The sequence below is a fragment of the Streptomyces sp. NPDC043861 genome (genome assembly GCF_056435905.1).
Map to the genome: position 1 here is coordinate 553,821 of NZ_JBWKDP010000002.1, position 57,671 is coordinate 611,491.

43 protein-coding genes and 2 pseudogenes (2 of these 45 cut by a window edge) are annotated in these 57,671 nt (G+C 71.5%); 26 read left to right on the forward strand and 19 right to left on the reverse strand.

The annotated features are described in order from the left end of the window. The 3 genes in view from AC068D_RS06995 to AC068D_RS07005 are tightly spaced (each overlapping or abutting the next) and all read left to right on the forward strand, a layout consistent with a single transcriptional unit that may run on beyond the window. Positions 1 to 244 carry the 3' portion of a DUF742 domain-containing protein gene (locus AC068D_RS06995; protein ID WP_478821906.1) on the forward strand. It extends 119 nt beyond the left edge of the window, so the window shows 244 of its 363 coding nt (coding positions 120-363); its start codon lies off the left edge, out of view; it ends in the stop codon at positions 242 to 244. Next, the gene (locus tag AC068D_RS07000) at positions 225 to 854 is read left to right on the forward strand and encodes a GTP-binding protein (RefSeq protein ID WP_478821907.1); all 630 of its coding nucleotides are present in this window, start codon (positions 225 to 227) and stop codon (positions 852 to 854) included. The genes AC068D_RS06995 and AC068D_RS07000 overlap by 20 nt, the downstream gene beginning before the upstream one ends. Next, positions 851 to 2,293 carry a cytochrome P450 gene (locus AC068D_RS07005; protein WP_478821908.1) on the forward strand — a complete coding sequence of 481 codons (1,443 nt, stop codon included), beginning with the start codon at positions 851 to 853 and terminating at the stop codon, positions 2,291 to 2,293. The genes AC068D_RS07000 and AC068D_RS07005 overlap by 4 nt, the downstream gene beginning before the upstream one ends. A 13-nt stretch (positions 2,294 to 2,306) precedes the next feature. Here the strand turns inward: AC068D_RS07005 and AC068D_RS07010 are convergent, their stop codons facing one another. From AC068D_RS07010 to AC068D_RS07020, 3 genes are all read right to left on the reverse strand, one after another. Then, on the reverse strand, positions 2,307 to 3,422 hold the full coding sequence (locus AC068D_RS07010; protein ID WP_478821909.1) for a terpene synthase family protein: 1,116 nt from the start codon (positions 3,420 to 3,422) through the stop codon (positions 2,307 to 2,309). A 2-nt stretch (positions 3,423 to 3,424) separates the two neighbouring features. After that, positions 3,425 to 4,315, reverse strand: coding sequence for an SAM-dependent methyltransferase (locus tag AC068D_RS07015; RefSeq protein WP_478821910.1), 891 nt, complete (start codon positions 4,313 to 4,315; stop codon positions 3,425 to 3,427). A 554-nt stretch (positions 4,316 to 4,869) separates the two neighbouring features. Beyond that, on the reverse strand, positions 4,870 to 5,544 hold the full coding sequence (locus AC068D_RS07020) for a hypothetical protein (RefSeq protein ID WP_478821911.1): 675 nt from the start codon (positions 5,542 to 5,544) through the stop codon (positions 4,870 to 4,872). Between the two features lie 437 nt (positions 5,545 to 5,981). Here AC068D_RS07020 and AC068D_RS07025 point away from each other — a divergent pair, with 437 nt between their 5' ends. Further along, positions 5,982 to 7,196, forward strand: a complete 1,215-nt coding sequence (locus AC068D_RS07025; RefSeq protein WP_478821912.1) for a S8 family peptidase — start codon at positions 5,982 to 5,984, stop codon at positions 7,194 to 7,196. A gap of 330 nt (positions 7,197 to 7,526) precedes the next feature. On the opposite strand, the gene AC068D_RS07030 is transcribed toward AC068D_RS07025, so the two are convergent. After that, positions 7,527 to 8,462, reverse strand: a complete 936-nt coding sequence (locus AC068D_RS07030) for an EamA family transporter (protein WP_478821913.1) — start codon at positions 8,460 to 8,462, stop codon at positions 7,527 to 7,529. A 128-nt stretch (positions 8,463 to 8,590) separates the two neighbouring features. On the opposite strand from AC068D_RS07030, the gene AC068D_RS07035 reads away from it, so the two are divergent. Then, positions 8,591 to 9,166 (forward strand): MarR family winged helix-turn-helix transcriptional regulator, encoded by a 576-nt coding sequence (locus AC068D_RS07035; RefSeq protein ID WP_478821914.1) that lies wholly within the window; start codon positions 8,591 to 8,593, stop codon positions 9,164 to 9,166. Positions 9,167 to 9,261: 95 nt separating this feature from the next. Here AC068D_RS07035 and AC068D_RS07040 read toward each other — a convergent pair whose 3' ends face one another. The 3 genes from AC068D_RS07040 to AC068D_RS07050 form a co-directional block, all read right to left on the reverse strand. Then, positions 9,262 to 9,492: a hypothetical protein gene (locus tag AC068D_RS07040; protein ID WP_478821915.1), complete on the reverse strand. Its 231-nt coding sequence runs from the start codon at positions 9,490 to 9,492 to the stop codon at positions 9,262 to 9,264. A gap of 218 nt (positions 9,493 to 9,710) precedes the next feature. After that, complete coding sequence (gene malQ, locus AC068D_RS07045) at positions 9,711 to 12,164, reverse strand: 4-alpha-glucanotransferase (RefSeq protein ID WP_478821916.1); 2,454 nt, start codon at positions 12,162 to 12,164, stop codon at positions 9,711 to 9,713. Next, on the reverse strand, positions 12,165 to 12,389 hold the full coding sequence (locus AC068D_RS07050; protein WP_478821917.1) for a hypothetical protein: 225 nt from the start codon (positions 12,387 to 12,389) through the stop codon (positions 12,165 to 12,167). It lies immediately after the preceding gene. Between the two features lie 273 nt (positions 12,390 to 12,662). Between AC068D_RS07050 and AC068D_RS07055 the strand changes: the two genes are divergently transcribed. Beyond that, positions 12,663 to 15,584, forward strand: coding sequence for a beta-N-acetylglucosaminidase domain-containing protein (locus AC068D_RS07055; protein ID WP_478821918.1), 2,922 nt, complete (start codon positions 12,663 to 12,665; stop codon positions 15,582 to 15,584). Positions 15,585 to 15,808: 224 nt separating this feature from the next. Here the strand turns inward: AC068D_RS07055 and AC068D_RS07060 are convergent, their stop codons facing one another. Further along, positions 15,809 to 16,345, reverse strand: a complete 537-nt coding sequence (locus AC068D_RS07060) for an HNH endonuclease (RefSeq protein ID WP_478821919.1) — start codon at positions 16,343 to 16,345, stop codon at positions 15,809 to 15,811. Between the two features lie 237 nt (positions 16,346 to 16,582). Here AC068D_RS07060 and AC068D_RS07065 point away from each other — a divergent pair, with 237 nt between their 5' ends. The 14 genes from AC068D_RS07065 (at position 16,583) to AC068D_RS07130 (ending at position 35,764) form a co-directional block, all read left to right on the forward strand. Continuing rightward, complete coding sequence (locus tag AC068D_RS07065; RefSeq protein WP_478822036.1) at positions 16,583 to 17,632, forward strand: mechanosensitive ion channel family protein; 1,050 nt, start codon at positions 16,583 to 16,585, stop codon at positions 17,630 to 17,632. A gap of 150 nt (positions 17,633 to 17,782) precedes the next feature. After that, a complete protein-coding gene (locus AC068D_RS07070; RefSeq protein ID WP_478821920.1) occupies positions 17,783 to 18,985 on the forward strand; it encodes an ROK family transcriptional regulator in 1,203 nt (400 codons plus the stop codon). A 51-nt stretch (positions 18,986 to 19,036) separates the two neighbouring features. Further along, positions 19,037 to 20,374 carry an ABC transporter substrate-binding protein gene (locus AC068D_RS07075; RefSeq protein ID WP_478821921.1) on the forward strand — a complete coding sequence of 446 codons (1,338 nt, stop codon included), beginning with the start codon at positions 19,037 to 19,039 and terminating at the stop codon, positions 20,372 to 20,374. 1 nt (position 20,375) lies between these two features. Continuing rightward, complete coding sequence (locus tag AC068D_RS07080; protein ID WP_478821922.1) at positions 20,376 to 21,329, forward strand: carbohydrate ABC transporter permease; 954 nt, start codon at positions 20,376 to 20,378, stop codon at positions 21,327 to 21,329. A gap of 4 nt (positions 21,330 to 21,333) precedes the next feature. Beyond that, positions 21,334 to 22,248 (forward strand): carbohydrate ABC transporter permease, encoded by a 915-nt coding sequence (locus AC068D_RS07085; protein WP_478821923.1) that lies wholly within the window; start codon positions 21,334 to 21,336, stop codon positions 22,246 to 22,248. A 5-nt stretch (positions 22,249 to 22,253) separates the two neighbouring features. Next, entirely contained in the window at positions 22,254 to 23,519 is a 1,266-nt protein-coding gene (locus AC068D_RS07090; protein ID WP_478821924.1) for a 6-phospho-beta-glucosidase, read from the forward strand. Continuing rightward, positions 23,510 to 24,496, forward strand: a complete 987-nt coding sequence (locus tag AC068D_RS07095) for an N-acetylglucosamine kinase (RefSeq protein WP_478821925.1) — start codon at positions 23,510 to 23,512, stop codon at positions 24,494 to 24,496. Before AC068D_RS07090 ends, AC068D_RS07095 begins: the two co-directional genes overlap by 10 nt. A gap of 320 nt (positions 24,497 to 24,816) precedes the next feature. Then, the gene (locus AC068D_RS07100) at positions 24,817 to 26,256 is read left to right on the forward strand and encodes a hypothetical protein (RefSeq protein WP_478821926.1); all 1,440 of its coding nucleotides are present in this window, start codon (positions 24,817 to 24,819) and stop codon (positions 26,254 to 26,256) included. A gap of 11 nt (positions 26,257 to 26,267) precedes the next feature. Continuing rightward, complete coding sequence (locus tag AC068D_RS07105) at positions 26,268 to 27,350, forward strand: glutamate ABC transporter substrate-binding protein (RefSeq protein ID WP_478821927.1); 1,083 nt, start codon at positions 26,268 to 26,270, stop codon at positions 27,348 to 27,350. A 67-nt stretch (positions 27,351 to 27,417) separates the two neighbouring features. Further along, positions 27,418 to 28,749 carry a hypothetical protein gene (locus AC068D_RS07110; protein WP_478821928.1) on the forward strand — a complete coding sequence of 444 codons (1,332 nt, stop codon included), beginning with the start codon at positions 27,418 to 27,420 and terminating at the stop codon, positions 28,747 to 28,749. A 94-nt stretch (positions 28,750 to 28,843) separates the two neighbouring features. Beyond that, entirely contained in the window at positions 28,844 to 31,687 is a 2,844-nt protein-coding gene (locus tag AC068D_RS07115; RefSeq protein ID WP_478821929.1) for a serine/threonine-protein kinase, read from the forward strand. 3 nt (positions 31,688 to 31,690) lie between these two features. Then, the gene (locus AC068D_RS07120) at positions 31,691 to 33,040 is read left to right on the forward strand and encodes a protein phosphatase 2C domain-containing protein (protein ID WP_478821930.1); all 1,350 of its coding nucleotides are present in this window, start codon (positions 31,691 to 31,693) and stop codon (positions 33,038 to 33,040) included. 82 nt (positions 33,041 to 33,122) lie between these two features. Then, positions 33,123 to 34,499: a vWA domain-containing protein gene (locus AC068D_RS07125; protein WP_478821931.1), complete on the forward strand. Its 1,377-nt coding sequence runs from the start codon at positions 33,123 to 33,125 to the stop codon at positions 34,497 to 34,499. 74 nt (positions 34,500 to 34,573) lie between these two features. Further along, positions 34,574 to 35,764 (forward strand): FHA domain-containing protein, encoded by a 1,191-nt coding sequence (locus AC068D_RS07130; protein ID WP_478821932.1) that lies wholly within the window; start codon positions 34,574 to 34,576, stop codon positions 35,762 to 35,764. A 159-nt stretch (positions 35,765 to 35,923) separates the two neighbouring features. Here AC068D_RS07130 and AC068D_RS07135 read toward each other — a convergent pair whose 3' ends face one another. Then, complete coding sequence (locus tag AC068D_RS07135; RefSeq protein ID WP_478821933.1) at positions 35,924 to 36,919, reverse strand: methyltransferase domain-containing protein; 996 nt, start codon at positions 36,917 to 36,919, stop codon at positions 35,924 to 35,926. 231 nt (positions 36,920 to 37,150) lie between these two features. Between AC068D_RS07135 and AC068D_RS07140 the strand changes: the two genes are divergently transcribed. The 5 genes and pseudogenes from AC068D_RS07140 to AC068D_RS07160 all read left to right on the forward strand — a co-directional run. Then, positions 37,151 to 37,555 (forward strand): globin, encoded by a 405-nt coding sequence (locus AC068D_RS07140; RefSeq protein ID WP_478821934.1) that lies wholly within the window; start codon positions 37,151 to 37,153, stop codon positions 37,553 to 37,555. A gap of 216 nt (positions 37,556 to 37,771) precedes the next feature. Continuing rightward, a complete protein-coding gene (locus AC068D_RS07145) occupies positions 37,772 to 41,182 on the forward strand; it encodes an ABC transporter permease (RefSeq protein ID WP_478821935.1) in 3,411 nt (1,136 codons plus the stop codon). 1 nt (position 41,183) lies between these two features. Next, positions 41,184 to 43,985 (forward strand): FtsX-like permease family protein, encoded by a 2,802-nt coding sequence (locus AC068D_RS07150; RefSeq protein ID WP_478821936.1) that lies wholly within the window; start codon positions 41,184 to 41,186, stop codon positions 43,983 to 43,985. Next, complete coding sequence (locus tag AC068D_RS07155) at positions 43,982 to 44,965, forward strand: ABC transporter ATP-binding protein (protein ID WP_478821937.1); 984 nt, start codon at positions 43,982 to 43,984, stop codon at positions 44,963 to 44,965. The genes AC068D_RS07150 and AC068D_RS07155 overlap by 4 nt, the downstream gene beginning before the upstream one ends. A 38-nt stretch (positions 44,966 to 45,003) precedes the next feature. Beyond that, positions 45,004 to 45,394: pseudogene (locus AC068D_RS07160) on the forward strand (transposase family protein); the annotation flags it as partial. Here the strand turns inward: AC068D_RS07160 and AC068D_RS07165 are convergent. From AC068D_RS07165 to ettA, 7 genes are all read right to left on the reverse strand, one after another. After that, positions 45,392 to 46,498, reverse strand: coding sequence for an aromatic ring-hydroxylating oxygenase subunit alpha (locus tag AC068D_RS07165; protein WP_478821938.1), 1,107 nt, complete (start codon positions 46,496 to 46,498; stop codon positions 45,392 to 45,394). The pseudogene AC068D_RS07160 and the gene AC068D_RS07165 overlap by 3 nt on opposite strands. Then, a complete protein-coding gene (gene solA / locus AC068D_RS07170) occupies positions 46,495 to 47,637 on the reverse strand; it encodes an N-methyl-L-tryptophan oxidase (protein WP_478821939.1) in 1,143 nt (380 codons plus the stop codon). The genes AC068D_RS07165 and solA overlap by 4 nt, the downstream gene beginning before the upstream one ends. 10 nt (positions 47,638 to 47,647) lie before the next feature. Beyond that, positions 47,648 to 50,107, reverse strand: coding sequence for a GcvT family protein (locus tag AC068D_RS07175; RefSeq protein ID WP_478821940.1), 2,460 nt, complete (start codon positions 50,105 to 50,107; stop codon positions 47,648 to 47,650). Between the two features lie 324 nt (positions 50,108 to 50,431). After that, positions 50,432 to 51,196, reverse strand: coding sequence for an IclR family transcriptional regulator (locus AC068D_RS07180; protein ID WP_478821941.1), 765 nt, complete (start codon positions 51,194 to 51,196; stop codon positions 50,432 to 50,434). A 205-nt stretch (positions 51,197 to 51,401) separates the two neighbouring features. Next, entirely contained in the window at positions 51,402 to 52,079 is a 678-nt protein-coding gene (locus AC068D_RS07185) for a DUF8010 domain-containing protein (RefSeq protein WP_478821942.1), read from the reverse strand. Then, the gene (locus AC068D_RS07190; RefSeq protein ID WP_478821943.1) at positions 52,076 to 52,507 is read right to left on the reverse strand and encodes an acyl-CoA thioesterase; all 432 of its coding nucleotides are present in this window, start codon (positions 52,505 to 52,507) and stop codon (positions 52,076 to 52,078) included. Before AC068D_RS07190 ends, AC068D_RS07185 begins: the two co-directional genes overlap by 4 nt. 8 nt (positions 52,508 to 52,515) lie before the next feature. Continuing rightward, positions 52,516 to 54,180, reverse strand: coding sequence for an energy-dependent translational throttle protein EttA (gene ettA, locus AC068D_RS07195; RefSeq protein WP_478821944.1), 1,665 nt, complete (start codon positions 54,178 to 54,180; stop codon positions 52,516 to 52,518). Between the two features lie 519 nt (positions 54,181 to 54,699). Here ettA and AC068D_RS07200 point away from each other — a divergent pair. Then, complete coding sequence (locus AC068D_RS07200) at positions 54,700 to 55,101, forward strand: DUF4234 domain-containing protein (protein ID WP_478821945.1); 402 nt, start codon at positions 54,700 to 54,702, stop codon at positions 55,099 to 55,101. A gap of 60 nt (positions 55,102 to 55,161) precedes the next feature. Here AC068D_RS07200 and AC068D_RS07205 read toward each other — a convergent pair whose 3' ends face one another. The 3 genes and pseudogenes from AC068D_RS07205 to AC068D_RS07215 all read right to left on the reverse strand — a co-directional run. Next, a complete protein-coding gene (locus tag AC068D_RS07205) occupies positions 55,162 to 55,386 on the reverse strand; it encodes a hypothetical protein (RefSeq protein ID WP_478821946.1) in 225 nt (74 codons plus the stop codon). Between the two features lie 149 nt (positions 55,387 to 55,535). Further along, positions 55,536 to 56,936 (reverse strand): Cys-Gln thioester bond-forming surface protein, encoded by a 1,401-nt coding sequence (locus AC068D_RS07210; RefSeq protein ID WP_478821947.1) that lies wholly within the window; start codon positions 56,934 to 56,936, stop codon positions 55,536 to 55,538. 508 nt (positions 56,937 to 57,444) lie between these two features. Continuing rightward, positions 57,445 to 57,671: pseudogene (locus AC068D_RS07215) on the reverse strand (single-stranded DNA-binding protein) (its annotated part continues 178 nt past the right edge of the window); the annotation flags it as partial.

Genomic DNA, 57,671 nt, shown 5'->3' on the forward strand with positions numbered 1-57,671 from the left:
GGCCAGGTCCCGGCCGAAGGCCGGTATGCAGCCCGAGCACGCGGCGATCATCCAGCTGTGCCAGGCACCGCTGTCCGTGGCCGAGATCTCGGCCTACACGGGGCTGCCGGTCAGTGTCGTCACCGTACTGCTCGGCGATCTGCTCGCGGAGCACAAGGTGATCTCCCGCGCGCCCGTCCCACCCGCCCAACTCCCCGACCGCGCTTTGATTGAGGCAGTGATCGATGGACTTCAAAGGCTCTGAGCAGCCGGCGCGGACCGCCGGCCCGCGGAGCGAGGACGTGCTGCCGGCGACCGCGGCCGCCGCAGTCAAAGTGGTGGTCGTGGGCGGCTTCGGTGTCGGCAAGACGACCCTGGTCGGCTCGGTCAGCGAGATCCGGCCCCTGACCACCGAAGAGACCATGACCCAGGCCGGTGTCGGGATCGACGACACGGCAGGCATCGGCAGCAAGACGTCGACGACCGTCGCCATGGATTTCGGCCGGATCAGCATCAACGACGAGCTGGTGCTCTATCTGTTCGGCACTCCCGGGCAGGAACGCTTCTGGTTCCTGTGGCGCGGGCTCTTCGAGGGCGCGCTGGGCGCGGTGGTCCTGGTCGACACCCGGCGTCTCGAAGTCAGCTTCGACGTCATCGGCCGGCTGGAGGAACGGGGTGTGCCGTTCGTCGTCGCCGTCAACTCCTTCCCGGAGGCGCCCGGTCACCCGGTCGAGGAGCTGCGCAGCGCGCTGGACCTGCCGGAGTCGGTGCCGATCGTTCTCTGCGACGCCCGGCAGCGCGCGTCCAGCAAGAACGTCCTGATGACACTCATGCGCTATCTGCAGGCCCTCGCCACGACGCAGGAGGCGTCATGACCACCCCCCAGGAATTCCCCGCGGTCCCCGCTCCGGCCCGGACCCCGGAAGCCCCGCCCGCCGGTGCCGAGCCGCCGCCCGGGTGCCCGGCCCACGCCCTCGGCCTCGAGGGGGTGCGCCGTCTCTACGGCCCGGAGGCCGACAACGACCCAATGGGCCTCTACGAGAAACTGCGGGCCGAGCACGGCTCCGTCGCCCCCGTCCTCGTCCACGGCGACCTGCCGGCGTGGCTGGTGCTCGGCCACCGGGAGAACCTGGACGTGGCGCGTACGCCGTCGCGGTTCTCGCGTGACCCGAGGCGCTGGCGTGCCATGCAGGAGGGCAAGGTGCCGCCGGAGCATCCGCTGACCCCGGTCGCTGCCTGGCAGCCGGTGTGCAATTTCGCCGACGGCGCCGAGCACGAGCGGCTGCGCGGCGCGGTGACCGACTCCCTGGAGCGGTTCGACCGGCGCGGGGTGCGGCGCTATGTGACCCGGTTCGCGAACCAGCTGATCGACTCGTTCGCGGAAGCAGGGCAGGCGGATCTGGTGACGGACTTCGCGGAGCCGCTGCCGATGCTGGTGATGACGCAGCTGGTCGGTATGCCCGACTCCTACGGCCCGCGGCTGGTCGAGGCCGCCCGTGACATGATCCGAGGCACCGAGACAGCGGTCGCCAGCAACGAGTACGTGACGGTGGCGCTGCGCCAGTTGCTGGAGCGCAAGCGGGCCGCGCCGGGCACGGACTTCACCTCCTGGTTGCTGGAGCACTCGTCGACCCTGTCGGACGAAGAGATCATCGAGCATGTACGGCTGGTGCTGATCGCCGCCTTCGAGACCACGGCCAATCTGATCGCGAACACGTTGCGGCTGCTCTTCACCGACCGCCGGTTCCGCGGTCGGCTGTCGGGTGGCCATATGACCCTGCCCGACGCGTTGGAGCAGGTGCTGTGGGACGAACCGCCGCTCACCACGATCCTGGGGCGCTGGGCGATCGGCGACACCAACCTGGGCGGCCGGCAGATCAAGGCCGGTGACATGCTGCTGCTCGGTCTCGCGGCCGCCAACGTCGACCCGGAGATCCGCCCCGATCTGTCGCAGCCGGTGCACGGCAACCGCTCGCATCTGGCTTTCAGCGGCGGACCGCACGAGTGCCCCGGCCAGGACATCGGCCGGGCGATCGCGGACTCGGGCATCGACACGCTGATGGCCCGGTTGCCGGACCTGGAACTGGCGGTTCCCGAGGGCTCGCTGCGCTGGGACTCGTCCCTGATGTCTCGGCACCTGGCTGCTCTTCCGGTGACCTTCACCCCGCGCGGCAGCTCGGCAACGGCGTCCCTGTCGGTGGCCCAACCGAAGGCGGTGCCGCTGCCGGAGGCAACCCTGCCTCCCGCCCCCGAGGCCCCTACGGTGCGGTCCGAGCGTCGGTCTTGGTGGTCCCGGCTGCTCGGCGGTCGTTGAGCAGCCGGACGCGTCATCCGAGGCGCTTCAGCTGCTCCCACCACCAGGCGACCGCCGGGATGGGCAGTGGGTCGGTGCTCGGGTCGCTGGGGGTGTCGCTGTACGAAATGTCATAGGACGCCCCCTCCACCGGAAGGTCGTTGCGGTTGCGCGGACTCGTGAATCGGGGTGCGCGGTTCTGCCACACGAGGCATCCGCTGATGTAGTGGCCCAGCGAAGCGAGATAGCGGGCCAGTGGCTCGTCAGCCTCCTTCAGGAGCCGCTCCCTCAGCCGCACGAAGAGGGTCATGGCCCGGTCGCGCAATGCGACCGCAGGTGCGAGCGCCTCCTGTGGGGTACAGCCGTGATGCCGGGCAACGACGTTGAGCAGGTTCTGCTCCCAGGGGTCCTGATGATCCTCCTTGTTGTATGAGAACAGGTCGTTGTCGCAGGAGACGATGAAGCCGGCGGCATCGGTGAGAGCCTGCACCGGCGCCGAGTACAACACGTCCGCCGGCACCGCGATGCCATTGGCCGCATCGCACCACGCGAGCGTGAAGCGGGTCCCGTTCATCGACATCCGCATTGCACAGAAGTCGTTGAGGTCGGGCATCACGTTCCGCTCGGCGTTGGACGTCTGCCAGCCGGCGCCGAACAGCCAGTCCCGGGTGCCTTCGGTGAACCGGTGCAGCTGGAAGGGCGTGAGCATCGCCCGGGTCCGGCCGACGAGATCGTCCAGCGCCGCGGTGATCGGGCCCGGTGGGAACAGCGTGGAGCCCGGCACCTCCATCGAGCGGACCAGCCGGGCGCTGTGATCAGCGATGGCCGCGGCGCTCGTGGCGGTCTCTCCCGAGTCCTGCCAGTCGTCGATGGCATGCGCCCAGTAGTTCCACTCCATGAACAACAGCATGGGCTCGGCCTCGCCGTGCGGGATGATCCGCGAGGTGAACTCGGCGCTGTGTGTGGCGAGGCCCCAGGCACGATCGGTGGCGTCCGGATAGATCTCGAACCTGTCGGTCCACTCGACCGCTCGGGCTTCGAGTCGAGTGAGGTCCTTGTGGATCAGGAACTCATTGAACGGACAGTAGAACGACGGCAGTTCCCAGCCGATGCGGGACGGAGCACTGTCTTCGCGGTAGACGGGTGGCACGGTCAGTTGCCCCCCAGGCGGAACATCAGCAGCCGTGTCTCCATGGCGTGGTCGCGCCAGATGCGGAACAGTTTGCCGTGGGTGATGGCCGACTCGGTGAGCCGTTCGCGGGACCAGGCGCCGTTGCGGTAGTCCCCGGTCCGCTCGGCGTGCTCCAGTTCCGCGGTGTTCCACGCCATGGACTGCACCCAGAACTCGGCGACGCGGTCGGTGACGTCCTCGTCCTGCTCCAGCTCGAATCCGGCGGCCTCGGCGGCCGCGATGTAGTCGGTCAGGGTGCCGAGCCGTGTCTTGTAGTACCCGTCGATGAACTCGGTCCACTCGGGGCGGCAGATGAAGTGCTCCTGGATGCCGAACCAGCCGCCGGGCCGCAGCGACTTCGCCACGACCTGGAAGAGCCGCTCGCGGTCCATGTAGCCGGAGCTCTCGTTGGCGTACGCCGCGTCGTACCGCCGGTCCGGCACGTAGTCGTGGACGTCGGCGAGCAGCGGGGTGACACGGTCGGCGACACCGGCCTGGCGGGCGAAGTCGTTGATGACCGGTATGTGGTCTGCGGCGACCGTGAGTCCGGTGACCCGGGAGCCGTACTCCTGGGCCCAGTAGAGAGCGCCGCCGCCCACGCCGCAGCCTATGTCGAGGAGGTCCGCGGGTGGGGTGGCGAAGGCTCCCCAGGTGCGGGCGGCGTGGTCGACGATCGCCTCCTGGGAGGCGACGATGCGCCGCTTGAGAACGCGCTGGGAAACGGTGGTGTTGGGTGTGGCGCCGGAGGCGAAGAGCCCCATGTGGAAGTGGACCCGGGGTCCCGGGCCGTACTTGTAGAGGATGTCCGCCGTCTTCCTGCTGTAGTACAACGGCACCTGAGTCTCGTCGAAGGCGACGAGGCTGTTCTCCATGTGGTTCTCCAGTCTGCGTCCTGGTGGGGGTGACAGGGCGGATCAACTGTGCCCGAAAATGATCGCCCTAGTAACCCCGAACTCACCATGCGTCACACCGTCAAACTTCCTCATTACGGGGTGAGTTCGGTTCAATGCGACCCCGTGATGATGGACACTGACGCAGCCGCGGCACCCCTGGGGCGGGCACACACGGTGCCCACGCCGGGCCGGCGCTCTCCTCCGCTTTCCGGCGCACCGCCGGAGAGCGTGTGCCGGCGCGGTCTGGTCGCCGCAGGGCATCCTCATGACGGCTCCGCCGCATCGCTCCAGGACCGCCGTGCGGGTCCGAGCGCAACCCCCGTGCCCGTCTCCACCACCGGTGAGGATCCTCGCCCATCCGGTCCTGACGAGCAGCGCCACGCGCGTGTCGTCGCACCGCGAGATGAGCCTCCGGAGAGCGGGAGCCCCGGGGCGGCCTCCGGAGCCGGCCGCAACGGGTCCACCGGCGAAACAGAGGCCCCTGCCCCGTGCGTGACACGGGGCAGGGGCCAGGAGCCCGGGGAGAGCCGGGATCAGTGCTGCTTGACGAACGACCTGCCCGAACGGGATTCGGCGGAGCAGGACTTCTTCTCGGCGGCAGTCATCTTGCGGCTCTTGACCACCACCGCGTTGCTCTTGCCGTCCGTGCCGTTCTCGGCGGGGCCGGTGATCGTGTCCGGGAAGAACCAGTAGTAGTGGCCCCACTTGGGGCTGTCGTAGTGGGTCTGCCAGGTGCCCGACACCTTCTGCATCACCTGGGCACGGGAGATCCAGCCCACCTCACCGGGCTTCACCGTCATGTTCAGCGAGCTCGTCTCCGAATGCGTGCTCGACCAGGTGTGGTTGTAGCTGGCCGTCACGCTCAGGTCCACGATGCCCGCGATGTTGCCTCCCGCGGTGACCGAGACGCCGACCGAGTCCGTGGATCCCACGGTGTCGCTCCAGGTCATGGACTGAGTGGCATCCGAACTGCTGCAGTTGTAGAGCGAATCGGAGACCTGACGGAACTTGCCGAGGTACGCCTTGCCGAGCTCGGGTGAATTGAAAGTGCACTTGCCTTCGCCCGAAGCACAGTCGGCCATGAGCTGCTGCCGTGTCGGCTGCTCGTCGGCCACCGCGGTGGAGGTGGACACTGCGGCGATGCCGCATGCGGCCATCGTCGCGGCCAGTAAACGGCCTCCGTGGCGTATGACGCGGTTCATGGTCATGGTGGTGCCTTTCGCGCTGTGCGGGGAGTCGGTTAACCGGCGTACGGTCACCGCCTGTTGCGTGCGAGGTTGGCCCAAGATTCGCCTCAACCACACCAAGAAGAAGCAAAGTTGTAGTTGATTGCACAACGGCCCGTGGTGACACGCGGTACTGGCGTCAGACGGAGTCATCCTCCCCTCACACGGCGTCCACATCGGCCGTGCGGCGCCGTTCGCCGACCCGGGAGGCGCCGGCATCGCCTCCGCCCGCCCACCGGACGAAGCCGTCCGGGTAGGGCGGGTCGAAACGGGGTCATATGCCATCGGCGCCGACGGCGGGGCCGATGGGGGCATGCCGCACGCCGGCTCATGGGGCGAACGGCTGACAGGGGCTCAAGCATCGGCGCGGCAAGGTCGAAGAGACCGGTGACGTGATCATTTTTCGGAATGGAGTAATCATGCGACTGTTCGCGCGCTGCGGGGCCGCCGCGCTGCTCGCCGCCCTTGCCGTATCCGCCCCGGGACAGGTTGCGGCGCAGGACCTGACACACGGTCACTCGAACAGACCATCACCGGGTCCCGCCCCCCTGCACCTGGCGGACGAGCCGCTGAGGGGCAGCTATATCGTCGCGCTCAACACCGGCGCGGACGCGGCCGAGGTGGCTCGGCAGGCCGGGGTGAAACGGCGGTACACCTACAACCGGGCCATGCGCGGCTTCTCCGCGGCGCTGAACGCGGAACAGTTGGCGGCGGTGCGGCTGGTCCCGGGCGTGGCGTCGGTGGAGGAGGACTCGAAGGTGTCCGCCCACAGCAGCGGGCCCGGCCTCGGGGAGACGGGCCGGGCGGTCGCCCCCGCGAGCTGGGGTCTCGACCGTTCCGACCAGCACAAGCTCCCGCTCGACGGGCGCTTCGGCACCGCCGGCACCGGCGAGGGCGCCACCGTCTACGTCGTCGACTCCGGGATCGACTACGCACACAGCGAGTTCGGCGGCCGTGCGGTCTTCGGGTTCGACGCCACCGGTGACGGCCGCCAGGGCCGGGACTGCGAGGGTCATGGCACTCATGTCGCGGCGACGGCGGCCGGAGCGACGTACGGGATCGCACCGAAGGCCAACATCGTCAGCGTCCGGGTGCTCAACTGCAACGGCGAAGGCTCCTGGTCGGCCATCATCGCGGGTCTCGACTGGGTGGCCAGGAACGCCCAGCAGCCCGCCGTCATGAACGCCTCACTCGGCGGCGCCAAGTCTCCCGCAGCGAATGCCGCGGCCGACGCGGTCTTCGCCAGCGGTGTGCTGCCTGTCGTCGCCGCGGGCAACTCGGCCAAGAACGCCTGCGGGGTCTCGCCCGCGGGCGCGACCAATGTCATCACGGTCGGCGCCAGCGACCGCACGGACAACGAGACCGACTTCAGCAATTACGGCGAGTGTCTGGAGCTCTACGCCCCGGGCAGCGAGATCGTCTCCGCGCTGATGGGCGGAGGCAGCACCGTGATGAACGGTACGTCGATGGCGTCCCCGCACGTGGCCGGTGTGGCCGCGCTCTACCGGGCCGCCCACCCCGAAGCCAACGTCCAGGCCGTGTCCGACTGGATCGTCGGCCAGGCCACCGCGGGCGTGGTCCAGAACACCTCGAAAGGCTCTCCCAACCGTCTGCTCTTCACCGGCGGCCTCTGACCGTCCGCAGAGGTGCGACGCAGCGCCCTGGACGCCGCCATGGCCTCGTCCGGTACCGCTTCCGCGCGGCACCGGTTGCCCCGGGCCTGGGCGTCCCGCCCTCGGCGCCGCGCCGAGCGGCCGAGTCGGCCGGAGAGCGGTCGATCAGGACGCGGGCTGGGGTCTTTCGTTCGGATCGGGCTGGATCAGTGCCGGGGCACGCGAGCCCGGCAAGATCCAAACGAGAGGCCCTGGGCCACTGGGGCGGGCCGCACCTCCGCCGGTGTGGTCCAGGGGTGCAACGGGATGCCCCGTCGTTCTCCCCGGCGGCCGGGAACACGGTCGCGGGAATCAGCGTCGCGCCACCGGTTCGCCCAGGTCCATCGAGCCGCTCGGGCCTGTCCCTTCGGGAGAGGGGACAGGCTGCACGGGGCGTGCGGCGAGCTGGCCGACGACCGCGGCGGCGAACGCGATCACCATCCCCAGCAGCTGTACCGGCGTCAGGTCCTGACCGAGCGCCGCCCAGCCGATGACGGCCGCGGTGAGGGGTGAGAGCGGGCCGAGCAGTGTGACGGACGTGGCCGTGAGCCGCTCGATGCCACGGAACCAGAGCCAGTACGCGACGGCGGTGTTGGCGAGCGCGAGATAGGCGTATCCGGCCACGGACCGGCCGTCGAGCGATGGCGGGGCACCCTCGACGAGGAACGCCACCGGCGCGATCAGCAGCCCGCCGGCCGTGAGCTGCCAGCCGGCCATGGCCAGCGGCCCGACCCCCGCCGGCCGGCCCCAGCGCTTGGTCAGCACGGTTCCCGCGGACATCGACGCCGCGGAGAGGAGCCCGGCGAGGACGCCCACCAGGTCCAGGGCGGCACCTGCCTTCAGCACGACGAGGCTGACGCCGAAGGCCGCGGCGATGGCGGCCGTCAGTCCCCGGACGGTGGGCCGCTCGCCGAGCAGCAGGGTGGCGAGTCCGATGACGAAGAGCGGCCCGACCGAGCCGACCACGGCCGCCACGCCGCCGGGCAGGCGGTACGCGGCGAGGAACAGCAGGGGGAAGAAGGCCCCGATGTTGAGTGCACCGAGCACGGCGGATCTGACCCACCAGGAACCGCTCGGCAGCATCCGGGTGAGCGCGAGAAGTGCCAGACCGGCCGGCAGTGCCCGCATCAGGCCGGTGAACAGCGGCCTGTCGGGCGGCAGGAACTCGGTCGCGACGGCATAGGTGGAGCCCCAGGAGACCGGTGCGAGTGCGGTCACGGCTATGACGGCGGCCCTGCGCGAGGACATGGAGGCCCCTTCACGGTCGGGGGGGGAGCTTGGACCTAAGTAGCTTAGCTCTAAGCTAATGAGTCACAAGTTACTTAGTGGAAAGTCACTTGCTTGTCATCAACCGAAGGGTGTCCGAGACTGTTCCCATGGCCACGACCCCGACGTCCGGCACCCCGGACCCCGCCTCCGGCAGCACCTCAGGGCCCGGTGACCCCGGACCCCGCTCCGTCCCCCCGGATCCCGTGGATGCGATCACCGCGCAATGGGCAGCCGTACGCCCCGGACTCGACACAGTGCCGATGGCGGTTTTCGGGCGGATCTACCGGCTCTCCCACGCCATGGCACTGCGCATCGACAAGGCGTACGCACCGTTCGGCATCTCACGCGGCGAGTTCGACGTCCTGGCCACCCTGCGGCGCTCAGGAGAGCCGTACACGCTCTCACCGCGGCAGCTCTCGGCGACACTGATGCTGACGACGGGCGGGATGACCGGGCGGCTGGACAAGCTGGAAAGAGCCGGGCTGCTGAGCCGCAGCCCCGATCCGCACGATCGGCGCGGGCTGCGTGTGACGCTCAGCGAGCGCGGGCGTGACCTGGTGGACGAGACCGTGGTGGCGGGACTCGGGGCACAGCGGGAGGCACTGGACGGGGCGCTCGACGCCGAGGAGGCGGAGCAGCTGTCCGGGCTGCTGCGAAAGCTGCTGGGCTCGATGGGGGCATGAGGAAGCGGCCGCCCGGCCCGGAAGGGCGGCACAGCACAGGGGCGTCGCACGGTACGGGTAACGCGCGACGCCCCGGCGACGTCATGACGTGGGGGTCAGGCCTGCTTCTTCGACCTGTCGAGGACCATCACCAGACCGCAGATGACGACGAACAGGACGATCGGCGCCAGGACGAACAGGCCCACCGTCTCGGCCACGCTCAGGCCGGGACCCGGGTCGTCGCCGTCGTCCGGGATCGCCGCGAACGCGGGGGACGACATAAGCAGCATCATCAGCGTCGTACCGGCCGTGAGGGCACCGGCGCGCAGGGCGTTCTTCTTGTCCACGATGCCAACGTAGCGAACGGCCGTGCGGGCCGCGCGCCCGGGGTGCCCGTACGGGGCCAGGGCCTCTCGTTCGGATCTTGCAGGGCTCGCGTGCCCCGGCACGCACGCCCGCCGCGTTGTCGTCGGTCGCCCACGCTCCGCGTGGGCTCCCTCCTCCGCCTTGCGATCGCACCCACCGGACCCCGCTCACCGATCCAGCCCGATCCAGACGAAAGACCCTAGTGCGACGGCGGTTGTGCCGTCCGGAACACCTCCATGAGCCCGTGCAGCCGGGAGGACGCCACCAGTTCCTCGAGGGCCAGCGGGCGGCCGTCGGCGTCGGCGACGGGCAGCCGCCAGTTCGGGTACTGGTCCCAGGTACCGGGCAGATTCTGCGGCCTGCGATCCCCCACCGCATCCGGTAACCAGATGCCGACCATGCGGGCCGGGGTGCGCAGCAGAAAGCGGTAGACCGCGCGGATCCCGCCCTCCTCCGTGCCCGCGCCCTCGGGAAGCAGCTCCAGCCGGGCCAGATACGCCAGCCACTCGGCGACCTCCGCGGAGTCGTCCGTGCGCTCCTGCTCCAGCGGCCGCGCGAGCAGGCCCAGCCGGTGGCGCAGTGCGACGTGATCACCCGTGAGGCGGGCGGCGGTGGACGGCAGGTCATGGGTGGTCGCAGTCGCCACGCACCCCTCGCGCCAGCTCTCCGGCGGCAGCGGGCGGCCGGTACCGGTCCAGTCGCGCTCGAACCAGAGGACGGACGTGCCGAGCACACCGCGCCGCGAAAGGGCCTCGCGGACCCCGGGCTCGACCGTGCCGAGGTCCTCCCCTATGACGACCGCTCCCGCACGGTGCGCCTCCAGGACGAGGACGGCGAGCATCGCCTCACCGTCGTACCGCACATACGTGCCCTCGGTCGGCTCGGCACCGGCCGGAACCCACCAGAGCCGGAACAGCCCCATGACATGGTCGAGGCGGAGCGCTCCCGCGTGCCGGAGGAGTCCGCGGAGCAGGCCCCGGTACGGGGCGAAGCCGGAGGCTGCGAGGGAGTCGGGGCGCCATGGGGGGAGGCCCCAGTCCTGGCCCCGGGCATTGAAGGCGTCGGGAGGCGCGCCGACCGACATCCCGGCGGCGAAGGCATGCTGCTGCGCCCAGGCGTCCGCCCCGCCCGGATGCACACCCACGGCCAGGTCGTGGACGATACCGACGGCCATCCCCGCATCGCGGGCAGCGAGCGAGGCGGCGGCCAGCTGCCCGTCGGTCAGCCAGGCGAGCCGGCAGTGGAAGTCGACCCGGTCCATCAGTTCGCTCCGGGACCGCGCAGTCTCCGTGGACCTCGGGTCGCGCAGCCCGGCGGGCCAGGCGTGCCAGTCGGATCCGTGCACCTCGGCGAGCGCACACCAGGTGGCATGGTCGTCGAGGGCCTGGCCATGAGTGGCGAGGAAGTCGCAGTACTCGGCCCGCCTGCCGGGTCCCAGGGGGACGCGCAGCACGAGCTCGAGGGCCTGGAGTTTGAGTTCCCACACGGCGTCCCGGTCGATCAGTGCGCCCTTGTCCAGGACGGAGGTCCGCAGCCCGGCGGCCTTCTCGACGAGCGCGTCGAGCCTGATGCGGTCCCGGCCGGTCACATAGGCGTACTCGGGGACGTCCTCGATCCGCAGATGCACGGGGTCGGGGAAACGACGCGAGCTCGGCCGGTACGGAGACGGATCGGTGGGCGCACCCGGCACCGCCGCGTGCAGCGGATTGACCTGCACAAAACCCGCACCGAGCGCCCGTCCGGCCCAGGCCGCGAGCTCTCCGAGGTCCCCGAGGTCCCCCATGCCCCACGAGCGCCCGGACAGCAGTGAGTAGAGCTGGACCAGGAACCCGTGCACCCGCTCCCGGGGCTGCGGTGCCGCTCGGGGGGCGACGACCAGAGTGGCCCCCGCGCTCCGCCCGTCCGCCGTACTGACGTCCAAGCGGTGGACCCCGGGCGGCAGTTGCGCCCACTGGTCGGGCAGCCGGCCGTCGGCCGGGGTCCCGGACGCAGGCCCGGCGGCCGGGCTGTCCCCGGTGGCCTGGGGCCGCTCCGCGGCGTCGGCGGCCGGGTGGATGGGCGGGGCGGCAGCGGTCGGGCTCGCACCCGGGCCGGACGGCGCCGGAGCCGTTCCGGCATCGCGGCCGGGGCCCCGTGGCGGTGGCATCGTTGCGGCGTCCGGTTCCGGGTCCGATCCCGGACCGGTGCGCACTGGGGCCACGGCCGCCGGGGGCGGGACGGAAGGGCCGGGCCCCGCCACGGCCGCGGTCACCGTCGCATCGGAGGGCGGGACGGCAGGCGTCACCGGCCCGCCGGAGGCCGCCGCGGCCATCGGTGGCGGCCCGGCCGCAGAAGCCGTGCGGTGTGCGGGTTCGCGCCATTCCAGCGCGCCGCCCCCCTCCAGCCGGACCCGTACCCGCGTGCCGGATGGAAGGCGGACCGGCGGGCCCGGCGCCGGGAGCCACAGCACCACCGTCGGCGGGAGCAGCCGGTCCGCCTCGGCGGCGTCGGCCGCGGCCAGCGCGGACCCGACCGCCTCCGGCGTGGAGGCGTCCACGCCCAGCGCGGCGAGGACCGCGACGACCGTGCCCTCCGGGACGGGGACGGTGACGCCCGCGGACGGCGAGTGGGTGGTCGCGACACCGTGCAGCGCGGCCAGGCGGGCCAGGCCCATTCAGACTCCCGGGGACTCCGTGCCGCCGGCCGTGCCGGGGGCTGTGGGTTCGCTGGTGAGTGGTGCTGCTGCGGCGAGCGGGGGCTCGCTCGTCAGAGGTGCGGCATCGGCGAGCGGAGGCTCGCTCGTCAGAGGTGCGGCATCGGCGAACGGGGGCTCGCTCGTCAGAGGGCCCGGCACCTGTTTGTACAGGGCAGGGAGCAGAAGCTGCGCCGGAGCGGCCACGGGTGGCCTCCTAAAAGTTGGCAACAGGACATAGCAGCCCTACCCAGCGGGCACGACCGCAGACGTACACCTCTCAACAACGTGTTCCGTGTCACATTCTGCGTCACATACGGGAGTTGAGCGGCCCTCGCGCGCCGATACGCAAAGGGGACACAACAGTCAGTCACATTGACACCCTCACCGCCCGGGTGGTGGGCTCGCATCCGATCCGGAAAACCTCGAAGAACTACAGACGGACACATCGGCGGACACGGCGTGGCGAGGGGAGCCGTAGTGCGGTTCGGGCGCAGCAGGCAGACGGCGACCGCTGTCGCCGTCGCCGTCATCGGCGGACTTCTCGGCACGGCGCCCGGCGCCGCGGCGGCCCCGGGGGCACCCGCTGCTCCGGACGGGCCCACCGCCACCACGGCGCCGGAACGCGGGAGTGCGGCGTTGCCTCCCGTGTGGCCACGGCCGCAGACCGTCGAGGCGGCGGGGCCCGCCGTGCCGCTGGGCGACGAGGTGACCCTCCTCGTGGCTCCGGGCACCGACCCGTACACCCTCGAGGCGGTCCGCGACGTACTGCACACGGCCGGAGTACGGACCGTGCACACCACGCTCCCCGGCCGCGGCCCCCTCGTCCGTCTCGGCGGAACCGGCGCGCAGGACGCGCTGCGCGCCCTGCGCGCACCCGAGCGGGCCGATCTACCGGCCGGCGGCTACCGCATCGCCGTGGGCCGGGCGGCGGGCCGGGACACCGTGGCTCTCGACGGGGTCGGCACCGACGGGCTGTTCCACGCTGCACAGACACTCCGGCAGCTGGTCAAGGGCGGCTCGGTCGCCGGGGCCGTCGTCCGGGACTGGCCCGGTACGGCCGTACGAGGCATGACCGAGGGCTTCTACGGTCAACCGTGGAGCCGGGAACAGCGTCTGGCGCAACTCGACTTCATGGGCCGCACCAAGCAGAACCGCTATCTCCACGCCCCGGGCGACGACCCGTTCCGGCAGTCCCGCTGGCGCGAGCCGTATCCCGCCGCCGAGCGCGCCGGGTTCCGGGAGCTCGCCGCACGCGCGCGCCGCAACCATGTGACGCTCGCCTGGGCCGTCGCACCCGCACAGTCCATGTGTCTGGCGTCGGACGACGACATCAAGGCGCTCAAGCGCAAGGTGGACGCGATGTGGGCGCTCGGAGTGCGCGCCTTCCAGCTGCAGTTCCAGGACGTCAGCTACAGCGAGTGGCACTGCGACCGGGACGCGGAGGTCTTCGGCTCGGGCCCCCGGGCCGCGGCGGTCGCACAGGCACGTCTGGCCGGAGAGCTGGCGCGGCATCTCGAGGAACGCCACCCGGACGCGGAGCCGCTCACCGTCATGCCGACGGAGTACTACCAGGACGGTGCCACGGAGTACCGGCGGGCGCTGGCCGCGGAGCTCGACGACCGGGTCCAGGTCGCGTGGACCGGGGTGGGTGTCGTGCCCCGCACCATCACCGGGCGCGAACTGGCCGGGGCACGCGCGGCCTTCGGGCACCCGCTGGTCACCATGGACAACTACCCGGTCAACGACTACGCGCAGGACCGCATCTTCCTCGGCCCCTACACCGGCCGTGAGCCCGCCGTCGCGACCGGCTCGGCCGCACTGCTCGCCAACGCGATGGAGCAGGCCACCGTGTCCCGTATCCCGCTCTTCACCGCCGCCGACTACGCCTGGAACCCGAAGGGTTACCGGCCCCGGCTCTCCTGGGAGGCGTCCATCACCGATCTGGCGGGCGGCGACCCCAGGACACGGGAGGCGCTGCGTGCGCTCGCGGGCAACCATGCGTCCTCGATCCTGAGCCCGGACGAGTCCGCGTATCTGCAGCCGCTGATCGACGGATTCTGGCGGTCCCGGACCACCACGGACACGGCCGCGAAGGAGGACGCGGCACGTCGGCTGCGGGCGGCCTTCACGGTGATGCGTCAGGCGCCGCAGCGACTGTCCGCGCTGGAATCGGAAGTGAAGCCCTGGGTGGACCAGTTGGCCCGCTTCGGACAGGCCGGCGAGCTCGCCGTCGACATGCTCCGGGCACAGGCACGCGGAGACGGCGAGGCGGCGTGGCGTGCGTCGCTGGCGCTGGCACCGGTCCGGTCGGCGATCGCCGGCCGGCAGGTGACGGTCGGCAAGGGCGTGCTGGATCCGTTCCTGGACCGGGCGGCGAAGGAGTCCTCGGCGTGGACGGGCGCCGACCGCAGGATCGGTTCGGTGTCGCGTACCGCCTCCGTCCACACGGTACGGCTGGACCGGGTGCGGCGGATCGAGGCGGTCACCGCGATGGCCGAGCCCGGCCCCGACGGTTCGACCGGAGCGCTCGAGGCGCATGTGCCGGGCGAGGGGTGGCGGCGCATCGGCTCGCTCAGCGCGTCCGGCTGGACCCAGGCGAGGACGGCCGGGCTGCGCACGGACGCGGTCCGGGTCGTGTGGTCCGGCGAGGCCGCACCACAGGTGCGTGGGCTGGTGCCGTGGTTCGCGGACGAACCGCAGGCACGGCTCGCACTGGTGAGGGGCGAGCTCGACGCGCCCATCGGCGGCGGGCCGCAGCGTACCGAGGCGTATGTCGCGTCGCGTCGCCCGGACGAGGTGCGTGGCGCGCTCACCGCGAAGACGCCGAAGGGCATCACGGTGGCGGTGCCGAAGGAGGTCAGGGTGCCGAGGGGCACGCGCACGGCGGTGCCCGTCGAGGTGACCGTGCCCCCGGGGACTCCGGCGGGCGAGTATCGGGTGCCGTTCGCCTTCGGCGGGGAGGAACGCACACTGACGGTCCGGGCGTACCCGAGGACGGGCGGGCCGGATCTGCTCCGTACCGCGGCCGCTACGTCGTCCGGTGACGAGACCCCCGACTTCCCCGCCTCCGCGGCAACGGACGGGGACCCTCGGACGCGGTGGTCCTCACCGGCGGAGGACGGCGCGTGGTGGCAGGCCGAGCTGTCCGCGCCCGCCCGGGTGGGACAGGTCGTCCTGCACTGGCAGGACGCCTACGCCACGAGGTACCGGATCCAGATCTCCGCGGACGGGCGCACCTGGCGTACGGCGGCGACGGTGCGCGACGGGCGCGGGGGACGCGAAACGGTTCGTATGGATGCCCCCGGTGCCCGCTTCATCCGGGTGCAGGGGGATGCGCGGGGCACGGAGTACGGCTACTCGCTGTGGTCGGCGGAGGCGTATGCGGTGACCGGGGGCTGACACCCCGAGGCCGGCACGGATGCCTCCGGCGGCACGCAGAGTGCGGGGCCGCCGGCGCCGGCCCGATCGCCTGCACGGACGCCTGGTGCGGAGACCGGCTCGCCGGTTCCGGGTGAGTCCCGGTGCGTCCGGCACCGGGCTGCCGCCCGCACCGCGCACCGACACCCCTCCACCGCCGGAGGCACCCCGCACCCTGCACGGGGTACAGCAAAGGCCCGGACTCGTCAGGCGGAGATGCCATCGATCCGGGCCATCGCGTCGGCCGCGCCGAACGGCTGCAGGTATGGCAGCCAGCGCGGGTCCCTATGGCCCGTGCCGATGATGCGCCAGGCCAGGCCGCTCGGCGGAGCCGGTTGGTGCCGCAGCCGCCAGCCCAGCTCGCGCAGGTGCCGGTCGGCCTTGACGTGGTTGCAGCGGCGGCAGGCAGCCACCACGTTGTCCCAGACGTGCTGACCCCCGCGACTGCGCGGAATGACATGGTCGACGCTGGTAGCGACGCCACCGCAGTACATGCAGCGTCCCCCGTCGCGTGCGAAGAGCGCGCGACGGGTCAGTGGAACGGGCCCCCGGTAGGGGACCCGCACAAAGCGCTTGAGCTTCACCACACTGGGCGCGGGGATCACTCGGGTTGCGCTGTGCATAAAGGCGCCGGACTCCTCGAGAGAGACAGCCTTGTTCTCGAGGACGAGGACGAGCGCGCGGCGGAGCGGTACGACGCCGAGGGGCTCGTACGACGCGTTGAGGACCAGGACATGCGGCACGGATGCCTCCTTGTACGCCGGCGGCGCGTGGCTCGCGCCGGGACGATCTGTTCCAGTCTCTCCTCCTGCCTGGTCGTAGCGCCACTACGTCCTCGTAACGGGCCGGAACGATTTGTGTGCGGTGGCCCACACACCCGCCCCGGGTGAGCCTTGTCTCTCCTCCGGAGATAACGCCCGAGTAACGACGGACCCCCCGTTAGTGTGGTTGGACCGCCGCACGTCCTGGAGGTACGAGCCGTGTTCCTGGCCGCCGATCCGTCACCCCCGCCCGTCACACTCGACGAGGCCGCGGAGAGGGCCAACAGCGCCGCGAGCTGGGTGGAGGAGAACTGGTCCACCTGGCTCAGTGTGGGCCTGCGCATCCTTCTCATCGTGGTGATCGCGGTGATGCTGCGGATCGCGGTCCGGCGCGCACTCACCAAGCTGATAGAGCGGATGAACCGGAGCGCCCAGGCGGTCGAGGGCACGACCCTCGGTGGTCTGCTGGTGAACGCCGAGCGTCGTCGGCAGCGGTCCGAGGCGATCGGCTCGGTGCTCCGCTCGGTGGCGTCGTTCGTGATCCTCGGCACGGCGGGTCTGATGATCCTCGGTGCGCTGAACATCAATCTGGCGCCGCTGCTCGCCTCCGCCGGAGTCGCCGGTGTGGCGCTGGGCTTCGGCGCCCGGAATCTGGTCACGGACTTCCTGTCCGGCGTGTTCATGATCCTCGAGGACCAGTACGGGGTCGGTGACTCCGTCGACGCGGGCGTCGCCTCGGGCGAGGTGATCGAGGTCGGCCTGCGCGTGACGAAGCTGCGCGGCGACAACGGCGAGATCTGGTACGTCCGCAACGGCGAGGTGAAGCGCGTCGGCAACCTCAGCCAGGGCTGGGCCACCGCGAACGTCCATGTGAACGTGCGTCCGACCGAGGACCTGGACCGGGTCCGCAAGGTCATCGAGGAGGCCGCCGGGACGATGGCCGAGGACGAGCCCTGGAACGAGCGCCTGTGGGGCCCGGTCGAGGTGCTGGGCCTGACCGAGGTGCTGCTGGACCAGATGACGGTCTCGGTCTCCGCAAAGACCATGCCGGGCAAGGCTCTCGGCGTGGAGCGCGAGATGCGCTGGCGGATCAAGCGCGCGTTCGACGAGGCGGGCATCCGGATGGTCGGCGGCCTGCCTGTCCAGTCCGACGACGAGGCCAAGGACCTGACGGCGGCCATCGCGGCGCCGTCGGCGTATGCCTCGGCGACCTCGCCGCAGTCGGTGGCGGCGTCCCCGCTCACCCCGGCGCCGAACCTCGCGAAGTAACCCCCCGATTCTCCCCGCACCCCCGCAGGCAACGGCTTGTGGGGGTGCTTCGCGTCCACGGGTATTGACGGGCGACCGGCAGCCCTTCTACCGTCCTGGCACCGAATAGGAAACTTTCCTAACAGTGTTCGAAGGGTGGGTGTGAACGCCATGGCCGGTACTACCCCGGGAACACCGCGTGTACTGCGCGCCATGAACGACCGCGCGGCACTCGATCTGCTGCTGGAGCACGGGCCGCTCTCACGGACCCGCATCGGCAGGCTGACCGGTCTCTCCAAACCCACCGCCTCCCAGCTGCTGGCACGACTGGAGGCCTCCGGCCTGGTCGTCGCCACCGGGACGACCGAGGGACGGCCGGGGCCGAACGCGCAGTTGTACGGCGTCAACGCACGAGCCGCATTCGCCGCAGGGCTCGATGTGACCCCGCAGCGCATCCGCGCGGCGGTCGCCGACATCACCGGCGCGACGGCCGGTGAGTTCGTCCTCAGCACCCCCGGCCGGCGCGCCGATCGTGTCGTACGCCAGGTCACCGAGGCCCTGGACGGGGCGGTGAAGGCCGCCGGGATCACCCGGGCCGAGGTGCACCGGCTCGTCATCGGGACTCCCGGCGCCTTCGACCCCTCGACCGGACGGCTGCGGTACGCGTCCCATCTGCCGGGCTGGCACTCCCCCGCCCTGCTCGACGAACTGGCCGCGGTGCTGCCGATGCCGGTCGAGTACGAGAACGACGTCAATCTGGTCGCCGTGGCCGAGCAGCGGCTCGGGGCGGCCCGCGGCCACGACGACTTCGTGCTGCTCTGGAACGAGGAGGGGCTGGGCGCCGCCCTGGTCATGGGCGGCAGGCTGCATCGCGGCTTCACCGGCGGCGCGGGCGAGGTCGGCTTCCTGCCGGTGCCCGGAACGCCGCTGGTGCGTCACGTCTCCAAGGCCGGCAGCGGCGGCTTCCAGGAACTCGCCGGTGCGCAGACGGTGCCCCGTCTCGCCCGGGAGCTCGGGATCGAGGACATCGGGCAGGGGCCGCACGCGGAGGTGGCGAGCGAGCTGCTGGCGCGGGCCGCCGCCGGAGGTGAAGGACCCTACGGGGCCCTGCTCGACACCCTGGGCACCGGCCTGGCCACCGGTCTCGCCTCCATGGTCGCCGTGCTCGACCCCGGGCTCGTCGTCCTCTCCGGCGGACTGATCGTCGCCGGAGGCGAACCGCTCCGCGAACGCGTCCAGGCGGAACTCAACGAACTGGCCGCGTCCCGGCCCCGCCTCGTCATCGGCGAGGTGCAGGAGCGTCCCGTGCTGCGGGGGGCGATGGAGAGCGCTCTGGCCGCCACCCGGGACGAGGTCTTCGACACCTCGCGCTGAGCCCCCGCACACTCCCCTACCCCTTCGGATCCGCCACAGGGAGACACCGCCATGCCCGGAATCCGCCGGCCCACGGCCGTCGCACTGGCCGCGACCACCTCGGCACTCCTGCTCGCGACCGCCTGCACGGGGTCCCACGACACCGCCGCGAACGACGACCCGAGAGCGCGGACCACGCTCACCTTCTGGCACGGCTGGAGCGCCCCCGGCGAGGTCGAGGCCATCGAGGAGAACATCGAGTCCTTCGAGGCCGCACACACCAACATCGAGGTCGAGGTCGTCAAGAACATCACGGACGACAAGCTCAACCAGGCCCTGCGCACAGGCGGTTCGAACGCCCCGGACGTGGTGTCCTCCTTCACCACCGACAACGTGGGCCGCTTCTGCTCCTCCGGGGCGCTCGCGGATCTGAAGCCGTTCCTGCAGAAGTCGGGGATCGACCCCGAGAAGACCTTCCTGCCGCAGATGGCCAGGTACACACAGCACGACGGCACCCGGTGCACGGTGCCGCTGCTCGGGGACGCGTACGGCCTCTACTACAACAAGGACGCCTTCGAGGAGGCCGGGATCAAGGCCCCGCCGAAGACGCTGTCCGAGTTCGACGCGATCGCGAAAAAGCTCACCAGAACCAAGGGCGACGGCTTCGAGCGGCTGGGCTTCATGCCGCTCTACCAGGGCTACGAGACCACCGTCGAGCACTACGGCGGTCAGTTCGGGGTCACGTACACCGACGGGAACGGAAGGTCCGGCACCGCATCGGACCCGGCGGTCAGGGCGCTGTTCACCTGGCAGAAGAAGCTGGTGGACGACCTGGGCGGATACCGGAAACTGAACCGTTTCCGCACCGCTCTCGGTGACGAATGGGGCCCGAAGCATCCCTTCCACACCGGTCAGGTCGCCATGCAGATGGACGGCGAGTGGCGCGGCAGGATGGCCTCGGACGCCAAGCTTCCGTTCGAGATCGGGGCGGCTCCGTTCCCGGTGCCGGACGACCGGGCCGCCGACTACGGCAAGGGCTATCTGTCCGGCACCGTCCTGGGCATCGCGAGCAACAGCCCGAAGAAGAACGCCGCCTGGGAGCTGGTGAAGCATCTCTCCACCGACACCGACGCGGTCGTCTCGTTCGCCAATGCCATCCACAACGTGCCGTCGACCGTCGAGGCCCTGAAGTCGCCGAAGCTGAACGACGATCCCCTGTACCGCACGTTCGTGGACATCGCCCAGCACCCCAAGAGCTCGCACGCCCCCTCGTCGGTCAACGGCGGCGCCTTCCTCCTCACCCTCCAGGACAGCGCACTGGCCTACGAGAAGGGCACGGAGAAGGATCTGGACGCGCTGCTGAGGAGGAACGACGCACAGGTCGACAGGGACAACGAGCAGGCCCACTGACATGGCTGCCGCTCCCCCGACAGCGGGGCTGAGGGCGAAGCACCGCAGGTCGGCGCTTCGCACCCTCGGATTCCTCTCGCCGTGGCTCGTCGGGTTCGGCGTGTTCTTCGCCTATCCGCTGGTCTCGACCGTCTACTTCTCCTTCATGGAGTACGACGGGTTCACCGCACCCACCTGGGTGGGCCTGAAGAACTGGGCCTATGTCTTCCAGGACAGCCCGTTCTTCTGGCCCTCGCTGCGCAACACGCTGTGGCTGGTGCTCGTGATGGTGAGCCTGCGCGTCGCCTTCGGACTGGGGATCGGGCTGCTGGTCACCAGGGTCAGGACCGGGGCCGGGCTCTTCCGCACCCTGTTCTACCTGCCGTACCTCGCGCCGCCGGTGGCAGCGACGATGGCGTTCGTCTTCCTGCTCAACCCGGGCACCGGGCCGGCCAATACCGTCCTCGGCGGGCTCGGCCTCGGCGAGCCCGACTGGTTCGGCGACCCGGACTGGTCGAAGCCGTCGCTCACACTGCTCGCGCTGTGGTGCGTGGGTGACCTCATGGTCGTCTTCATGGCGTCGCTGCTCGACGTACCGAAGGAGCAGTACGAGGCGGCCGAACTGGACGGGGCGAACGCCTGGCAGCGGTTCCGCCATGTGACGCTGCCCCATGTGTCGCCGATCGTGCTGTTCGCCGTGGTCACCGGAGTGATCGCCACGCTGCAGTACTACACCGAGCCGATGGTCGCCGCGAAGGTCGCCAGTGGGGTGATCGGCGGGTCCGGGCAGCACTTCGAGCCCGGCTATCCCGACAGATCCACTCTGACCGTTCCCCAGGTCGTCCACAACCTTGCGTTCCAGCGTTTCGACACCGGGGCGGCGAGTGTGGTGGCGCTGGTGCTGTTCGCCCTGGCCATGGCATTCACCGTGCTCCTGATGCGCCGGCGCAGCGGCTTCATGGCAGCGGAGGACTGATGCGATGACCCGGACGGCACTGACACCCCACGGCAGGACCGATGCACCGTCGGTGGCCGTGGCGGACGACGGACATGCCCGGCGGGCGGCAGGCCGCAGGGCCGTGCTGGAGTGGATCGCGGTGCACTCGCTGGCCGTTGCCGCCGCCCTGTTCTTCCTGCTGCCCTTCATCTTCGTGTTCCTGACCGCAGTGATGAGCGACGACCAGGCGCTCACCCGCGATCTGTGGCCGCGCACCTGGGAATGGGACAACTTCGCCGCCGTGTGGAACACCCCCGGTTTCCTCACCTGGTGGCGCAACACGTTGTTGTACGCGGGGCTCGGTACCGTGCTCGCCGTGGGCAGCAGCCTCCCGGTGGCGTACGCGCTCGCGAAGTTCCGGTTCCGCGGGCGCAGCGTGATGATGATGCTGGTGATCGCGGCGATGATGCTGCCACCGCAGGTGATCGTCGTGCCCATGTATCTGTTCTGGGCCAGGCAGCTGGACCTGGCGGGGACGCTCTGGCCGCTGATCGTGCCCTTCGCTTTCGGCAACGCGTTCACGATCTTCCTGATGCGCCAGTTCCTGCTGACGATCCCCCGCGAGTACACCGAGGCCGCAAGGATCGACGGCTGCGGCGAACTGCGCACGATGATCAGGGTCGTGCTGCCGATGGCCAGACCCGCCATCGCGGCATCGGCGCTCTTCCACTTCTTCGCCTGCTGGAACGACTACTTCGGACCGCAGATCTACGCCTCGGAGAATCCGGCCGCGTGGACGCTCTCGTACGGCCTGGAGTCCTTCAAGGGTGCCCATCGGACGGACTGGAACCTGACGATGGCGGCGACGCTGTTGGTCATGGCGCCGGTGATCGTCGTGTTCTTCTTCGCGCAGAAGGCCTTCATCGAGGGCGTCACGCTGACCGGAGTGAAGGGATGACGGGTATGAAGCTCGCAGTCGTGGGCGGCGGATCCACGTACACACCCGAACTGGTTGACGGCTTCGCCCGGTTGAGGGACACACTCCCTGTCGGTGAACTCGTCCTCGTCGACCCGGCGGCCGGTCGGCTGGAGCTGGTCGGAGGTCTCGCCCGGCGGATCTTCGCCAAGCAGGGGCACCCCTGTGTCGTCACGACCACCGGCGACCTGGACGAGGGGGTGGCCGGAGCCGATGCCGTGCTGCTGCAACTGCGCGTCGGCGGGCAGGCCGCGCGGGAGCGGGACGAGACCTGGCCGCTCGAGTGCGGCTGCGTGGGCCAGGAGACCACGGGCGCGGGCGGTCTGGCCAAGGCCCTGCGCACGGTTCCCGTGGTGCTGGACATCGCCGAACGGGTGCGGCGCACCAGCCCGGACGCATGGATCATCGACTTCACCAACCCGGTGGGCATCGTGACCAGGGCTCTGCTGCAGGCCGGTCACCGGGCCGTCGGACTGTGCAACGTGGCAATCGGCCTCCAGCGGAAATTCGCGGGACTGCTCGGTGTGGCGCCGCCGGATGTGCATCTGGACCATGTGGGCCTCAACCATCTGACCTGGGAAACCGGTGTACGTCTCGGTGGTCCCGACGGCGAGAACGTCCTGCCCGGGCTGCTCGCCGAGCACGGCGACACCCTCGCCGACGATCTCCGTCTGCCGCGCCGGATCCTCGACCGGCTCGGTGTCGTGCCCTCGTACTACCTGCGCTACTTCTACGGACACGACGCGGCCGTACGGGAGATGAGGAACAGGCCGTCACGTGCCGCCGAGGTCGCCTCGATGGAGAAGCGGCTGCTGGAGATGTACGGCGACCCGGCGCTCGACGAGAAGCCGGCGCTGCTGGCCGAGCGGGGCGGTGCGTTCTACTCGGAGGCAGCGGTCGATCTGGCCGCTGCGCTGCTCGGCGGAAGCGGCAGCCCCCACCAGGTCGTGAACACGTACAACAACGGCACGCTGCCGTTCCTGCCCGACGACGCCGTGATCGAGGTTCCGGCCGCCGTCGGCACGGCAGGCGTCGCACCCCTGCCCGTGGCCGAACCCGACCCGCTGTACGGCGGACTGATCGCCCAGGTGGCCGCGTACGAGGAACTGGCTCTGGAGGCCGCGCTGCACGGCGGACGCGACCGGGTCTTCAAGGCGCTCCTCTCGCACCCCCTGATCGGCCAGTACGAGTACGCCGAGACGCTCACGGACCGGCTGATCGCTCACAACCGGGAGCACCTCGCGTGGGCGTGACCGCGGCGGTCCTCGCCATCGACGCGGGAAACAGCAAGACCGATGTGGCCGTGGTCGGGGTTGACGGGTCGGTCCTCGGAACCGGCCGCGGAACCGGCTTCCAGCCCGCCCGTACCGGCATCGAGGCGGCGTTCGACGCGCTGGCCCCGACGGTCGGCTCGGCCCTGGCCGACGCCCGTGCACGAGGCACGGCCGTCGACACCGTCGGGCATGTGTCGGCCTGCCTCGCCAACGCCGATCTCCCGGTCGAGGAGGAGCAGCTCACGACCGCGCTGCGGGAGCGCGGCTGGGGCCTTGCGGCGGAGGTGCGGAACGACACCTTCGCCGTCCTCCGGGCGGGCGTCGAGGAACCCCGGGGGGTGGCCGTGGTGTGCGGGGCGGGCATCAACTGCGTGGGCATGCTGCCCGACGGGCGTACCGCCCGCTTCCCCGCGATCGGCAGGATCTCCGGCGACTGGGGCGGCGGCGCGGGTCTCGCCGAGGAGGCGCTGTGGTTCGCCGCACGGGCCGAGGACGGGCGTGGCGAGCCGACGGAACTGGCTCGCGCCCTCCCGGCGCACTTCGGTCTCGGCTCGATGCACGCACTCGTCGAGGCGCTGCATCTGGGGCGTATCGCCGCCGGGCGCAGACATGAGCTGACCCCCGTCCTCTTTGCGACGGGCGCGGCGGGCGACCCGGTGGCCGGTTCGATCGTCGACCGGCTTGCGGACGAGGTGGTCGTCATGGCGACGGTCGCACTGCGGCGGCTCGGACTGCTGGAGGAGAGGGCGCCGGTGGTGCTGGGCGGCAGCGTGCTGGCCGCCCGTCACCCCCGTCTCGAGAGCCGCATCGCCGAACTCCTGGCGGTCCGGGCGCCGAAGGCCGACATGTCCGTGGTGACGTCCCCGCCGGTGCTGGGAGCGGCGCTGCTGGGCCTGGACCGTGTCGGTGCGCCGATGGACGCAAGGGCCAGGCTGCGGGCCCACTACGAGAAGTAGCGTTGCACGTCCGCAACGGTGCCGAGCCAGCGCACCGGCCCGGACGGGGGTGGGCCCGCGTCAACGGTACGCCGCAGGGCGGACCGGCCCGCAGTTCATGCCCCTGGAAGGGGAACCGATCCGGCCCGGGCGGCGTATTCAAGGTGGGGGCTTTGGGTAGGGGGCAGTACTGGCGGCATTGACGAGACAGGCGGGATAGCTCAAGATCCAGTCAATCCTGGGTGTGGAAATCCGCCCCTGCGGCCATACTGCTGGCCGGGCTGCCGTCCCCCGACCTGCCGGGGCGCGGGATGCCGTCAGCGACCGAGGGGGAGGTCAAGGTGACACACACGCCGAGCGCGGGGCCGCCCGCGCCGTCGGTGCCACAGGTCCCGGCCCGGTCCGGGCCGTACCAGGTGCCCGGATCGCGGCCGTCGGGGGACCAGTCGGCGCCCCCTCCCGGAACGCCGTCGCGGCGCAGCGCCTGGGCGGAGACCACGGCGCGGCTGCGTGCGGCGGCGACGACCGAGCCGGGCAGGCTGCGGATCATCGGTGCCGTTCTGGCCGCTCTCGTCGTCGCGTTCGGTGCCGTGACCGCCTTCGAGATCGCCGCCCGGGCATCCGCGGCCGACGACGTCGTCAGCCGCAGCCAGCCGCTGAGCGCCGACGCCGCGAGCATCTACCGCTCGCTCGCCGACGCCGACACGGCCGCTTCGAGCGGCTTCCTGGCCGGCGCGCAGGAACCCGCCGATGTGCGGGACCGGTACCGCAAGGACATCGCGAACGCCTCCCGCCTGCTGGTCAAGGCCGCGGCCACCACCGACGGTTCGACGGAGTCGGGCCGCTACATCGCCGCGCTCAACGAGCAGCTCCCCCGCTACACGGGCCTGGTGGAGCGGGCCCGCGCCAACAACCGCCTGGGCCTGCCCCTGGGGGGTGCCTATCTGCGGTATGCGAACCAGCAGATGACTGCCGAACTGCTGCCCGCCGCCCAGAAGCTGTACGAGGCGGAGGCCGCCCGTCTGGACGAGGACCACGAGGACGCCCGGCTCTGGCCGGTGCTGTCGCTGGTCATCGGCGTGGCGGCACTGGGCGTCCTGTTCTGGGCACAGCACCGCAACTTCCGGCGGACCAACCGGGTCTTCAACCACGGCCTGCTGGCCGCGACCGTCACCTCGGCGGTGGTCCTGCTGTGGCTGGGCGTCGGGCACATGGTGGCCAGGGCCGAGCTGAACAACGCACGGGCGCACGGCCAGGAGTCGCTGAACGTCCTCAACGACGCACGCATCAACAGTCTCAGGGCCCGGGCCAACGAGAACCTCACGCTGGTCGCGCGGGGCGCCGTGCTCACGGCGGACGGCAAGAGCGACAAGTACGAAACGGACTACAAGGCGGGCATGGACCGGCTTCGCAGCTCACTCGGCCGCGCGGAGAGCCTCGCCGACGACGGTGCGGGCCTCGACCCGGTCAAGGCCGCCTCCGGCGCGGTCTCCGAGTGGAGGAACCGTCACCAGTCGGCCAGCGAAACCGACAAGGCGGGTGACTACGAGGGCGCCCTGGCGAAGGTGATCGGTGTCAAGGAGTCCACGGGCGAGTCCTTCGATCGTGTGGACACGGCGCTCGAGCAGGCTCTCGCCCATGAGCAGACCGAGTTCACCCGGTCCGCGCAGGACGGCCGGGGCGCGCTCGCGGGCCTCCCGGTCGGTGCGGCGGCACTGGCGGTGCTCGGCGCGGTGGGCGCGGTCCTGGGCATGGGCCGCAGGCTTTCGGAGTACCGGTGAAACGGGGAGAGATGAGGGACGCGATGTCCGGCTCGGACCCGGGCGACACGGCGCGCACGGGCCGGCCGGCCCGGTCGGGACGGCTGCCCGCCCGGCTGCTGCACAGGCTCCGCGGCTGGGGCGGTGTCGCCGGAATGGCGGCTGCCTGTGCGCTCACCGCGTCGCTGACCCTGGTGCCGCTCACGCACGGCGGCAGGCCGTCCTCCTCGCCCGACGTGGCGGGCGCGGGATCCGCAGCCGCGCTGCCCGCGAAGAAGGCCGAGTGCACCAGCCCGGAGGCCTCCCTGCGGCCGTCCGGCGCCGACGGCCCCGCGATCGCCGAGATCAAGCGGCGCGGCAGGCTGATCGTCGGCGTCGACCAGAACAGCTACCGCTGGGGCTACCGGACGGCGGACGGCGAGCTGGAGGGCTTCGACATCGATCTCGCCCGGGCCGTCGCCGAGGACATCCTCGGCAGCCCCGACGACATCATCTTCCGTGCCATCCCCACCAATCAGCGCATCGCGGCGCTGGACAGCGGCACGGTCGATCTCGTCGTCCGGACGATGACCATCAACTGTGCCCGGATCAAGCAGGTCTCCTTCTCCACGGCGTACTTCCAGACGGGGCAGCAGGTGCTCGCCCCCCGGGAATCGCCGATCACCGGCTACGACAAGTCGCTCGCGGGCCGCAGGGTCTGCTCGGCCGAGGGGTCCACGGCCTACGAGGCACTGGTGAAGAACTCGTACGGCGCGGTCTTCAAGGACGAGGACGACGGCGGGCCCGGCGACAAGGACCGGCTCACCGTGTCCAACCAGCTGGACTGTCTGGTGCGGCTGCAGCTCGGCGAAGTGGACGCGGTGGTGACCGACGCCGCCCTCGCGGCCGGCCAGGCGGCACAGGACCCTGCCGTCGAACTGAAAGGCGGGAAGCCTTTCACCACCGAGTACTACGGCGTGGCCGCCAAACTGGGCAGGGACGACCTCGTCCGAAGGGTCAACAAGGTGCTCGACGACTACCGCAGTGGCCCGTGGACGACGGCGTACGCCAAGTGGCTCCGGGCGGACCTCCCCGGTATACCGGGACCGCCGACACCGAAGTACCGGGACAATTGAGCCCTTTGGGATACACGGCGCGGCGGTGCGCAGCAGTTGATCCGAGACACGAGCGGAGAGGTGATCGATGAGCGTCGCGGGACCCTCCCCCAGCCGAGCGGGGGAACCACCGGGACCGGTCATGGACCGGGACGAGGTGGACCGTGCGCTGGCGCGGCTCGGGGAGGAGCACGAGGCCGTGGAGACCTCGCTCCTCGCCCTGCAGGACCATGCGGGCCGCAGGCTCCTGGAGGGCGCCGAGCTGACGGGTGTCACCAAGGACCGCTGGGCCTCCGCCGAGCAGGCGATCACCTTGCTGTGGGGGTACTTCGACGCGTACACCTCCGCGCTGACGGCTGCGCGTGAGCTGAGGGCGCGGCGGCGCTGGCCCAACCGGGACGACCTGGCGGCGCTGACCGACCGGCTCCGCGGACCGAGCGTGACGGTCGCGGGCTCCGCCACGCTCCCGTCCCCTTCGATCACCGGCCCCGCCAAGCTCTCCGAGCGGTTCACGCTGGAGGAGCTGGTGAGCAGGATGAACCAGCTCTACGCGCGCTCGCTGGACATGGTGGTGGCCGCCGACACGGTCTGGTCCGCACTGCCGGCCCGGATCGATCTGCTCTCCGCGGAGCTGCACCGGACCCGCTCGCTGGCCCACTCCGTCGGTGTCCGTCCGGGTGAGCATCCGGCGGGCGACGACCTGGAGTCGATCACGCATGAGCTGACGGCGCTGCGCGCGCAGGTGGTGTCCGATCCGCTCGCGTTCTGGGCACCCGCTCCGGTGAGTTCGGCTCCGGGCGGCGGACGCCCCGACACCGACCGCTACGACCGGGCGGCCCGCGCCCTGGAGGACGTACGCCGGGAGATCGAGGCCGTTCTCGCGGTGCGGCAGGACTCGGAGGAACGGCTGATCCGCCTCCGGGACGTCCTCTCGCGCGCGGACCGTACCCTCACGGAGGCCCGGGCGGCACGCGGCGAGGTGCTGGCGAAGATCGCCGCCTCCGAGGTGCCCGCGGTGAGTGGTCCCCCGACGGTGCTCCAGGAGCGGCTCGCCACCGCCGCCGAGTACCGCCGGCACGCCCAGTGGCACCGGCTCTCGCCATTGCTGGAGTCCCTGGAGCGCGCGGCCGAGGACGAACTGCTGCGCGCCCGCGAGTCGCTGACGGCGGTCACGGCCCCGCTGGCCGTCCGCGCGGAGCTGCGGGGCCGCCTCGACGCGTACCGGGCGAAGGTCGCCCGCCACGGCATGGCCGAGGACCCCGTGCTGATCGAGCGGTACGACGCGGCCCGTCGAATGCTGTGGAGCGCTCCCTGCGATCTGCGTGTGGCCGAGCAGGCGGTGCTGCGCTATCAGCGGGCCGCGGCGGACGCCCTGGTTCCGGGACAGCGGGGGCAGGGCGACCACGAGGGGCGGTCATGAGCGGCACGGGCCGGGCCTCCGGGCCGCGCACAACAGCGATGGCCGCCCGCCCGGCGGACGGGCGGGGAAGCGAACAGGGGACAGCGTGAGTGCCATGACGAAGTGCGTGCGCCCCGGCTGCGGCGGCTCGTACGAGGATTTCGGCGGCGGCGGACTGTACTGCGACACCTGCGGGCTCGCCCCGGAGAACCCGGGGAGCGGCACGCGGTCCTCAGCGGCGTCGGCGGTCCCGGCGGCGCCTTCGGGCAGCGGTACGAGGGGCGCCGGTGGCACGGGCGGCACCGGTGCCACCTGTCAACGGCCGGACTGCGGCGGCTCGTACGAGGACGTCGGCGGCGGCGAACTCTACTGCGACACCTGCGGGCTCGCCCCGGTCGTCTCGGTGAACGGCGCACTGTCGTCCCCTCCCACCGGGATCACCGGCGGCGGCGCCAAGGGCAGCAACAGCAGTTCGGCCCGAGGCAGTTCTCGCTCGTCCGCACGGTCGTCGTCCCGGTCCTCCCGGTCGTCGCGCTCCTCGACGTCCCGGCGATCGGTCTCGGGCCGACTGTCCCGCTCGCTGTCCGGCCGCAGCACCGGCCGTTCGGTGTCGGTGCGCAGCTCCGGTTCGACGGCGTCCGCCTCGGGGCGCAACCGGCTCGGCGCAGGTCTGGTCGCCGTCCCGGAGGTACCGCGTCCCGACCCGCGTTCCGCGGTGATGGAGCAGCCCGAGGTGCCCGAGCGGAAGCGATTCTGCAGCCGCAGCGACTGCGGCGCGCCGGTCGGCCGTGCGCGCGGTGAGCGGCCCGGCCGCACGGAGGGCTTCTGCACCAAGTGCGGCCACCCCTACTCGTTCGTGCCGAAACTGCACAGCGGCGACATCGTGCACGGGCAGTACGAGGTGATCGGCTGCCTCGCGCACGGTGGCCTCGGCTGGATCTATCTGGCGATCGACCGGGCCGTGTCCGACCGCTGGGTCGTCCTCAAGGGCCTGCTCGACACGGGTGACCAGGACGCCATGGCCGCAGCGATCTCCGAGCGCCGCTTCCTCGCGGAGATCGAGCACTCCAACATCGTCCGCATCTACAACTTCGTGGAGCACCTCGACCAGCGGACGGGATCGCTGGACGGGTACATCGTCATGGAGTACGTCGGCGGCAAATCCCTCAAGGAGATCGCCAACGAGCGCCGGGCCCCGGACGGGAAGCGGGATCCGCTGCCGGTCGAGCAGGCCTGCGCGTACGGGATCGAGGCCCTGGAAGCGCTCGGCCATCTGCACAGCCGCAACCTGCTGTACTGCGACTTCAAGGTCGACAACGCGATCCAGACCGAGGACCAGCTCAAGCTCATCGACATGGGCGCGGTACGGAGGATGGACGACGACGAGTCGGCGATCTACGGCACCGTCGGCTACCAGGCCCCCGAGGTCGCGGAGCTCGGCCCCTCGGTCGCCTCCGACCTCTACACGGTCGCGCGCACGCTGGCGGTCCTGACGTTCGACTTCCAGGGCTACACGAACGTCTTCGTGGACTCCCTGCCCGACCCGGACAACATCACCGTCTTCCACAGGTACGAGTCGTTCTACCGGCTGCTCGTGCGCGCGACCGACCCCGATCCGGCGCGCCGTTTCGCCTCCGCCCAGGAGATGGCGGACCAGCTCACCGGTGTCCTGCGGGAGGTCGTGGCACTGCAGACGGGCCGGCCGCGTCCGGCGCTGTCCACGCTGTTCGGTACGGAACTCCGGGTCACGGACACGGAGTTGTTCGCAGAGCTGGACGGTGACGTGTCGTCCCTCGGGGCCCGGACCGTGGCTCGCAACGGGGGCCTGCGCCGTGCTTCGCCCCGACCGGCTCGGCCGGGCACCTCCTCGGCCGCCCCGAACGCCATGGGCGGGGCGAGCGGGACCGCGGGGGCCCCGGCCCCGGGGCACGCGGGTGCTCACGCATACGCACCGACACAGACCGCGCTGCCCGGCCCTCGCACCGGGTCACCGGTACCGGCAGCCCTGACGGCGTCCACGGCGGCGGCGCCCCGGCTCGCCGGGCTGGACGCGCGGGCGACCGCTCTCGCCCTGCCGGTGCCCCGGGTCGACCCGAACGACCCGAACGCCGGCTTCCTCGCGGGCCTGATGACCTCGGCACCGACCGAGTTGATCGCCGCGCTGCACGGCGCCCCCGCGAGTTCCGTGGAGCTGAGGCTGCGCGAGCTGCGGGCCCGTCTCGAGATGGGCGAGCTGACCTCCGCGACGACGTCCCTCGACGACCTGGAGGCCCGGCATCCCGACGACTGGCGGGTCGTCTGGTACCGCGGCGTCGCATCGCTGGCGACGGGCGACCACGAGACCGCCGCGCTGTCGTTCGACGCGATCTACGACGCCTTTCCGGGCGAGGCCGCGCCGAAGCTCGCACTCGGCGTCTGCGCCGAGGTGCTCGGGCAGCTGGACAACGCCGCGGAGTACTACCGCCTGGTGTGGACGACCGACCCGAGCTATGTGAGCGCCGCCTTCGGCCTGGCCCGGGTGCAGCTCGCCGCGGGCGACCGTACCGGGGCCGTCCGGGCACTGGAGTCCGTTCCCGAGGCATCGATCCACTACACGGCCGCCCGGGTCGCGGCCGTCCGCGCGAGACTGCGCAGACGCGCCGCGCACGAGCCGCTGATCGACGACCTGACGGCGGCCGCCGACCAGGTCACGGCGCTCGACGGGTTCGGTCTGGACTCGGTGCGCCGCGAGCGGTTGTCCACAGAGGTGCTGGGCACGGCCCTGGACTGGGTACTCTCCGGTAGTCCCGGGGCCCGGCCCGCCTCGACAGTCCTGCTCGGCAGCGAACTGGACGAGCGCGGACTGCGCTTCGGTCTTGAACGCTCGTTCCGGGTGCTCGCCCGGCTCGCCCAGAGCGGCGAGGAGCGCATCGAACTGGTGGAGCGGGCCAACCGTTTCCGCCCCCGGACGTGGGTGTGAGTGATGGACCGGATGCACCAGCTTTCCGCGTGCCCCAACTGCGAGGAGCCGCTGGAGTCGGCCGACCTGTTCTGCGGTGCCTGCGGGTACGACCTCTCGGCCGTGCCCGAGCCGCCGCAGGACCGCCCCACGATCCCCATCGGTGCCCCGGTGGAGTGGCCGGAGGCCGACGGCACCGACATCTCCGGTGCCCCGGCGCCCGTGCAGCAACCGGGTGAGCTGCCGGGGACGGACTCCGGCGGCCGTCCGCTGCCGGCGACACCGGTACGTTTCGACGGACCCGACGCCGCCGCACCGGCCACCCCTGCCGTTGCTTCCGCACCGGCAGCGCCGGCCGCCGAGACCGCATCCGTCTCCGGCGACTTCGAGCTGGCCGCCCCCGATCCACGTGCCGCGGCGGCCCGGCCGGCCACCGCCGTGCCCCCCGCCGGCACCAAGCTATGCGTAGCCTGCCGGGCCGGGCATGTGGACCCCGACGGCTACTGCGAGAACTGCGGTCATGCGCAGCCCCGCGAACGCGACCACATGGAGCAGGAGCTCGACGCGGTGGCCGCCGTCAGCGACCGCGGGCTGCGCCACCACCGCAACGAGGACGCGTTCGCGGTCTCCTCGACATCGCTGCCCGACGGCTCCCCCGCCGTCATCGCCGTCGTCTGCGACGGTGTGTCGTCGGCGACGCGGCCGGACGACGCCTCCGCGGCCGCCGCCACCGCCGCCAACGAGTCGCTGCTGGAGTCCCTGCCGCGCGGAACGCACCCGCAGCAGGCGATGCACGAGGCGATCGTCGCCGCCGCCGACGCGGTCAACTCGCTGGCGGCCGAGCCGACCGGTGCCATGGAGCACGATCCGCACCGCCATCAGAACGCCCCGGCGTGCACACTGGTGGGCGCCGTCGTCGCGGCCGGTCTGCTGGTCGTGGGCTGGGTCGGGGACAGCCGTGTGTACTGGGTTCCGGACGACCGCAGCGGCCCGCCCGCCCGCCTCACCGAGGACGACTCATGGGCGGCCCAGATGGTCGCATCGGGCCTGATGAACGAGGCCGAGGCGTACGCGGACGAGCGCGCACACGCCATCACCGGATGGCTCGGCGCGGACGCGTACGAACTGGAGCCGCACACCGCGTCCTTCAAGCCGGACCGCCCCGGTGTGGTCGTGGTCTGCACGGACGGCCTGTGGAACTACGCGGAGGCCGCTGAGGAGATGGCGCAGGTGCTGCCGCCCGACGCGGCGGGCCGCCCCCTGGGCGCCGCCCAGGTGCTGGTCGGCCATGCGCTCGACGGCGGCGGCCACGACAACGTAACAGTGGCCCTGCTCCCGTTCACCGTGCCGCAGCCGGGGGCAGGATCGGCCTGAACAAGGCCCTCGCCCCCTTCGCCCGTCCGGCAACCCCTTTGTCATTTCTGCCTGTTTTGCGGAGCTCAAGGAGCCAGATCAGATGGCGAACTTCTCGAAATCGAATGTGCCGCAGTTCTCTGCCGAGGTGTACCAGAACGAGTTTCTGCCGGAAGGCGGTCGCGAGGTGAACGCGATCGTGACGGTGACCTCCACCGGAGGCGGCACGAACGGCCGCGCCGTTGCGCTCGCTGCGGCCGCATCCCCTTCGTCCGTACCGGGCCGGGGGGCCGACGCCGCCGTGGTGCTGATGGTCGACTGTTCGGGTTCGATGGACTACCCGCCGACGAAGATGCGCAATGCGCGCGACGCCACGGCCGCGGCCATCGACGCCCTGCGCGACGGCACCGCCTTCGCCGTGGTGAGCGGCACACATGTGGCCCGCGAGGTCTATCCGGGCGGTGGCCGCCTCGCCGTCGCCGATCCGACGACACGTGCGCAGGCCAAGCAGGCGCTGCGCGGACTGAACGCGGGCGGCGGCACTGCGATAGGCACCTGGCTGCGCCTGGCCGACCGCCTGCTGCACTCCGAGACATCCGCGTCCTCCGGGACCTCAGGCATCCGTCACGGCATCCTGCTCACCGACGGCCGCAACGAGCACGAGTCGCCGGAGGATCTCCGCGCCGCGCTGGACGCCTGTGCGGGCCGCTTCACCTGCGACGCCCGCGGTGTCGGCACCGACTGGGAGGTCAAGGAGGTCACGGGCATCGCCTCGGCGCTCCTCGGCAGCGCCGACATCGTCGCCGATCCGTCGGAACTCGCCGCGGACTTCACCCGGATGATGGCGAACGCGATGGGCAAGGAGGTCGCGGACGTGGCACTGCGGCTGTGGACGCCCGTCGGTGTCGAGATCAAGTTTGTGAAACAGGTGGCGCCGACGGTCGAGGAACTGACCGACAGGCGCACGGACGCCGGCCCCCGGGCCGGGGACTACCCCACCGGCTCCTGGGGTGACGAGTCCCGCGACTACCACGTGTGCGTGCAGGTGCCGCAGGCGAACATCGGGCAGGAGATGCTCGCGGCCCGGATCTCACTGATCCTCCCCGACCCCGCGGGCGGCACCCCGCAAACGCTTTCCCAAGGGTTGGTCCGGGCCGTGTGGACCGACGACATGGCGGCGTCGACGTCGATCAACCCCCAGGTCGCGCACTACACGGGACAGGCCGAACTGGCACAAGCCATCCAACAGGGGCTGGATGCCCGCAAGTCGGGAGACATCGACGGCGCAACGGCGAAGCTGGGCCGCGCGGTGCAGCTGGCGGCGGCTTCGGGGAACGAGGACACTGCGAAACTCCTTGCGAAGGTGGTGGACGTCGTCGACGAGGCGACCGGTACTGTGCGACTGAAAGCAAAGGTTGCGGAGGCGGACGAGATGACACTCGAAACGCGCTCCACCAAGACAGTTCGCGTCAAGAAGTAGACCTGACTCGAGCGCGAAGCAGCAGGATGTGTCGGCCCCGACGGGACCGACGAAGGAGAGGGGGAAGCACCGACATGCCGACCTGCCCGAACGGACACCAGTCGGTTTCCGACGACTGGTGCGAGGTCTGCGGCCATCGCATGGCCGGGGCGGGGGCTCCGGCGGGCGCGGTGCCGCCGCCTCCTCCCCCGCCGCCCGCGCCGGGATACGGCTACCCGGGCCCCGGCGGTTCCGACGCCACGGCGCAGGCGGAGCTCTGCCCGCAGTGCCGGACGCCGCGCGAGCCGATGGCGCCGTTCTGCGAGGAGTGCCGCTGGAACTTCCTCACGAACACGGCGACCTCGTACACGCCCCTGGCACCTCCCGGCCGCCCCGCACCCGGCGGGCCCGGTGGCCCCGGACCCGGTGGTCCTGGAGCCGGACCCGGCGGCCCCGGTGGTCCTGTTCCGGGGCTGAACCTTCCGCCCGGCTTCCAGGCACAGCAGCAGCAGCCGCGCCCGCCGGACCCGTACGAATACCAGGGCTCGCGGCCCTCCCAGATGAACCGGCCCGCCGAGCCGCTGTCCGGCGACCCGTCGGCGCCCCCCGGCTACCCGCAGTCCGGTCCGCCCGGACCGCCGCCGGGGTTCCAGCAGTCGGGCCCGCCCGCTCCCCCGCAGGCCTTCCAGCAGCCGGGACCGCCCGCTCCGCCGCAGGCCTTCCAGCAGCCCGGATTCCCCCAGGCCGTGCCGGCTCCGCCACCGCCGCAGAGCGGCGCGGACGACTGGATGCTGCCGCCGCCCTCACAGGGCGGACAGCCTCCCCAGCCGCCCCAGCCCATGCAGCAGCAGGGTCCGCCGCAGCCGCAGTACCAGACCTCCGGCAGCTGGACCGCGGTCATCGCGCCCGACCGTGACTACTTCATGGCGATGATGCAGCGCAGCGGCCCCGAGGCCGCCGGGCTGAATCTGCCGGCGTACTCCCCGGAGCAGCAGCTTCCGCTCGCCGGCAACCAGGTCACCATCGGCCGCCGCCGGCACTCCACCGGCGAGTCGCCCGACATCGACCTCTCCGTTCCGCCGGAGGACCCGGGCGTCTCGCACCAGCACGCGATCCTGGTCCAGCAGCAGGACGGCACCTGGGCGGTCGTCGACCAGAACTCCACCAACGGCACGACGGTGAACGGGTCCGAGGACCCGATCCAGCCCTATGTGCCCGTTCCGCTGGTGGACGGCGACCGGGTGCACGTAGGGGCCTGGACCACGATCACCATTCGACGCGGCTAGTGCTGTCTCCTGCCGGGCCCGCCGAGCCCGGCAGCACCCCGGCATGCCCGGGTGCTGCGACCCGGAAGGGTTCACCGGCCCGCGCCGCCCTCCGCACCGCCCCGCTGCGGTGCGGGGCAGCGCGGCGGCGGGAAGGGCACGGTCCGGAATGAGACGGCCTCAGGCTCCGAGGGGCCACGCATACGGTCCTTCGGGGTCGTCCAGCCATGCCCACTGACGTCCGCCGCAGACCGTCACACCGAAGCGCTCCCGCTCCGGCCGCTGCTCGCGGTGCCAGAGCGAGAGCGCCTCGTGCGGATCGAGGCCGGCCGCCGTCAGCGTGAGCAGAAAACCGAACAGCTCGCTCTCGGCGGCCCTGTGCGGCAGCCCGGCCGGCCGCCGCACCGGTGCATGTACGGAGGACGCGGCGCCTCGGAGCGGCACGAAGTAGGCGGGCGTGTGCAGAAAGCGCCCCTCCGCGTGATCCGCGTCCCGCACCCGCAGGACGACCAGACCGCCGGCGAGCGGTGCGAGGATCCCGGCGCCAGCCGAGCACTGCCCTAGCCAGTCCTGCGGCACCGACGGCAGCATGCAGGTCGCGATGATCCTGTCGAAGGGGGCGTGCCCGGGGCAGCCACGGGCACCGTCGCCGTTGATCACCGTGGGGTGGTACCCGGCCGCCGTCAGATGCGCCCGCGCGGACTCGGTGATCTCCGGGTCGAGTTCGACCGTCGTCACGAGTTCCTCGCCGAGCCGGTGGGACAGCAGGGCTGCGTTGTAGCCGGTGCCGGTGCCGATCTCCAGGACGCGATGACCGGCCCGGATCCGAAGCTCGTCGAGCATCCGGGCCATCAGGGACGGCTGGCTGCTGGAGGAGAGCAGCTCCCTGTCGCGTATGCGGGTGGCGAGCGGCCCGTCGGTGTACGCGCCCCTCAGCCAGCGCTCGCGCCGATCCGGATCGGGGTCACCCGACCACAGCCGCTCCTGGCCGGTGAAGGTGGAGAGGTGGTAGTACGGCACGAACAGATGCCGCGGCACCTGTCCGAAGGCGGCCCGCCAGGCGGGATCCTCCAGCGCGCCGGTCGCGGCGATGCGCCGCACCAGGGCCTGCCGCAGCTCCGCGGCGGCGTTCGCGAAGGGGTCCTCCACCCTGCGCATGTCCTGGTGTGCGCCCATGTCTCCACTTTCCTGCGCCCCCGGGCCGGGGGCGAGTACCGGACGGGACCCGGGAGGACACTTCCGGGCAGTGTGGGGGCGGGTTCCGGGCAGAGTCCCCGGACCGGAGTGCTGTGGCGGCCGGTCTGAGACCATGGGGACGGTGCTTGCATTTTCCGGGGGGCCGACCCCGGACCCCGGGCAGGACGTTCCGGGGCCGGCCAGAGCGACATTTTTGTGAGGCTTGTGCACGTGAACGAGATTCCGAGGGGCACACTCCAGGAGCAGACCTTCTACGAGCAGGTCGGCGGCGAGGAAACCTTCCGGCGTCTGGTACGACGCTTCTACGAGGGCGTCGCCGGGGACCCGCTGCTGCGCCCGATGTACCCCGAGGAGGACCTGGGCCCGGCCGAGGAGCGGCTCGCGCTCTTCCTGATGCAGTACTGGGGCGGTCCACGCACCTACAGCGACGATCGCGGCCACCCACGGTTGCGCATGCGCCACGCACCGTTCACCGTCGACAGGGCCGCACACGACGCCTGGCTCACGCACATGCGGGTCGCCGTCGACGAACTGGGGCTCTCCGACGAGCACGAACGGCAACTGTGGAACTACCTCACGTACGCAGCCGCGTCGATGGTGAACACCGCAGGCTGACGAGTACAGGACCCGGCCCCGCGGCCGCTGCATAGGCTCGTGCTGCCGAACCAGAGAATCCGGTTCCGGTGAACAGTCACGATCGGATCAAGGTCACTCCGTAGCGCCGTGAAAGCGGTTTCCCCGCCCAGGCGCCCTCTGAAAGCATCCGGTGAACCTTCGGAAGCGTCCTTCGGGACCGAGGTTCCACGGGGGCGGGACGGGGACGGGGGACGTGTGACGGGGTTCTTGTTTCTGCGCATCGGTGCGCATCGGCTGCTGCTGGCCGCTGCCCTGCTCGCGGTCCTGCTGACGACATCCGTGCTCGCCGCACTCGCCGCGTACTCGGGGTCCGTCGGGGATGCGGCGCTCCGGCACACGCTCCGCGGACGGGCGGCCGCGGACGCCGCGCTCGTCATCACCGCGAATGTGCCGCCCGACCGGCGGGAGGCGGCCCAGGAGGCCGCGGTCCGCGGCGCGCGGCGGACGTTCGACGGGCTGCCGGTGACCGTGCGGAAGCTGGAGGAGTCTGGGCCGTACGCGCTGCCGCGCTCCCTGCAGGCTCCCGGCCCCGGAGCCCGCGCCGGAGAACCGGACCTCACCCGCTTCGCCGCTCTGGACCGGTCGCGGATCCGCCTGGTCTCGGGCACGCTGCCCGGCGCGGCCCCCACCGCCCGCTCCGCCCCGGTGCCGGTCGCCGTCCCCGAAGCCGCTGCCGGGGAGTTGAAGCTGGCCCCCGGAGCGCGGATCACGCTCACCGACAGGCTGGACGGCGCGCCCATGACGGTCCGTGTCACCGGCGTGTACAAGGCCGCCGACACCAGTGATCCGTACTGGCAGCTGGACGCACTCGGCGGCCGCGGGACCCGCACCGTCGTCTTCACCACCTACGGTCCGCTGCTCGCCGACCCGTCCGTCCTCGCGTCCGGCCGGGTCTCCACGGGCGCCACCGCCTGGATGGCGGCCGCCGACCACCGGAACATCACCACCGACCGGATGGACGCCCTGCGCGTCACCTCCGCGCACGGCGCCGAAGCACTCGGCAAGGACCCGGCCTTCGGCGGCAGCGTGAACGTGCGGACCTCGCTGCCCGATGTGCTCGACCGCACCGCGCGTGCCCTGCTCGTGTCCCGGTCGACGCTAATGATCGTCGCCGTGCAGTTGGTGCTGCTCGCCGGATACGCACTGCTGCTGGTGGCCCGGCTGCTCAGTACCGAACGGGCGGGCGAGACGGAACTGCTGCGGGCCCGCGGGGGTTCACGCGGCCGGATCGTCGGACTTGCTGCGCTGGAGGCCCTGCTGCTGGCCGTGCCGGCCGCGGTCTGCGCTCCGCTGTTGTCGGGCCCGCTGACCGGGCTGCTCGCTCGATGGTCCTCGCTCGACGCGATCGGACTGCGGCTCGGCGACGCCCCGGCGGGCCCGGTCCGGCTCGTTTCGGCCGCGGTCGCGGTGTGCTGTGCGGCGGCCGTCGTGATCCCGGCGCTCGCCGCGACGGGCGGTGCGGCCCCCAGCCTGCGACGTGGCCGTGCCACGGCGCTCGCCGCACCCGTGCGTGCCGGTGCCGACATCGGGATGCTGGTGACAGCGGCGGTGGCGTACTGGCAGCTGGACCGCCGGACCACCGCGAGCGGTGCGGGCGCGCTCGGCAGTGACCGCGAGGGCACGCTGGGCATCGACCCCCTCCTGGTCGCGGCGCCCGCGCTGGCCCTGCTCGCCGGGACGGTGCTGACGCTGCGTCTGCTGCCGCCCGCGGCACGGCTCGCGGAGCGGTGGGCGGCAGGCGGGCGCGGGCTGGAGACGGCCCTCGCGGGCTGGCAGTTCAGCCGGCGGCCGATGCGCGGGGCGGGGCCGGTACTGCTGCTCGTGCTCGCCATCGCGATGGGCATGCTGGCGATCGGGCAGAGCGCCTCATGGGACCGTTCGCAGGCCGACCAGGCGGACTTCAGGACGGGCGCGTCCCTTCGGGTGCTCGAGACCGGGACGAGCGGGCCCGGTGACACCGGCCGGTACGCGGACCTGCCCGGCGTACGGAAGGCCGCGCCCGCCCATCGCGCCTCCCTGGGGCTCTCCGGAAACCGTACGGCGACCGTTCTCGCCCTGGACACCGCGCGGGCCGACGAAGGGCTGCTGCTGCGCGGCGATCTGGCGGACCAGCCAAGCGGCCGGCTGCTCGGGGCCGTCGGCACGGTACGGAGCGCCGCGCCCGGTGTGGTCCTGCCCGACGACACCAGGCGGCTCACCGTCGAACTGCGCATCACCGACGAGAAGGCCACGTCGGGTGCCTCCCCGTCCGGACTCGCACCGAGGTTCACCGTGATCGTCGAGGACCGGTACGGCATCCCCTACCGCATCCCCGGCGGTGGGGTGCCCGCCGACGGCCGGACGCACGCCGTGACCGTGGGCCTGGACGGGACCGCAGCGGGCGGGCGTGCCGCTCCCGCCGGGCCGCTCGTGCTGACCGGCCTGCGCATCGACGGTCCGGTACCGCAGGGGCCGGCCGAGAAGCATCGCCTGAGCGTCGAACGCCTCCTGGCTGTCGGCCCCGACGGAGAGGGGCGCACCGTCACGGCACCCGACGGACTGCGCTGGCGGGCAACGAGCACCGACCTGGTCGACGGCGAGTCCCAGGGGGCGGTGCCGCTGCGTCCGACCGCATCGGCGGGAAAGCCGCTCACCGTCGGCTACCGCGTCGGTCCCGCCCGCACCATCGGGCGTGACGGGATCGACCACACCGATCCCATGGAGTTCGGTGTCCGCGTCGGCGTCGAACGCCCGGCCGCGCCGCGGGAGATCCCCGCCGTGGTCACGGAAGGGTTCCTGCGGGCAACGGGTGCGCAGCGCGGTGACGACGTCGAGGTTTCGCTGGCCGGTGAGGAACTGCGCGTGAGGATCGCGCAGGTGGTGCGTCAGCTGCCGACGACCGGGCCGGGCGCCCTGTCGACGGCACCGTCCGCAACCGGGGCGGAGAGCGCGGGGAATGCGGCCGAGACCGGCCAGGAGGACACCGACGGCGGCGCCCTGCTGATTGATCTCCGCACGGTCAACGCATATCTCGCCGAGGACACCGACACGTCGCTGAAGCCCACCGAGTGGTGGCTGAGCACCGGCCCCGGCGGCAGTGCGGACGTCGCCGGAACCCTGCGGCAGCGCCCCGACGCGGCACCGGGTCAGGTCCTCGTTCGCGACGAGGCCGCCGACGAGCTGCTCGGCGATCCGCTGGGCGCGGGCCCGCGCTCGGCGCTGATGGCGGCCGCCGTGGCGGCGGCGGCGCTCGCCGCCGTCGGCTTCGCCGTGAGCGCGGCCGGTTCACTGCGGGAACGTTCCGCCGAACTGGCCGTCCTGCGCGCCCTGGGCGCACCGCGCCGTCGGCTCGCCCGCATGGTCGCCGCGGAACAGGGCGTGCTCATCGGCATCGCGCTTCTGGTGGGTGTCGGTCTCGGAGCGGTGCTGACGAGAGCCGTGGTGCCGCTGATCGTGCTCACGGGCCGGGCCACCCGGCCCGTGCCGCACGTGCTGGTCGAACTGCCGGTGCCACAGGTCGCCCTGCTCCTCGCCGGCGTCACCGCACTGCCCCTGCTGATCGTCGCCGCCATCGCCCTGCGCCGCGGCGACCCCGCGGTGACCCTGCGCCACCAGGGGGAGAACTGAGATGTCCGCACGCACCGAGAATCCGAAGACCCCGAGGAAGCAGGCGGTCCCCCGCCACCCGGTCGCATCATGGGTGCGGACCCGGCTGCGCACGGCACCCGGCACGGCCGCCGCGCTCGGGCTGCTGGTGCTGCTGACTTCCTTCCTCGCCGCCGCGTTCCCCCGCGCAGTCGACGCCTATGAGACCCGTGGCCTGCGACACGACATCGGCTCCTCCCCTCCGTCGCGAAGCGTGCTGGAGCTGACCACTCCGCCGCCGCCGCTGGTGGCGACCGCCGCCCGGGAGGCCGAGCTCCGGCCCGAGCGGCTGGGGCCGCTGCACCAGCGGGTGATCGGCCTGCTGCCCGAGCCGCTGCGCGCGGACACGGGCCAGACCGCGTACGGAGTGCGGACCGGCAGCCCGCTCATGGGCCAGGACCGCTGGCTGCCACGGCCGCAGGGACTGGAGCCGCGGTTCACCCTGGCCGCTCAGTCCGGGCTCGCCGAGCACTCCACGCTGCGCAAGGGCCGGCTGCCTGCCGTGGACGGGCGGGTGACGGCCTCGGCGAAGGAGGTCGAGGCCGCCGTGACCGAAGCAACGGCGAAGGCCCTGCGTCTGGACGTCGGCTCCGTCGTCCACCTCGGTGAGCGGGGTGCACCTCGGCTGGCGGTACGGATCAGCGGAATCGTCGAGCCCCGCCGCCCCGGCGGCAGTTACTGGTCCTTCGAGCCGACCCTGGGCACACCCGGGCTCACCGCAAAGCCGGTCAGGCCGCCGCAGCTCTACTGGCAGGCCGGGCTGCTGCTGGCGCCGGAGGCCGCACCCGCGCTGCTCGGTACCGAAGGCGATCCCCATCCGTACTTCCGTATCGCGCCCGCGACCGGTCATCTCACCGCCCTGAACGCTCCGGGCCTCGCCCGTGTGGTGGCCTCCGTCGAGGGCGGCCCGGGGCTGCTGAAGCTCAGGCAGGCCGCCGGTGACACCGCAGCCCTGAACACCGATCTGGACGCGCTCCTCGCGTCGTACACCACCATGCGGTCCGCGATGGCCCCGGTCGTCGCCGTCGCCGCCTTCGGGATCGGCACGGTCGCCGCCGTCGTTCTCGCGATGACCGGGCGCCTGTTCACCGTGCGACGCAGCGCCGAACTGACCCTGCTGCGTTCACGTGGTGGCTCACTGCGCGGTATCGGCGGCCGGCTGCTCGCCGAGACCGCCGTGGTCGCGGTGCCTGCCGCAGGACTCGGCCTGCTCCTGGCCGTGCCGGCGGTGGGCGAGGCCCGGCTGCTGCCCGCGGTGCTTGCCGCCGGCGGCGTCGCCGTGCTCGCGAGCGCCGCGCTCCCGGTGCATGCCGTGGTGCTTCACCGCAGGCCCCGGGCGTACGGGGAGCGGGACGACCTGGTGCGCGCCCGCCCGGGCAGGCGCCGCACGGTCGCCGAACTCACCCTGCTGGTGCTGGCGGTGGGGGCGGTCGTGGCACTGCGGCGGCGCGGCACGTCCGAAGCGGGCGACCATCTGGTCAGTGCGGCCCCGGTCCTGGTCGGGCTGATCGCGGCCCTGGTGCTCGTACGGCTGTATCCGGTGCCGCTGCGCTGGGCAGCCCGCCCGGTGGGACGGCTGCGCGGCGCTGTCGCCTTCCTGTCGCTGGCCCGTACGGGACGGTCGTCGGCCTCGGGTGCGCTTCCGCTGCTGGCGCTGCTGATCGCGCTGACCACCGCGGCTTTCGGCGGCTCGGTGCTGGCGGGGGTCGCGGATGCGCGCGACCGGGCGGCATTGCTCGCGACCGGTGCGGATGCCCGGATCTCCGGCCCGCTCGACATGACGGCGCTGCCGAACAGCCTTGAGCGCGAGGTCGGAAAGACGCCCGGCGTCAAGGAGGTGACGCCGGTGTGGATCGAGCAGGCGCTCGCGCTGCCCTCCCCCAGGTTCGACGTCACGGACACACTGAATGCCTCACTGGTCGGTGTGGACCGGCGTGCGTATCCGCGGCTGGCCCGGGAGCTCGGGCTCGGTGCCTTCCCCGCGGATGCGCTGAAGGTGACGAAGGGCGAGGGCCCGGGGCGGGTACTGGGCGCCGTCGCCTCGCCCGGTGTCGCGAAGTGGCTCGGCAGCGGGCCGCACCGGATCAAGTCGCTCGCCGGGGTCGTCACGGTCGAGGTCACAACGGTGCGCACCCGCACTCCGGCGGTGTCGTCCGCCGATTTCCTGGTCGTCGACGGCGCCGGGCTGACCCGGCAGCCCCCGACGGCTCTGCTGGCCCGGGGTGACCGGATCGACGTCGATGCGCTGCGAGCCGTGGTGACCGGCGCGGACAAGGACCTGTCGGTGCGGCTGCGCGCCGAGGCACGTGCGGCGTTCACCGACTCCCCGCTGCAGTCGGGCGCCGAGCGGATCTACACGGCGGCGATCGCCGCCGGTGCGGGCTATGCCGTACTCGCGCTGCTGCTGTCGCTGATGCAGTCGGCCCCTGAACGCGCCACGCTGCTCGCCCGGTTGCGCACCATGGGCCTGACCACACGGCAGGGACGACAACTGCTCGGCCTGGAGGCGCTGCCGCAGGCGCTACTCGCCGCAGGGGGCGGAGTGCTCGTCGGCTGGGCGACGATCCGGTTGCTCGCCCCGGGTGTGGACCTGGTGCGGCTCGCGCTGGCCACGGCTCCGGGGCTCGCCCCGGTGGACGGCGCCTCACTGCGGGCCGACCCGTGGTCGCTGGCGCTGCCCGCCGCAGGTGTGGTGGTGCTGGCCGGCTCGGTGGCCGCCGCGCAGGCCTGGTGGGCGGGACGCCGCGGATCGATCCGTGACCTCAGGGCAGGAGACATGCGATGACCGATACGACGACGACCACGCTCGCCGAGCTGGAGCAGCGGGCGGCGGCGCGGCGCGACCGGCCCTCGTACGGTCACGACGCGCTGATCGCCTGCGACCGGCTGGTCCGCATCTTCACTGCCGACGGGGTGGAGGTGCAGGCGCTCCAGGGCCTGGATCTCCTGGTCCGGGAGGGCGAGTTGACGGCACTCGTCGGCGCGTCCGGCAGCGGCAAGTCCACGCTGATGAACATCCTCGCCGGTCTGGATGTCCCCACGGCCGGCGCGGCGAAGGTCGCCGGCTGTGATCTGCTCGCGATGGACGCAAAGGCGCGGCTGCGTTACCGCCGTGAAGTGGTCGGATTCGTCTGGCAGCAGACCGCGCGCAATCTGATGCCCTACCTGACGGCGGCCCAGAACGTGGCCCTGCCGATGCAGTTGAAGGGCCGGACGCGGAGGAAGGCCGAGCGCACGCAGGAGCTGCTGGCGATGCTGGGGGTGGCCGACTGCCGCGACCGCCGTCCGCAGCAGATGTCGGGCGGCCAGCAGCAGCGCGTCGCGATCGCCGTCGCCCTCGCCAACTCCCCGTCGGTGCTGCTCGCGGACGAGCCGACCGGCGAGCTGGACTCCGCCACCGGCGAGCAGGTCTTCGCCGCGTTCCGCCGGGCCAACGAGGAGCTCGGCACGACGATCGTGATCGTCACGCACGACCAGGCAGTCGCGGGGGAGGTCCGGCGTACGGTCGCGATACGTGACGGACGTACCTCCTCGGAGGTGCTGCGCCGCACGGAGATCGACGCGGAGGGCCGGGAGTCGGTCGTGGCACGGGAGTACGCGATGCTGGACCGGGCGGGCCGGCTCCAGCTGCCCTCCGACTACACCGCGGCCCTCGGCATGGAGCACCGGGTGCTGGTGGAGCTGGAGAAGGACCACATCGGGGTGTGGCCGGACGACGCAGGACACCGGCGGGAGGAGACTCCGGGAACCCGGGACACGGCCTGAGGGCTCTCCCGTAATCCCCGGCGGGCGCCCCGGCCGGCGAGCCGGACGACCATGCCCTCGGCCGGTCCCGCGGCGGGCTGACCACCAGGATCACCTTGCCGCGGACAGCCGCTGCCGCCCACCGGCGTTCACCATCCCGCCCGACCAGGCCGGCGACGCACCGCGTTCACCGAGGTCATGGCCCGCTCACGGGTGCCCCGGCCCATCGGCCGGCCCAGGACCACACCGGACATGATCGGCCGAAAGGGCCCACTCATCCGCGCGATCCGTTCCCATCTCCGCCGGTGCGGAATCCGGGCCGTGATCCCATGGCCCGCCGACCAGGCCGCTGACCGCAAACGCCTTGGCAGCCGCGGCGGCAGGCCACCGGTCTTCGATCACGACACCTACAAACAACAGAACACGGTCGAGCGCTGCATCAACAAACTAGGCGGCGAGCTGTTCCGTCACCCACCGGTGGAAGCCGCTTATGTGGTGCTCGCTGGGGACGAGCACTCCCCCGGTCCGGTAGGCGCGCGAGTCCATGGCGGGCTGGGTGAGCTCGCAGGCCTCGAAGTCCTGCTCGTTGACCCGGTGAAACAACTCCACGGACCGGGACAGATCCGCTCCCGACCCGACGACCTCGGGCGCATACAGCCAGTCGCACTCCACGAGCGTACGGGCGTGGCTCACCGGGAACATCCGGTGCACGATCACATGGTCGGGCACGAGGTTGACGAAGACCTGGGGTTTGACGGTGACGGCGTAGTAGCGGCGGTCCTGGGCGTCGGTGAGGCCGGGCAGCCGGCCGAAGCCCTCACTGCCGTCGACGGTGAACCCCTGTGCGGCGGAGGCGAATTCGGCCCCGTGCCCTACGTAGTACTGGGCCGCGAGACCCCGGGCGAACTCCGGCAGCACACCGGTGAGTTCGGGGTGGATCGTGGCGCAGTGGTAGCACTCCATGAAGTTCTCGACGATCAGCTTCCAGTTGGCCGCGACGTCGTAGTGGATCCGGCGGCCGAGGACGAGGTCCTCCGCGCCGTAGCGGTCGATGGCCGCGGCCTCGCCGAGGCGTTCGACGGCCGCGCCGAGGACCGTGTCCTCGAAGGACGGCGGTTCGTCTGCCAGGCACACCCATGCATAGCCGAGCCATTCGCGCAGCGCCACGCCCCGCAGTCCGTACGCGTCCCGGTCGATGTCCTTCATCCTCGCCAGATTGGGCGCGGCGACGAGCCGCCCGTCCAGGTCGTACGTCCAGGCGTGGTACGTGCAGCGGAGGGTGCGGCGAACCTCGCCCGCGGGCTCGGCGCACAGCCTGGCGCCGCGGTGCCGGCAGACGTTGAGGAACGCGCGCAGCCCGCCGTCGGTGTTCCGTGTGATCAGGACGTTCTCGGTGCCGACCTGCACGGTGCGATACGCACCGGGAGTGCCCAGATCGGAGGAGCGCACCGCACAGAACCACAATGCCTCGAAGATGCGCTCCTGTTCGCGGCGGAAGACGCCCGGGTCGGTGTACGCCCGTCCCGGGAGGGTCGCGATGAGACTGGACGTCATAGCGGTCTCCCCGGGGCGAACAGGTCGATGGGGTGGGATGTCGTGCCGGTGAGCGCCAGGTCGGCGAGGATCTCGCCGACGACGGTGACGAACTTGAAGCCGTGTCCGGAGAAACCGCAGGCGACGGTCACCGACTCCGGATGTGCCGGATGGCGGGCGATCACGAAGTTCTCGTCGGGGGTGGTGGCGTACATGCAGGTGACGGCCTTGAGAAAGGTGCCGGGGAGCGTGGGGATCCGGGGCGCGACCTGGTCCGCCATGGCCCGCACCTCGTCGTCGTGGACCGTGCGGTCGATGGTGTCCGGGGTGCAGACCGTGCCCTTGCGGAAGAAGGCGACCTTGGCGCCGCCCTCGGGCCCGTCGATGGACGGGAATCCGTAGATCTGGACCCCGTCGGCGTCCTCCCAGACATAGACGGGGTGGTGGTCGGGCGTGTACGGGCCGATGCCCCCGACGGGCTGGAACCAGTACATGATCTGCCGCTCGATGGTGATCGGCACCCCGAGGTCCGTGAGCAGCTCGGGGGCCCAGGCGCCGGGGCAGACGACGAGCTGCCCCGCGGTGTGGACACCCCCGGCGGTGTGGACCCGCACCCCCGCGCCGGACGCCTCCCAGCGTGTCACCGGCTCCTCGAATCGCAGCTCGGCGCCGCCGGAGGTGGCGAGCTGGAGGTGGGCGGCGACGGTGTTCTCGGGCCGCAGCAGCCCTGCCCCGGCCTCGTACAACGCGACCTCGTCGTCGCGCGGTGCGAACGTCGGGAAACGGCGGTGCAGCTCCTTGGCGTCGAGCATCTCGTGCGGCAGATCCCACTGCTCGGCGGAGCGCAGGGCCCCGGCGACGGGCCGGGACTCGGGGCGGCCGACCATCACACCGCCGCAGAGCGTGGCGATGTCCCGGCCGGAGTCCCGCTCCAGACGCTCATTGAGCTCGTAGGCGCGCAGCAGCAGCGGGACATAGGCGGGGTCCTCGAAGTAGGACTGCCGCGTGATCCGCGAACCGCCGTGACTGGAGCCCATGTTGTGCACGGGACCGTACTTCTCGAGGCCGAGGACGCGGGCGCCGCGTGCCGAGAGGTGGTGTGCGGCGGCGCTGCCCATGCCGCCGAGCCCCAGCACGATCACATCGTAGGACGGTGCCATCTTCAGCTCCTCAGCGCCGGATCCGGTCCATCTGCGGGTCGACCAGGGGCGCTTCGGCCGTGGTCGCGGCGATCTTCTCACCGAAGTACTCGATGTGGACGCCGGTGCCGGGCGGCAGGGCGGGTGGGAGCCACGCATAGGCGATGCAGCGGCCGAGCGTGTAGCCGTAACCGGCGCTGGTGACGTATCCGCGGACCTCGCCGTCGACGTGCACCGGCTCCTTTCCGAGAACGACGGCGGCGGGGTCGTCGAGGGTGAGACAGGTCAGCTTCCTGCGGATCTCCGCCCTGTCGCCGGCCGCTGCGGCGGCAGGGGCGGTGGCGAGAGCCTCCCGCCCGATGAAGTCCCCCTTCTCCGGGCGGACGGCGAAGCCGAGTCCGGCCTCGTAGGGGGTGTCCTCCGCGGTCATGTCCTGGCCCCAGGCCCGGTAGCCCTTCTCCAGGCGCAGGGAGTCGAAGGCGCTGCGTCCTGCGGCGATCACACCGAGGCGGCGGCCGGCCTCCCAGAGCGTGTCCCAGAGGCGCAGTCCGAGATCGGCCCCGGTGTACAGCTCCCAGCCCAGCTCGCCCACATAGCTGACCCGAAGGGCCGTCACCGGCACATGGCCGATGTGCGTCTCCTTGGCGCGGAAGTAGCCGAAGGCGCTGTGCGAGAAGTCGTCCCTGGTGAGCGGCTGGACCAGCTCGCGGGCCAGGGGGCCCCAGACACCGATGCAGCAGGTTCCCGCAGTGATGTCGCGGATGCGTACGCCGTCCGGTGCACGGCGGGTCAGCCAGTCCAGGTCGGCCGGCGAGTTGGCGCCGATCTGGAAGCGTTCGGGGCCGAGTCGGGCGACGGTGAGGTCGGACCGTGTCCCGCCGCCCTCGTCGAGGAGCAGGGTGTAGGTGACCGAGCCGGTCTTTCGCGCCAGCTGGTTCGTCGTCATGTACTGGAGGAAGTCGAGCGAGCCGGGCCCGGTGACCTCGAGCCGTCGTAGCGGGGTCATGTCGTACAAGGCGACCCGCTCACGTGTGGCCAGGGCTTCCGCGGCGGCTGTGGGCGACCAGTGGCGGGCGGACCAGTGGTCACGGACGGGCAGTGCGAGCCCGGCCGCGAGCGGCGCATTGGCCTCGTACCAGTGCGGCCGTTCCCAGCCGGCGCTCTCCAGGAAGCAGGCGCCGAGCTCGCGCTGACGGGAGTGGAAGGGACTGGTGCGCAGCGGACGCGGCTGCTCCGCGGGCTGGAGCGGATGAACGATGTCATAGACCTCGATGAAGCTCTGTGCGCTGCGATCGGCGATGTACGGGGGTGTGAGCTGAGCGCTCTCGAACCGGGCGACGTCGCATTCATGGAGGTCGAGGGGCGGGCGGCCCTCGGTGAGCCAGTCGGCGACGGCCTCGGCGACTCCGGCGGAGTGGGTGACCCAGACCGCTTCGGCGAGCCAGAAGCCACGCAGCTCGCGGGACTCGCCGAGAAGGGGCATCCCGTCGGGAGTGAAGGAGAAGATCCCGTTGAAGCCATGGGCGACCGCGCTGCCGCTCAGGACGGGCAGCAGCGCCTTGGCCTCCTCCCAGCTGGGTTCGAAGTCCACTGTGGTGAAGGCGAGTTCGGAGCCATCGGCCGTGAACGGGTCCACGGGCATGGGCCGGTGTGCGTACGAACCGATGCCGACGCGATCGCCATGAGTGCGGAAGTACAGGTCGCGGTCCTGGTGACGCAGCACGGGCAGCTCGGCGGTCCTGCCGGCGAGCCGGGTCAACGGGCCCGTAGTGGCGTACTGATGGGCGAGCGGCAGCAGCGGCACGGTGACCCCGGCCATGGCTCCGATCACGGGCCCCCAGAACCCGGCGGCCGAGATCACGATGTCGGCGGAGAACACGCCCCGGTCCGTGACGACGCCCGTGACCCGGCCATCGGCCTGCTGGATCCCCGTGACCGTGTGCCGGTCCAGGATCCTGGCACCGCGCGCGGCCGCCCTGTGCGCCATGGCGTCGGCCGCGTCCACGGCCCGTGCCAGGCCGTCGTCGGGGGTGTGGAAGCCGCCGAGGATCCGGCCGGGGTCGAGCAGCGGCCACAGCTCGTGGCACCGCTCGGCCCCGACGACCTCGGCGCGCACGCCCCAGGAAGCTGCGAGCCCCGCCTTGCGATGGAGGTCCGCGAGCCGGGCGGGGGTGGTGGCGACTTCGAGCCCGCCCACTGGCTGGAAGGCCCCCAATTCGGTGAACTTCTCGATCGTCCGCCCGGCGAACTCGCTCATCGTCCGGGACGGATTCGTGCGGAAGACCAGGCCGGGCGCGTGGGAGGTGGAGCCGCCGGGTGTCGGCAGCGAGCCCTTCTCCAGCACGGTGACGCCGGTCCAACCGCGGGCCGTGAGCTCGTCCGCGAGACCGCAGCCGACGATTCCGGCACCGATGACAACCACTCGCGTACTGGGCACGGCCCACCTCTCCGCTGTTGCGTAGTGCACGACGGATTTCGCGATGGGAGACATAGTGGGAAAGCGGCGCGGTGACCGTCAAGAGTGAGGGGCTGACGCTTCGTAATTGGCCGAAGGCCGTGCCCGGGAGGAGGACGGACTCCGGGAACCGGACGGCGGCCCCGGGAGCGGGTCCGTGCCCGGGATCCGGAGCTCAGGGTCCGGGTTCCGGGCACGGGGTCGGCTTCGGGTTCCGGGCACCGCGGACGGGCAAGGGGTACGGGCGTCAGGGCGTCGGGGATCCAAGCGCTCAGAGGTCCGGCGCTCAAGGGCAGGGGCTCAGGAGCTGATGGGGAGGGCTGATGGGCTTCGGGGCTTCGGGGCTTCGGGGAGGGAGGGTCAGCCCGCGTGGCCGAGTCGCCGGGACAGCTCGTGTGCCGCGGCGGCGGTACGGTCCGCCAGCTCCGGCAGCCGCTCCGCGACCAGCCGGTACGCAGGCCCCGCTGTGCTGAGCGCACCGAGCACGGTGCCGTCGTGGCCGCGTACGGGTGCGGCGACGGCGTTCAGCCCGATCTCCAACTCTTCCACGGCAGTGGCGAATCCGCTCTCGGCGGTCGCGGCCAGTTGCTCCCTCAGCATGCGCGCAGAGGTGACCGTGTGCTCCGTGAACCGCTCCAGACGGCCCGAGAGCACCTCGTCCCTGACCGCGGCCGGACCATGTGCGAGCAGCACCTTTCCACTGGACGTGGCATGCAGCGGAGTGCGCCGGCCGAGCCAGTTGTACGAGGTGACGGACGACTGGCCGCGGGCCTGGGCAATGTTGACGGCGGCGGATCCGTCGAGCACGGCGATGTTCACGGTCTCGCCGAGGTCATCGGCGAGTTCGCGGCAGAGCGGCACGCCCTCCTGGGAGATGTCCAGCCGGATTGCGGCGGCTCCGGCAAGGCGCAGCACTCCGGCGCCCAGAGAGTACTTGCCCCGGTCCCTGGACTGAGCGACGAGGCCGCGGTTCTCGAGAACTCCCAGCAGCCGGAACGCCGTCGAGCGGTGCACGCCGAGCTCGTCGGCGATCTCCGTGACGCCTGCCTCACCATGCCTGGCCAGGCTTTCCAGCACGCTCACGGCACGGTCCACCGACTGCACGGAACTCGCCTTGTCCGTCATCGCCCCAGGCCCCCTGACGCCAGATGTCGCGTATCGCGCACTGCCGTTGCGGCGATCGCGCGCTGACGGCTCACCTGCCCGGTCCCGGGTCCCTTATTCGGGATTCGGCCATGCCCGCCGGGCGTTCCTGCGGGGTCGGCCCCGTTCTCTCCAGCCGAGGGTTCCCGGCAGAGGTCCTCAGGCAGGGGTCCTCAGGCAGAGGTCCTCAGGCAGGGGTGACGGTCAGCCCGCCGAGTCCACCCGTGCGTACGGCCACCGAGCCGAACGGGGTGCGCAGCCGGAGCCAGCCGCCCGCGGCGAACAGGGCAGCCCCCGGCACACCCACCGGCACCGGGCGCAGGAAGCCCAGCGACTGTGCGGCGTGCACGGCCCGCAGCGGCAGGGCGGTGGTGCCAAGGGTGCGGGACCAGATCTCGCGGCCGATGCGGTCGCGTTCGGCGCGGGTGCGCCGCTCCGGCGGCAACGCCTCGTCACGGGCTCGGAATTCGGTGATCGCCGCGGCGACCGCGCCCCGCATCTCGGCAACGCCGGGCAGCCCCGGCATTTCCTGCCAGCCGCCGCGCGGGGGCAGCACCCCGGCCCACGGCGGCCCGGTGACCGAGGGGGGAACTGCCAGTTCTGCGCTCCCGAGGGACTCCAGCAACTCCCCGGCCGAGACGGTGACGTCGAGCCGGGTGCTCTCGTCGGTGTCGGCCAGCCTCGCCGTACGGATCGCGAGTACCTCGAAGGACGGCGGCCTGCCGAACACCGCGAGCGCACCGCCGCCGGCCTGCAGCCGCACCGCGGCAGCCCGGTCGTAGTGGATCAGCCTGCCGAGGAAGGCGGCGAGGTCCGCCGCCTCCCTCGCGTCGGCGAGCCGCAGGGTCTGCACGGGCGCTGTCATGCTGCGACCGCGTCCTCCGCGCCTTCGTCCAGATACTCCAGGAGGAAGGACTTCTCCTCGGCGCTGATCCGGCGCGGACGCCCCGCCGCCAGGTCGTACGGGACGACGATCGTCGATGCCCGGACGTACACCTGGTCCGGATCCTTGATCTCGTACGCGATCGTCAGTGACGCCGCGCCGATCTTCGTCACCCACGACTCGATGGTCACCGGCTCATGCCGGTGGATCAGCGGTCGTACGTAGTCGATCTCGTGCCGGGCCACGACGGACCCGCCGGAGAACGAAGGGGAGCCGTCCCCCGGCGCCAGCCGGAACATGAAGTCGATGCGGGCCTCCTCCAGATAGCGGAGGAAGACCACATTGTTGACGTGCCCGAAGGCGTCCATGTCCGACCAGCGCAGAGGGCACTGGTACCTGTGCCGAGCCACTGCCTGCCTCAGCCCCGCGTGAGCTTCTTGTAGGTGGCACGGTGCGGACGGGCCGCGTCCGCACCGAGCCGCTCGACCTTGTTCTTCTCGTAGGACTCGAAGTTGCCCTCGAACCAGAACCACTTGGACTCGCCCTCGTAGGCGAGGATGTGCGTCGCAACCCGGTCCAGGAACCAGCGGTCGTGGGAGACGACCACGGCGCAGCCGGGGAACTCCAGCAGCGCGTTCTCCAGCGAGGAGAGGGTCTCGACGTCGAGGTCGTTGGTCGGCTCGTCGAGGAGCAGCAGGTTGCCGCCCTGCTTGAGGGTGAGCGCCAGGTTGAGGCGGTTGCGCTCACCGCCGGAGAGCACCCCGGCCGGCTTCTGCTGGTCCGGCCCCTTGAAGCCGAACGCCGACACATAGGCGCGGGACGGCATCTCGACCTGTCCGACGTTGATGTAGTCCAGCTCGTCGGAGACGACGGCCCACAGCGTCTTCTTGGGGTCGATGTTCTCGCGGCTCTGGTCGACGTACGAGATCCTGACGGTCTCGCCGACCTTGATGTTGCCCGAGTCCGGCTTCTCCAGGCCCTGGAGCATCTTGAACAGCGTGGTCTTGCCGGCGCCGTTCGGGCCGATGATGCCGACGATGCCGTTGCGCGGCAGGGTGAAGGAGAGGTCGTCGATGAGGACCTTGTCGCCGAAGGCCTTGTTCAGGTTCTCGACCTCGACGACGACGCTGCCCAGACGGGGGCCCGGCGGGATCTGGATCTCCTCGAAGTCCAGCTTCCGCATCTTGTCGGCCTCGGCGGCCATCTCCTCGTAGCGGGCCAGCCGGGCCTTGGACTTGGCCTGTCGTCCCTTGGCGTTGGAGCGGACCCACTCCAGCTCTTCCTTGAGCCGCTTCTGCCGCTTGGCGTCCTTCTGGCCCTCGACCTTGAGGCGGGACGCCTTGTTCTCCAGGTAGGTGGAGTAGTTGCCCTCGTACGGGTGGGCGCGGCCGCGGTCGAGCTCCAGGATCCACTGGGCGACGTTGTCCAGGAAGTACCGGTCGTGGGTCACGGCGACGACGGTGCCGGGGTACTTGGCGAGATGCTGCTCCAGCCACTGCACCGACTCGGCGTCGAGGTGGTTGGTGGGCTCGTCGAGCAGCAGCAGGTCGGGGGCCTCGAGCAGCAGCTTGCAGAGCGCGACACGGCGGCGCTCACCACCGGAGAGGTTGGTGACGGGCCAGTCGCCGGGCGGGCAGCCCAGCGCGTCCATGGCCTGCTCCAGCTGCGTGTCCAGGTCCCAGGCGTTGGCGTGGTCGAGATCCTCCTGGAGCTTGCCCATCTCCTCCATCAGCGCGTCGGAGTAGTCGGTCGCCATCAGCTCGGCGACCTCGTTGAAGCGGTGGAGCTTCCCCATGATCTCGGCGGCGCCGTCCTGGACGTTCTGCAGGACGGTCTTGGACTCGTCGAGCGGCGGCTCCTGGAGGAGCATGCCGACGCTGTACCCGGGCGAGAGGAACGCATCACCGTTGGACGGCTGCTCCAGCCCGGCCATGATCTTCAGAACGGTGGACTTACCGGCACCGTTCGGGCCGACCACACCGATCTTCGCACCGGGCAGGAAGCTCAGCGTGACGTCGTCAAGGATGACCTTGTCGCCGTGCGCCTTGCGCGTCTTGCGCATGGTGTAGATGTACTCAGCCAAGAGAAACCGTCCGGCAATAGGTGAGTGGGCAGATACACCCCATCTTGCCTGACCGCCACCCCGGGAACGAAACCAGTACGGCGGGGAGCCCGCTCACCGGGCCACGACGGTTCATGCTGTAGTCGTCCCGTCACCGCGGGTCGCCGCCGGTCGGCAGCGAGCCGCACGGCCCATGGACGGCCCGGACAGGTGCCCCCGCCATCCGATGACGCAGCGCAGCCCGGCCGCGCCTCGCGACACCCTGCGGCGGGAGGATCACTCGGGGCAGCGCCCCGGGCCGGTCGCCCGGTGCCGACACGCACCCGGGCCGAGCGCCGACGCGCATGCACCGACGGCTCGTGGTGGACTGGTGACTACCGGATTCTTCTGCCCCGCGGGAGCGGCTGTGCAGGCCCTCGCCGCTCGAGCGCTCGATGCGGTCGACCGCCGTTCACGCCACGGAGTGGGCTGCAGGGGGCTTCGTGGGGCATCGGCGTCCTTGCTGCACCTCACCGCCTCCGCCGGATCGGGAGGTGCTCCATGTCCGGTCACGCCGGCAAGGTCCGCAACATCCTGCTCGTCTGGCTGGTCTGGCCGCTGATCACGCTGGGCATCTACCACTGCGTCTGGTACTACAAAGTGAATCGCGAGGCGCGGGATTTCGATCGGCGCATCGCGGTCGACCCGATGCTGGCGCTCCTGGCCATCACCGTGGGGTGGCTGGTGATCGTCCCGCCGTTCGTTTCCGTCTACAACACGGGCCGGCGCATTGCCCAGATGCAGCACTCGGCCGGGATGCAGCCGAGCTGCAACGCCTGGATCGGCCTCATCCTCATGATCGTTGCGGGTCTGCACTCGCTGTACTACCAGCACGAGCTGAACCAGATCTGGGCCCATTACCGGAGCCTGGCCGAGGGTGAGCTGGTACTCCTCGCAGCCTGACGCGAAGACACACGTCACGGCCGGCCATCACGGCCGAGGTGCCGACCTTCACGGCCGAGGTCAGGGCATGAGCTCGAGCGGGCTGTAGCGGTGCGCCTGCCCGCCGACCCACTCGGTCCAGGTCGGATCGTCGAGCAGCGCTTCCGCATCGGACAGACCCGCCCGCCGCAGGAATTCGAGCAGGTCCTCGTCCGAGCGGGCGAGCCCCATGATCTGGTTCCGCACCGTGATGCGCCGCCCCCCGGAGGGGGAGATCCGGTGCACCACGATCGGGACACGACCCATGCATCCAGGCTGCGCCGGATGGCCGCCCGCAGCACGCCGGGCCCCGCAGCTCGCGCCGGGCGACCCCGCGCCCGTGGCGGCCCCGTTGCGGACAGGTGACCCTGGACCGGCAGGGGGCGCACTGTCACCGTGGACTCACCCTCCGCGGCTCAGTCCTCCGTGGTGGGGGCCTTCTTCTTGCGTACGAGGAGGACGGCGACACCGCCCACGACGACGAGCGCGATCGCCACGCCCGCGATGAGAGGAGTGGCGTTCGACGCACCGGTCGCGGCGAGGTTCTCACCGCCGCCCGAGGTGCCGCCCGCCGATGCGGGGCTCGGCTGGGAGGACGGCAGGCCGGGAGCCGGGGCGGCGCCCTTGGTCCTGCAGTCCAGCACTCCCTTGAAGTTCTTAGAGAAACCGCCGGGTCCGGTGATCGTGAAGTCGTACGCCTGGTCCTCGGGAACCGGGACGGTGACGGTCCGGGACTCACCGGCAGCGATGGAGTGCTTGAAGCCCATCAGCTCGAAGGTGAACGCCTTGTCGCCCTTGTTGGTGGCCGTGATGTCGACGCCACCCTTCGCACAGTTCTTCTCCGCCGAGAGCGCCGGGATCGGTCCCGTCTTCGCCCAGGTGGCGGTGGCGCTCGCGGAGACCGTGGACCGGCTGGAACCGGCCAGGATCTGGGTCTGGCTCTTCGCCACCCCGGCGAACGCCCGGCCGACCGGCACTGTCGTGGTCGCCTGCACGGTGAGCGAGGCAGTACCGTCAGCGGCCCCCGAAGGTATGCCGAAGTACAGCTCGCTGCCGTTGACCGCGGAGGTCACCGGCTTGCCGTCCTTGTCCGTCACCTTGACGCCGCTGGCGGCGGCATCGGCGGGCGGAGTCACCGTGACCTGGTCGGCGTCGGTACGGACCGTGACCGGCCCCAGCCGTTCGCCGGCCTTTCCGGAGACCGCGTTCGGCTCCAGACCGAGCGAGGCACGGGGCTCCCCGACGTTCCGCGCCTTCTTCTCCAGCCAGTCGGCAAGTTTCTCGGCGGCCGGGTCGAGTGCCTCCACATCGGCCTGGTCCGAGTAGCGCCAGATGGCGACCTGGGTGCCCGCCGCGGCAGTCCGCTCGGTGAGGGGCCCTGTGCCGGCCCGGTCGGCAAGTGCCATGAGGTCGTCGACCTGGGGGTAGGAGTGCTGCAGGATCCAGCGGATCTTGCCTGCGTCCCTGTTGGCACCGAGAGACGTCTGGTCCCAGGGCGTCTCCAGGTACTTGGCCTGCTCCTGGGTGGGGTTGTGGATGTCGATGCAGTAGGTCTTGAGCGTGCCACCGCCGTCGACCGTCATTTCGAAGAGGCCTGCAGGCAGTTCCTCTTCCCTGCCGCCGTCGTGCAGCACGGCACGGTCGAAGGTGGTGAGGCCGTCGAGGGTGGCCGAGGCACCGCCGGTGTGCTGGGGAGCCTCGTCGGCGACAGCGGGTCCGGCGATGACCATGGACCCCGCCGCGAACAGCCCGGACACCAGAGCCGTCACCGCCGAGAGGGCGGCTCCCCGCCGACGTACAGAGAACGCAGAAAACACAGAATTCCCCTCCGGGCGAGGCCCTTTCGCGTGGGGTGCGTGGGGGGAGCGCCTCGCCTGCAACTCAAGTGCCCGTGAATACTGGGGAATCCTAGAGAGACGGCCGGGGCCGATGCCCCGTCATACCGTCAGACAACCATTCCGAATCGGAATCGTTATCGCAGCCTCTACATCCCTTGGTGAACTATCGACAAATCTCCACAACTGCAGGTCAGGGTGTCATTGCGCTGGGTACACCGCGCGCGGCAGCGGGGACGCCCGCGCCCCGTCGGCCGCGGGCCGCCCCGGAGCCGGGCCCGGTGACGCAGGCCAGGTCGGAGCCCGCGTCGGAGCCGGAACGCGTGGTGGAGGTGGGAGTCGGGACCGGTTCGGCGCCCGGGTCGGCGCCGGAGAGCAGGACGAATTCGGAGACCGAGCCCGGCGGGCAGGCCCACGGATCCGCCGAGTCGGCTGCCGGGACAGCCGTACGGACGGCGGCCCGGTCGTCCGGCCCGGCACCGTCCGCGCCGTCTCCGGTCGTCAGTCCGCCCGGACGCTCCGTCAGCTGCGGTTCTGCTCTTGCCGCTCGTCGGAAGGCCGACGTTCCGCGCGTCATGTCATGCCCCACCGCCACCGCGTCGATGTCGACGGATGTCCGCCGCTGCCCGCCCCGTTCTTCCTCCCTCACCCTCAATCGGCCGTGCACCACGAGTGGTTCACCGACGGACACCGAAGCCGACAGGTTCAGTCCGAGCG

What these genes read in the sequence shown, in the direction of transcription:
- AC068D_RS07110 (WP_478821928.1), top strand. Translation starts at nt 27,418, where the DNA reads ATGAGCGTCGCGGGACCCTCCCCCAGCCGAGCGGGGGAACCACCGGGA.
- AC068D_RS07070 (WP_478821920.1), top strand. Translation starts at nt 17,783, where the DNA reads ATGGCCGGTACTACCCCGGGAACACCGCGTGTACTGCGCGCCATGAAC.
- AC068D_RS07015 (WP_478821910.1), bottom strand. Translation starts at nt 4,315, where the DNA reads ATGGAGAACAGCCTCGTCGCCTTCGACGAGACTCAGGTGCCGTTGTAC.
- AC068D_RS07165 (WP_478821938.1), bottom strand. Translation starts at nt 46,498, where the DNA reads ATGACGTCCAGTCTCATCGCGACCCTCCCGGGACGGGCGTACACCGAC.
- AC068D_RS07180 (WP_478821941.1), bottom strand. Translation starts at nt 51,196, where the DNA reads ATGACGGACAAGGCGAGTTCCGTGCAGTCGGTGGACCGTGCCGTGAGC.
- AC068D_RS07150 (WP_478821936.1), top strand. Translation starts at nt 41,184, where the DNA reads ATGTCCGCACGCACCGAGAATCCGAAGACCCCGAGGAAGCAGGCGGTC.
- AC068D_RS07205 (WP_478821946.1), bottom strand. Translation starts at nt 55,386, where the DNA reads ATGGGTCGTGTCCCGATCGTGGTGCACCGGATCTCCCCCTCCGGGGGG.
- AC068D_RS07130 (WP_478821932.1), top strand. Translation starts at nt 34,574, where the DNA reads ATGCCGACCTGCCCGAACGGACACCAGTCGGTTTCCGACGACTGGTGC.
- AC068D_RS07000 (WP_478821907.1), top strand. Translation starts at nt 225, where the DNA reads ATGGACTTCAAAGGCTCTGAGCAGCCGGCGCGGACCGCCGGCCCGCGG.
- AC068D_RS07135 (WP_478821933.1), bottom strand. Translation starts at nt 36,919, where the DNA reads ATGGGCGCACACCAGGACATGCGCAGGGTGGAGGACCCCTTCGCGAAC.
- AC068D_RS07185 (WP_478821942.1), bottom strand. Translation starts at nt 52,079, where the DNA reads ATGACAGCGCCCGTGCAGACCCTGCGGCTCGCCGACGCGAGGGAGGCG.
- AC068D_RS07020 (WP_478821911.1), bottom strand. Translation starts at nt 5,544, where the DNA reads ATGACCATGAACCGCGTCATACGCCACGGAGGCCGTTTACTGGCCGCG.
- AC068D_RS07125 (WP_478821931.1), top strand. Translation starts at nt 33,123, where the DNA reads ATGGCGAACTTCTCGAAATCGAATGTGCCGCAGTTCTCTGCCGAGGTG.
- AC068D_RS07105 (WP_478821927.1), top strand. Translation starts at nt 26,268, where the DNA reads ATGAGGGACGCGATGTCCGGCTCGGACCCGGGCGACACGGCGCGCACG.
- AC068D_RS07155 (WP_478821937.1), top strand. Translation starts at nt 43,982, where the DNA reads ATGACCGATACGACGACGACCACGCTCGCCGAGCTGGAGCAGCGGGCG.
- solA (WP_478821939.1), bottom strand. Translation starts at nt 47,637, where the DNA reads ATGGCACCGTCCTACGATGTGATCGTGCTGGGGCTCGGCGGCATGGGC.
- AC068D_RS07030 (WP_478821913.1), bottom strand. Translation starts at nt 8,462, where the DNA reads ATGTCCTCGCGCAGGGCCGCCGTCATAGCCGTGACCGCACTCGCACCG.
- AC068D_RS07005 (WP_478821908.1), top strand. Translation starts at nt 851, where the DNA reads ATGACCACCCCCCAGGAATTCCCCGCGGTCCCCGCTCCGGCCCGGACC.
- AC068D_RS07085 (WP_478821923.1), top strand. Translation starts at nt 21,334, where the DNA reads ATGACCCGGACGGCACTGACACCCCACGGCAGGACCGATGCACCGTCG.
- AC068D_RS07175 (WP_478821940.1), bottom strand. Translation starts at nt 50,107, where the DNA reads ATGTCTCCCATCGCGAAATCCGTCGTGCACTACGCAACAGCGGAGAGG.
- AC068D_RS07115 (WP_478821929.1), top strand. Translation starts at nt 28,844, where the DNA reads ATGACGAAGTGCGTGCGCCCCGGCTGCGGCGGCTCGTACGAGGATTTC.
- AC068D_RS07025 (WP_478821912.1), top strand. Translation starts at nt 5,982, where the DNA reads ATGCGACTGTTCGCGCGCTGCGGGGCCGCCGCGCTGCTCGCCGCCCTT.
- AC068D_RS07120 (WP_478821930.1), top strand. Translation starts at nt 31,691, where the DNA reads ATGGACCGGATGCACCAGCTTTCCGCGTGCCCCAACTGCGAGGAGCCG.
- AC068D_RS07075 (WP_478821921.1), top strand. Translation starts at nt 19,037, where the DNA reads ATGCCCGGAATCCGCCGGCCCACGGCCGTCGCACTGGCCGCGACCACC.
- AC068D_RS07035 (WP_478821914.1), top strand. Translation starts at nt 8,591, where the DNA reads ATGGCCACGACCCCGACGTCCGGCACCCCGGACCCCGCCTCCGGCAGC.
- malQ (WP_478821916.1), bottom strand. Translation starts at nt 12,164, where the DNA reads ATGGGCCTGGCCCGCCTGGCCGCGCTGCACGGTGTCGCGACCACCCAC.
- AC068D_RS07080 (WP_478821922.1), top strand. Translation starts at nt 20,376, where the DNA reads ATGGCTGCCGCTCCCCCGACAGCGGGGCTGAGGGCGAAGCACCGCAGG.
- AC068D_RS07090 (WP_478821924.1), top strand. Translation starts at nt 22,254, where the DNA reads ATGAAGCTCGCAGTCGTGGGCGGCGGATCCACGTACACACCCGAACTG.
- AC068D_RS07200 (WP_478821945.1), top strand. Translation starts at nt 54,700, where the DNA reads ATGTCCGGTCACGCCGGCAAGGTCCGCAACATCCTGCTCGTCTGGCTG.